42 protein-coding genes and 1 pseudogene (2 of these 43 running past the window's edge) are annotated in these 57671 nt (G+C 60.2%); 14 read left to right on the forward strand and 29 right to left on the reverse strand.

Annotation, left to right across the window (positions count from 1 at the left end):
• The 5 genes from DWY05_RS01255 to DWY05_RS01275 form a co-directional block, all read right to left on the reverse strand.
• A protein-coding gene (locus DWY05_RS01255) for an AarF/ABC1/UbiB kinase family protein (RefSeq protein ID WP_117639742.1) crosses the window boundary here: on the reverse strand, positions 1 to 962 show its 5' portion. 802 nt of this gene lie to the left of the window's left edge; the window shows 962 of its 1764 coding nt (coding positions 1-962); its start codon is at positions 960 to 962; its stop codon lies beyond the left edge, outside the window.
• 8 nt (positions 963 to 970) lie between these two features.
• On the reverse strand, positions 971 to 1387 hold the full coding sequence (locus DWY05_RS01260) for a hypothetical protein (protein WP_055250902.1): 417 nt from the start codon (positions 1385 to 1387) through the stop codon (positions 971 to 973).
• 99 nt (positions 1388 to 1486) lie between these two features.
• A complete protein-coding gene (locus tag DWY05_RS01265; RefSeq protein WP_117820465.1) occupies positions 1487 to 3010 on the reverse strand; it encodes a C69 family dipeptidase in 1524 nt (507 codons plus the stop codon).
• A 355-nt stretch (positions 3011 to 3365) separates the two neighbouring features.
• Positions 3366 to 4220, reverse strand: coding sequence for a bifunctional 5,10-methylenetetrahydrofolate dehydrogenase/5,10-methenyltetrahydrofolate cyclohydrolase (locus tag DWY05_RS01270; RefSeq protein WP_117820464.1), 855 nt, complete (start codon positions 4218 to 4220; stop codon positions 3366 to 3368).
• A 2-nt stretch (positions 4221 to 4222) separates the two neighbouring features.
• A complete protein-coding gene (locus tag DWY05_RS01275) occupies positions 4223 to 4855 on the reverse strand; it encodes a cyclodeaminase/cyclohydrolase family protein (protein WP_158558675.1) in 633 nt (210 codons plus the stop codon).
• Between the two features lie 449 nt (positions 4856 to 5304).
• Between DWY05_RS01275 and DWY05_RS01280 the strand changes: the two genes are divergently transcribed.
• Both DWY05_RS01280 and DWY05_RS01285 read left to right on the forward strand, forming a co-directional pair.
• On the forward strand, positions 5305 to 5898 hold the full coding sequence (locus DWY05_RS01280; RefSeq protein WP_117820462.1) for a hypothetical protein: 594 nt from the start codon (positions 5305 to 5307) through the stop codon (positions 5896 to 5898).
• A gap of 305 nt (positions 5899 to 6203) precedes the next feature.
• Positions 6204 to 8687, forward strand: a complete 2484-nt coding sequence (locus DWY05_RS01285; RefSeq protein WP_117820461.1) for a phosphatidylinositol-specific phospholipase C — start codon at positions 6204 to 6206, stop codon at positions 8685 to 8687.
• Between the two features lie 94 nt (positions 8688 to 8781).
• Here DWY05_RS01285 and DWY05_RS01290 read toward each other — a convergent pair whose 3' ends face one another.
• On the reverse strand, positions 8782 to 9066 hold the full coding sequence (locus tag DWY05_RS01290; RefSeq protein ID WP_117820460.1) for a hypothetical protein: 285 nt from the start codon (positions 9064 to 9066) through the stop codon (positions 8782 to 8784).
• Positions 9067 to 9297: 231 nt separating this feature from the next.
• On the opposite strand from DWY05_RS01290, the gene DWY05_RS10230 reads away from it, so the two are divergent.
• The 7 genes from DWY05_RS10230 to DWY05_RS01325 all read left to right on the forward strand — a co-directional run bounded on the left by DWY05_RS10230 (position 9298) and on the right by DWY05_RS01325 (position 17729).
• A complete protein-coding gene (locus tag DWY05_RS10230) occupies positions 9298 to 9468 on the forward strand; it encodes a type II toxin-antitoxin system HicA family toxin (protein WP_084591772.1) in 171 nt (56 codons plus the stop codon).
• Between the two features lie 45 nt (positions 9469 to 9513).
• Complete coding sequence (locus tag DWY05_RS01300) at positions 9514 to 9966, forward strand: helix-turn-helix domain-containing protein (RefSeq protein ID WP_117797826.1); 453 nt, start codon at positions 9514 to 9516, stop codon at positions 9964 to 9966.
• A 142-nt stretch (positions 9967 to 10108) separates the two neighbouring features.
• The gene (locus tag DWY05_RS01305) at positions 10109 to 10897 is read left to right on the forward strand and encodes an ADP-ribosylglycohydrolase family protein (RefSeq protein WP_117820459.1); all 789 of its coding nucleotides are present in this window, start codon (positions 10109 to 10111) and stop codon (positions 10895 to 10897) included.
• A 32-nt stretch (positions 10898 to 10929) separates the two neighbouring features.
• Positions 10930 to 11151, forward strand: a complete 222-nt coding sequence (locus tag DWY05_RS01310; RefSeq protein ID WP_117797824.1) for a hypothetical protein — start codon at positions 10930 to 10932, stop codon at positions 11149 to 11151.
• A gap of 740 nt (positions 11152 to 11891) precedes the next feature.
• On the forward strand, positions 11892 to 14981 hold the full coding sequence (locus tag DWY05_RS01315; RefSeq protein WP_117820458.1) for a type I restriction endonuclease subunit R: 3090 nt from the start codon (positions 11892 to 11894) through the stop codon (positions 14979 to 14981).
• Between the two features lie 14 nt (positions 14982 to 14995).
• Positions 14996 to 16519, forward strand: coding sequence for a class I SAM-dependent DNA methyltransferase (locus tag DWY05_RS01320; RefSeq protein ID WP_117820457.1), 1524 nt, complete (start codon positions 14996 to 14998; stop codon positions 16517 to 16519).
• On the forward strand, positions 16509 to 17729 hold the full coding sequence (locus tag DWY05_RS01325; protein ID WP_117820456.1) for a restriction endonuclease subunit S: 1221 nt from the start codon (positions 16509 to 16511) through the stop codon (positions 17727 to 17729). Before DWY05_RS01320 ends, DWY05_RS01325 begins: the two co-directional genes overlap by 11 nt.
• Here the strand turns inward: DWY05_RS01325 and DWY05_RS01330 are convergent.
• From DWY05_RS01330 to DWY05_RS01340, 4 genes and pseudogenes are all read right to left on the reverse strand, one after another.
• Complete coding sequence (locus DWY05_RS01330; RefSeq protein ID WP_117820455.1) at positions 17695 to 18162, reverse strand: restriction endonuclease subunit S; 468 nt, start codon at positions 18160 to 18162, stop codon at positions 17695 to 17697. The two genes, DWY05_RS01325 and DWY05_RS01330, sit on opposite strands and share 35 nt — an antisense overlap.
• Positions 18159 to 19082 (reverse strand): site-specific tyrosine recombinase/integron integrase, encoded by a 924-nt coding sequence (gene xerA / locus DWY05_RS10235; RefSeq protein ID WP_370448082.1) that lies wholly within the window; start codon positions 19080 to 19082, stop codon positions 18159 to 18161. Before xerA ends, DWY05_RS01330 begins: the two co-directional genes overlap by 4 nt.
• A 255-nt stretch (positions 19083 to 19337) precedes the next feature.
• Positions 19338 to 19880: pseudogene (locus DWY05_RS10240) on the reverse strand (restriction endonuclease subunit S); the annotation flags it as partial.
• 82 nt (positions 19881 to 19962) lie between these two features.
• A complete protein-coding gene (locus DWY05_RS01340; protein ID WP_117820453.1) occupies positions 19963 to 21300 on the reverse strand; it encodes a hypothetical protein in 1338 nt (445 codons plus the stop codon).
• Positions 21301 to 21518: 218 nt separating this feature from the next.
• Between DWY05_RS01340 and DWY05_RS01345 the strand changes: the two genes are divergently transcribed.
• Positions 21519 to 22700, forward strand: a complete 1182-nt coding sequence (locus DWY05_RS01345; RefSeq protein ID WP_117820452.1) for a cation diffusion facilitator family transporter — start codon at positions 21519 to 21521, stop codon at positions 22698 to 22700.
• 17 nt (positions 22701 to 22717) lie between these two features.
• Here the strand turns inward: DWY05_RS01345 and DWY05_RS01350 are convergent, their stop codons facing one another.
• From DWY05_RS01350 to DWY05_RS01405, 12 genes are all read right to left on the reverse strand, one after another.
• Complete coding sequence (locus DWY05_RS01350) at positions 22718 to 23704, reverse strand: hypothetical protein (protein WP_117820451.1); 987 nt, start codon at positions 23702 to 23704, stop codon at positions 22718 to 22720.
• Between the two features lie 180 nt (positions 23705 to 23884).
• Positions 23885 to 25552: a formate--tetrahydrofolate ligase gene (locus DWY05_RS01355; protein ID WP_117820450.1), complete on the reverse strand. Its 1668-nt coding sequence runs from the start codon at positions 25550 to 25552 to the stop codon at positions 23885 to 23887.
• A 131-nt stretch (positions 25553 to 25683) separates the two neighbouring features.
• The gene (gene ruvB, locus DWY05_RS01360; RefSeq protein ID WP_117735946.1) at positions 25684 to 26751 is read right to left on the reverse strand and encodes a Holliday junction branch migration DNA helicase RuvB; all 1068 of its coding nucleotides are present in this window, start codon (positions 26749 to 26751) and stop codon (positions 25684 to 25686) included.
• On the reverse strand, positions 26751 to 27371 hold the full coding sequence (gene ruvA / locus DWY05_RS01365) for a Holliday junction branch migration protein RuvA (RefSeq protein ID WP_117820449.1): 621 nt from the start codon (positions 27369 to 27371) through the stop codon (positions 26751 to 26753). Before ruvA ends, ruvB begins: the two co-directional genes overlap by 1 nt.
• A complete protein-coding gene (gene ruvC / locus DWY05_RS01370; protein ID WP_035137351.1) occupies positions 27371 to 27892 on the reverse strand; it encodes a crossover junction endodeoxyribonuclease RuvC in 522 nt (173 codons plus the stop codon). The genes ruvA and ruvC overlap by 1 nt, the downstream gene beginning before the upstream one ends.
• A 164-nt stretch (positions 27893 to 28056) precedes the next feature.
• On the reverse strand, positions 28057 to 30042 hold the full coding sequence (locus DWY05_RS01375) for a hypothetical protein (protein WP_117820448.1): 1986 nt from the start codon (positions 30040 to 30042) through the stop codon (positions 28057 to 28059).
• Positions 30043 to 30159: 117 nt separating this feature from the next.
• Positions 30160 to 30522 carry a desulfoferrodoxin family protein gene (locus DWY05_RS01380; RefSeq protein ID WP_099431957.1) on the reverse strand — a complete coding sequence of 121 codons (363 nt, stop codon included), beginning with the start codon at positions 30520 to 30522 and terminating at the stop codon, positions 30160 to 30162.
• Between the two features lie 150 nt (positions 30523 to 30672).
• Positions 30673 to 34137 carry an SNF2-related protein gene (locus DWY05_RS01385; protein WP_117820447.1) on the reverse strand — a complete coding sequence of 1155 codons (3465 nt, stop codon included), beginning with the start codon at positions 34135 to 34137 and terminating at the stop codon, positions 30673 to 30675.
• Between the two features lie 28 nt (positions 34138 to 34165).
• On the reverse strand, positions 34166 to 37969 hold the full coding sequence (gene dnaE / locus DWY05_RS01390; protein WP_117820446.1) for a DNA polymerase III subunit alpha: 3804 nt from the start codon (positions 37967 to 37969) through the stop codon (positions 34166 to 34168).
• A gap of 175 nt (positions 37970 to 38144) precedes the next feature.
• Positions 38145 to 41777: a UvrD-helicase domain-containing protein gene (locus DWY05_RS01395; protein WP_117820445.1), complete on the reverse strand. Its 3633-nt coding sequence runs from the start codon at positions 41775 to 41777 to the stop codon at positions 38145 to 38147.
• 3 nt (positions 41778 to 41780) lie between these two features.
• Positions 41781 to 44933 carry a PD-(D/E)XK nuclease family protein gene (locus DWY05_RS01400; protein WP_117820444.1) on the reverse strand — a complete coding sequence of 1051 codons (3153 nt, stop codon included), beginning with the start codon at positions 44931 to 44933 and terminating at the stop codon, positions 41781 to 41783.
• 183 nt (positions 44934 to 45116) lie between these two features.
• The gene (locus tag DWY05_RS01405; RefSeq protein ID WP_022094855.1) at positions 45117 to 45416 is read right to left on the reverse strand and encodes a YerC/YecD family TrpR-related protein; all 300 of its coding nucleotides are present in this window, start codon (positions 45414 to 45416) and stop codon (positions 45117 to 45119) included.
• Between the two features lie 325 nt (positions 45417 to 45741).
• Between DWY05_RS01405 and DWY05_RS01410 the strand changes: the two genes are divergently transcribed.
• On the forward strand, positions 45742 to 46107 hold the full coding sequence (locus DWY05_RS01410; protein ID WP_117820443.1) for a phage holin family protein: 366 nt from the start codon (positions 45742 to 45744) through the stop codon (positions 46105 to 46107).
• Between the two features lie 144 nt (positions 46108 to 46251).
• On the opposite strand, the gene DWY05_RS01415 is transcribed toward DWY05_RS01410, so the two are convergent.
• Positions 46252 to 46680 (reverse strand): Rrf2 family transcriptional regulator, encoded by a 429-nt coding sequence (locus tag DWY05_RS01415; protein WP_055250949.1) that lies wholly within the window; start codon positions 46678 to 46680, stop codon positions 46252 to 46254.
• 253 nt (positions 46681 to 46933) lie between these two features.
• On the opposite strand from DWY05_RS01415, the gene cysK reads away from it, so the two are divergent.
• Both cysK and mnmA read left to right on the forward strand, forming a co-directional pair.
• Positions 46934 to 47872 carry a cysteine synthase A gene (cysK, locus tag DWY05_RS01420; RefSeq protein WP_055250951.1) on the forward strand — a complete coding sequence of 313 codons (939 nt, stop codon included), beginning with the start codon at positions 46934 to 46936 and terminating at the stop codon, positions 47870 to 47872.
• 58 nt (positions 47873 to 47930) lie between these two features.
• On the forward strand, positions 47931 to 49154 hold the full coding sequence (gene mnmA, locus DWY05_RS01425) for a tRNA 2-thiouridine(34) synthase MnmA (protein ID WP_255413189.1): 1224 nt from the start codon (positions 47931 to 47933) through the stop codon (positions 49152 to 49154).
• 136 nt (positions 49155 to 49290) lie between these two features.
• Here mnmA and DWY05_RS01430 read toward each other — a convergent pair whose 3' ends face one another.
• The 3 genes from DWY05_RS01430 to DWY05_RS01440 form a co-directional block, all read right to left on the reverse strand.
• Positions 49291 to 50334 carry a M42 family metallopeptidase gene (locus DWY05_RS01430; protein ID WP_117820441.1) on the reverse strand — a complete coding sequence of 348 codons (1044 nt, stop codon included), beginning with the start codon at positions 50332 to 50334 and terminating at the stop codon, positions 49291 to 49293.
• 610 nt (positions 50335 to 50944) lie between these two features.
• Positions 50945 to 52111, reverse strand: a complete 1167-nt coding sequence (fucO, locus tag DWY05_RS01435) for a lactaldehyde reductase (protein ID WP_022094861.1) — start codon at positions 52109 to 52111, stop codon at positions 50945 to 50947.
• Between the two features lie 165 nt (positions 52112 to 52276).
• Positions 52277 to 52993 (reverse strand): YoaK family protein, encoded by a 717-nt coding sequence (locus DWY05_RS01440; RefSeq protein WP_117820440.1) that lies wholly within the window; start codon positions 52991 to 52993, stop codon positions 52277 to 52279.
• 253 nt (positions 52994 to 53246) lie between these two features.
• Here DWY05_RS01440 and DWY05_RS01445 point away from each other — a divergent pair, with 253 nt between their 5' ends.
• Positions 53247 to 55382, forward strand: a complete 2136-nt coding sequence (locus tag DWY05_RS01445; RefSeq protein WP_233503972.1) for a YgiQ family radical SAM protein — start codon at positions 53247 to 53249, stop codon at positions 55380 to 55382.
• On the opposite strand, the gene DWY05_RS01450 is transcribed toward DWY05_RS01445, so the two are convergent.
• The 3 genes from DWY05_RS01450 to DWY05_RS01460 all read right to left on the reverse strand — a co-directional run.
• Positions 55379 to 56290 (reverse strand): CPBP family intramembrane glutamic endopeptidase, encoded by a 912-nt coding sequence (locus DWY05_RS01450; protein WP_117843050.1) that lies wholly within the window; start codon positions 56288 to 56290, stop codon positions 55379 to 55381. The genes DWY05_RS01445 and DWY05_RS01450 overlap by 4 nt on opposite strands.
• 88 nt (positions 56291 to 56378) lie before the next feature.
• Positions 56379 to 56582 (reverse strand): hypothetical protein, encoded by a 204-nt coding sequence (locus DWY05_RS01455; RefSeq protein WP_117734431.1) that lies wholly within the window; start codon positions 56580 to 56582, stop codon positions 56379 to 56381.
• A gap of 214 nt (positions 56583 to 56796) precedes the next feature.
• Positions 56797 to 57671, reverse strand: the 3' portion of a protein-coding gene (locus DWY05_RS01460; RefSeq protein WP_158558673.1) for an ATP-binding cassette domain-containing protein. It continues 469 nt past the right edge of the window; the window shows 875 of its 1344 coding nt (coding positions 470-1344); the start codon falls outside the window, past its right edge — the gene reads right to left on this strand; it ends in the stop codon at positions 56797 to 56799.

The following is a 57671-nucleotide window of genomic DNA, read 5'->3' on the forward strand; positions in this document are numbered from 1 at the left end:
ATGTTTCCCGCATGCGGGTCGGCATGGAAAAAGCCGTCATCGAGCACCTGCGTCGAGTAGTCCTCGACGATTGCGGCACCGATCTTTTCCAAGTCATAGCCCTCGGCCACCAAGCGTTCAGGATCGGCGATCGAAATGCCGTCGACGTAGTCCATAACCACCACGTGCTCGGTGCACAGGTCCAGATAGGATTTAGGGCACGTCACGCCATGAACGCTCTTATGGAACTCGTAGAAGTCGTTGAGGTTTTTGGCCTCGGCCAAAAAGTTGGTCTCCTCGCGAAACGAGGTCCACAACTCCTCGACTACGCCGTGCAGGTCAACGAATTGATCGGTGTTGACGAACTTGGAAACGATACGCACCACCGAGCGGATGATATCGATGTCCTGTGCCATAACCTGCTGCGCACCGGGGCGCTGCACCTTGACGGCCACGTCCTCGCCCGTCACCAGACGAGCGCGGTGCACCTGCGCGAGCGATGCGCTACCAAGCGGATTGGGGTCGATCGCATCGAACATCTCCCCCAGGCGCAGGCCGTATTCTTCTTCCAGACAACTGAGTACGACCTCGTACGGCACCGGCTCCACGTCGGACCGCAGACGACGCAGCTCGTCGCAAAAGCGTTGCGGCAGAATCTCGGACCGGTTGGCCAGAATCTGCCCCATCTTGACGAACATGGGGCCGAGTTCCTCGAGCAGGCGGCGCAAACGAACCGGCGTGAGGTTGTCCCACACGCGGTACTTTTTGACCAGGCGAACAATCTGCCCGATGCGTTCGCGACGACCCGCCGGCGTGAGCTGGTATTCCTCGTCCGGCGCCATCGCGTCGGGCTCCTCTGGCACCATATCGACAGCGCGCGGCTTCTTGCGAGCGCCCGAGACGGCGGCATCGACCTCATCGACAACCGCCGCCTCGTCACCCAAGGGATCTAGATTGTTGTAATCGGTGGTGGAATCTGCCATCTGCGCTGCTACTCGGCCTCTTCGGTATCCTTCGCATCGTCGGGCTCAACGGACTCGACGGGCACCGAGGTCACGTTGTCCTCGACCGAATCGACGATGTCGCGCACATGGGCCAGGAAGGCCGTGCGCTCGGGAGCGGTCATGACGCGGACGCGAGCCAGGATGAGCTCGTCGAGCACGCGCTGGGCCGCGGTCTCGCCCTGCATACCCAGACGCTCGGTCAGGTCGGAGATGGTGCCACCCGCCTGCTCGAACATGTCGGACACACTGCGGGCGATATCGGGGGCGCCTGCGTCCTTGCGCACCTGCTCGCCCTTGGTATTAAGGTCGTCGAGAACCTTCTTGCTGCCCTCGACGGCAACGGCGGCGGCGCCGAAGCCCACGTTGATGGCGCCGTTAACAAGCTGATCGAGTTTCATAACCATGGTTGTCTCCAATCACAAACAACTGCATTGGCGTTCTTGTACCCAAGATTGAGTGAAAGCGACAAAGCGTTTTAGCGCTATTCGATCGACGGGAAATCCCTACCTCACGTTGTCGTTCATCGCGAAAGAGTTCTTCATGGCGCAGCTCGTGGTGTAGAGCACCTTGCCCAGTAGAGCATCGGTCTCCACGCGAACACGCTCGGCAAAGGCCTCATTGGCGCGTGCAAGCTCGGCAGGTACCTCGGCCTCGGGCAGAGCGGCTACGGCAGCATCGACGTCATGGATCTGCTTGTGGCCCATGCCGCCGACCTTCTCCTGGTAGTCCTCCACGGCGCGACCGCACTCATGGAAACGGACGTCGGCCAGGGCGCCGATCAGGCGGTTGGCCCAGTAGAAGTTTTCGGACGTTACGCGAGCCTGCGTGTCGGCATAGTACTCGGGCATGGTCTCGACGTTGGCGTACAGCGGAACCAGCGCGTTAAACGAGTTGGAGCCAAAGGCCATCCACTGCACGGCGCGGTAGGCCGGCTGCGCATAGGGACGCAGCTGCAGTACGGCGAGTTGGCTGTTGCGGTTGATCCCGATGGGACGATAGGCGCCGCGTGTGGCGGGCGTACCCTTGCTGCCGTAGCAGTCGTACTCCGTGCCCTGGTAGTGGCTCGAAAGCACGTACTTGATGTCCTCGATGGTCACCTTGCGCTCGGGCACGCGGCTCCAGGGGATATCGTCGCTCTCGGGCGTGTAGTCGGCCTCGGGACCATCCCACACGTCGCTGGGGTTGAGGCAGCGCTGCATGTACCAGGCGCGCGGCGTGTTGTAGACATGGTCGCTGTCGCTGTGCGAGCCAAAGGCGTCGCGCGGGTTAAAGACCACAGCCGGGCCGTCGCCCTCGACGCCCAGCGTCAGGTCCAGATGCCACTCAGCCATCCAGGCGCGCAGGTCGGCAGAGCACATGTGGTCGGTCTGGGCGCCCTCGGCGTCATCCAGGTCAAAGCTGTCGATACCCAGCTGGTTGGGCATGGTCACATAGGCGTCATCGGGCACGCGCTTGGCGATCCAGTGGTGGCCGCCGATGGTCTCGAGCCACCAGATCTCGTCCACGTCGCTAAAGGCGATGCCGTTGTTCTCATAGGTGCCGTAGCGCTCGAGCAGGTCGCCCAGGATACGCACGCCATCGCGGGCGGACTTGGCATACGGCAGCACCAGGGTCACCATGTCCTCCTCGCCCAGACCGCCGGGCTGCGCCGGAACATAGCCGTCCTCGCCCTCGTTGCCCTTGGCGGGCACGTAGTCGACGAGCGGGTCGGCGCCGCGGACGCGCTCGTTGGTGGTGAGCGTCTCGGTTGCGGACATGCCCACATTGAGCTCGTTGAAACCGGCCTCGGCCCAGATGCCGTGGCCCGGAACAACATCGGGGACGCTCGTGTAACGCATGGGGTTATCGGGCAGTTCAACGGTCAGGTGACTCAGGACGCTCGTGTAGACGCGCGGCTGCTCGCCGGGATGCACCACGCGCATACGCTTGGGCTCAAACACCCCGTTGGACGAATCCTCGTTGCGGGCAACCAACGTCGACCCGTCGTAGCTCGCGTTCTTACCAACCAAAATCGTTGTGCACGGCATGCGCATCCTCCTTGAGCGAAGAAATCAAACGATAACAGTGTATCGCTTCAGCGCAGAAAGGGCGAAACCGCGGCGCTGGCAACCCCCGTGGTCAAAAAATGCCAAATATGAGTACTGTCACCAATTTAGTAACAGCAATTTTGCTACGCATGGATGTCAAAAATCTACATTTGTTCAAAAATTAGATGATGTAATTCCTCATAGGTCCAATAAAATAGGCTCTCTATCGATAATAAATATCGTTAGAGAGCCTATTTGACCTAAAATATATGTGACTATCTTGGCAACAGTACTCATATTTGGCATTTTTTGTCCACGGGGTATAGAACTAACCCCCTCAAACAGCCCAAAACGCCTATTTCGATGCGCGCTCGGCCGCCTCGATCACGTGTTTGGCGAGGATCGCCGTCGTCACAGCGCCCACACCGCCCGGCACGGGCGTGATGGCGTTAACGACCGGCTCCGCAGCATCAGAATCGACGTCACCCACCAGCTTGCCAGCGGCCTCGTCCCAATTAATGCCAACATCGATGATCGTCTGGCCCTCGCGAACCGCATCCGCGCCAATCGTGCGCGCGCGTCCAACGGCCGCAACCACAATATCAGCCGCACGACACTCGGCAGCAAGGTCGCGCGTATGCGTATGACACGTCGTCACGGTCGCATTGCGCGCCGTAAGCATGGCGGCAACAGGACGCCCGATCACCAGCGACCGACCAACGACCGCGACCTTGGCCCCATCCAGATCAACGCCGTAATGGTCCAGCAACGCCAGCACGGCCTCGGCCGTACAGGGGGCAAAACCCTCGCCACGCCCCGAAAGCGTGGTGAGCAGCGAGGCCGGCGTCATGGAGTCAACGTCCTTGGCAGGATCGAGCGCCGCGGCGGCTGCGTTCTCGTCAAGGCCGGCGGGCAGCGGGCGGAACATCAGACAGCCATGGACAGCTGGGTCGGCGTTAATGTCCTCGATGGCCGCCAACAGCTCGTCCTGCGAAACATCGGCAGAAAGCAAAACGCGACGAGCCTCAATCCCCACTTTTTCGCAGCGCTTGAGCGCACCGCGCTCGTAGGATAGGTCGTCCTCGCGTTCACCTACACGCACGATAGCCAACGTCGGAACAACGCCCCGCTCGCGCAGGGCTGCGCAGCGAGCAGCAAGTTCCTCAGTCAACGCGCGGGCGACGGGAGCACCCTTCAGCAGCTCAGCCATGGCTATCCTCTCTTCCTTGCGGCGTCGGCGGCGCGGCGCGCCAGCGCATCGGCGCGCGGCAGCCACGTATCCAGCAGCTCATCGCACGCTGCCTCGAGCTCCTCGGCGCGTGCACGATCCTTCATAGACGTGGTGTTCGCAAAGAGCGTCAAGCTCGCGCCCTGCATAGCGGCACGGCAGAACACAGCGCCGCACGCCACATCGGACAGCAGCTGACGCGAACCCTTGTCGGCCATGTCCTCGAGCAGCGCCAGTGCACGCCCGCAGGCATCCATAATGCGATACGGCGGCATAGCGGCCACATGCAGCGCATCCTGAATCGCGGCCACACGCGTCGGGTCCTCGCGCGGAATACCGTATGCCGCAGACACCTGGCCGTACGCACGAACATCCTCGGCGACCAGACCCACAAGTTCCTGCGCCAACTCATCCGCCTGGGCAAATGCGCGTGTCAGATCGTCTGCACGATCAGCAAGCGCGGGATTGGTCGCACCGTAGCGGGCAACCATTCCGCACAGCGAGGCGCCCAGCGCGCCCACAAAGGCGCTCGCGCTGCCACCGCCGGGAACCGGCTCGCGCGCGGCAAGCGCCTCGGCAAACCCGCGGCAGGTCTTGTCCATCATCTCTTGGCTCATACGCATGCACCTTCAAGTCATATACATCGGTCGGGTGGAAACCGCCGACCGACCGCATCGGTCACATAATGGTGCTAAGTCTAGCCCATAAGTACATAAGCGTCAGCGCACCTGGCCATCGCGGATTTCTATGACGAACGATAGGCGTCGGCGCCGCAAACATGGGAAACATGGCTCGCCTTTCGGGACTTTCGGACGTCACAAACTGGGGCATATCTATAAGTAAGGAGCCCATTGGGGCAACGCCCGCGTACACGCGCCCCTTTAAAACAACGGGCACCTCACCCCGGCAGCATCGGCCCTCCCCTCTTTTGGACCCCGCATATTGCCACTTAACGGCGCAATTCCGGCCCTCAGAATGGGACACATGGCCCACCCTAGCGAGCCGTCCACACGTACAGTAAAGACAGGTAATCCATGGGCGGTTACAGATCGAGGAGGACACGACCATGAAAAAGAAGGCCTTTGCGATTCTCACCCTCTGTATGAGTCTCTTTGCCGCAGTTGCCCTGGTGGGCTGCGGTGGCAGCGGCGGCGCTACCGGAAGCGGCGGTGGCGGCGGAGCAGAAAAACCAGCCGTGGATATGAGGACCGACTTCATTTGGTTTAAGGTCGAGGTCCCCGAGGGCGTCGAGATCACCGACGTCGCAGGCGACACTGCCGACAGGGCCCAGTTTAAGTTCACCGAGAGCGAGCACGCCAGCGACCACTTCATCCCCGTCTTCGATCCTGACAAGAACGCCGATGAGCTGTTCGACTACGAGGCAAAGTGGAAGGCCAGCTCTGGATGGACCGAGAGCGATCCCGTTAAGTACAACGGCAAGACCTGGCGCAGCGCCTACTTTACGCACTCGGGCGGCGTGACGACCGAGTACTTCACCGACGTTGACGGCGGCAGCGTGTACGTGCGCATCGACAACGTCGAGGAACACAAGGACGCCGTCGAGACCATGATGAAGTCTCTGGAGTTTGCCGACGACATCGCCGAAGCCAAGACCGAAGCCATGGACGTCAAGCTCGACGATATCGAGATCAAGCGCTAAACGACTGGCGAGCGCAGCGGGAAACACGGGCACAGTGCAAACAAGCGACGATACCCCAGCGCTTCGCACCAAGGGAGGATCGGCTCGCCGGCCCTCCCTTTCTTATGCCGATAGCCGGCGAACGCGAGGGTGCCGGACGCCGGAACCGCCCCAAATGTGGCAACAGTACGAAAACGACAAACACCTCAACACGTCCGCCCACCGATTTATTGCGCCGCGCAGACAATTAAACCAGCATCTTTAAACATCTGGGCAGTATAGTGACCAAAACTATCGCATAACCGCACGCTGCGAATGGAGGAGTTATGACCGAACACCATGCCATCAGCCGCCGAGCATTTACGCTGGGCCTTGGACTTGCAGCATTGTCGCCGCTGACAAGCCTGCCCGAAACCGTCACGCTGGGCATTAGCCCGCGGACAGCCTTTGCGGACGGCACGGCCGAGCCAGCGGCCAACCTCAACAATTTCGTCATTCGCCTTCGCCCCGCGGGCTATTTTCGCACCGCGAGCGTCAACGAAGACGGAAACGTCATCGGCAACGTCTGCCACCTGTTTAATGACGGCACGTCCAGCAAGCTCATCCTTGAGCACGTAGGGACCGATGCGGACGGCACAAACTGGTATGCCATCCGCACCCTGCTCAATTTCGAAGAGCACAAGAAGACGGGCTACAGCATTTGGTCGGTCGATGGCGACTCGGACAAAGATGGAAAGGTCATCCACGTATGGAGTGGCGAGTACGACCATAAGGACAGCCGCGCCTATACGTTCGACCGCCAGTTCGACGGAACTTATATTATTCGAGACCGCATATACACGAAAAACGGTATTAACTACCTGGCCATAGAATCGAAAGGCAAAGACCAAGACAACAACAAGATTTGCCAAAAGAAATATTCCATTCCGTGGGAGCTCGAGCTTGTCGGCTACAGCATGGACAAGACCAATGCCACAGTTAGCAGCATCGACTGGACCACGTATAGCAGCTACGTCGACGGACCATGTTGGATGAGCCACGTCGAAGGCAACAAGTACCTCGACGAGCTGAGCATCCCGGGCACGCACGATTCGGGAACTTGCAGCGTGGACAACGACACCGAACCCCAATCCTCGCAAGCAAAGTGCCAGCAGGACTACATCCCCACGCAGTTGCTCGAAGGCATTCGCTATTTTGATATCCGACTCGGAAAAGGCAACGACCCCGGCATCGACCATGGAAGTTGCTACCTGCTCAAAAAAGACGGGTACTTCATGCATCTCTCCGATGTCGTTGGCTACTTCAAAAAGTTTTTGAACGAAAATCCGTCAGAAGCGCTCATCATGCTTGTATCCCGAGGCAACAACGAGGCTACTGACGAGAGCCTTACGACGGCTTTCGCCAAGGTTTTGGACGACAACCCCAAACTGTTCTATACGTCGAGCCGCGTTCCCACACTGAACGAGGTGTGCGGAAAGATCGTCCTGCTGCGCCGATTTGGACTTGCCGGCGACAGCGTAAGCGGCCACACGTGGGGCCTCGACCTAACCGAATGGGACAACAAAATCGCAGCACACCCCAGCAGCTCCTCTATGTGTCTCGTCCAAAACGCGCAAGGCTTTGAAGCCGCAGGGGAAACAGGCGACAAAAAAGCCTATTGCACCAAGGTATATGCCCAGGACCATTACGAATGCACCGGAACCGACAAGATCAGCTGGGTCGATATGGCCCTGCAGGAGACGGCTAAGCTCACCCGCAACGAGGTAGATGTCGAGGACGATAACGGGGCCAAGGAGCAAGTCCTGGAGCGCTGCTGGTCTATCAACTACACCAGCTGCACGAATCACAAGCAAGGAAGCAACCCATTTACCGCAGCACGAGTAGTCAACGAGCATCTGTACAAGAGCCCGTACATCAATCCCAGCGGCACCGAGGATACAAAGTCAGATTACCTCAAGCACATTGGCATCATCGCATCCGACTTTGTTGATGCGGCGTTGGCCCGGAGCATCTACCAGCGCAATTACAATTACGATACGAAGCACACGCAGTCGGCTTCGTGCTGCCTCCCGACCCGCATGCGCATGACGTACGGCGACTCGCTGAGCGATGCCTCGCTCCAGGATGGCAAGACCGTTGGCGAGGGCCATTTCCGTCTCGTCGACAGCAGCAACGTACTCAACGTGGCGGCTTCGGGCCATGCGTTTGCCATCGAATATGTGGATGTCGACGCCTTGGGCAACGAGACCGTTACGGAGCTGCGGGGTCATGTGCCCATCGATATCGATCCGCGCGCGTTGACGCCCCATTTTGAGGGGCTCGAAGGCCTTAAGGCCGGCGAAGACGTGCGCGCCAAGATTGCGGCATCACTCGAGGGCAAGCTCGAAACCGATGCCTGCACGGCCCAGCTCGAGTTTGTGCGCGACGCGAACGGCGCTCCGGGCACGGCAATGGCCGAGGGCGAATCATTTGCCGCAGGGACGTACTGGGTGCGCGCGAAAGGCCTTTTGGGCGACGCGGCGCAGAACTACACGCTTGCCACCGACGGAGCCGCAAGCTTTACCGTAGCGGCCTCGGGCAGTGCAGGCGGCACCGGCACCGGCACCGACGGTGGCACGGGTTCCAACGCAGGCAGCACTGATAAGAACGGTAAGGGCAACAAGGGCAAGAACTCGGGCGGAAAACTCGCCGACACGGGCGACGGCTCCGGCATTGCCGCCGGGCTCGCCGCTGCCGCCGTGGCGACGACGGTCGCAGGTGCAGCAATGCTTGCCAGTGACCGCGAAGACAGCGAAGACGCTAGCGAATAAGCAAGCCGGCCTTTTAGACACATCGACTCAATCGGGGGCGCAGAACACCGTTCTGTGCCCCCGATTTTTACCTTGGCCCGAACGCCGCTATCGGCTACATCACCATGTTCAGCGCGTTCACAAATTCCTGAGCCTTCGCACGGCTACTCAGGCTAAAGACGCAAGCGGTCAACAATCGATTGCGCAGAAAAACGTCGCAGCCCTTGATCCTGTTGATCCCCGTGATGTCCTTAAGATAGACAATCTCGGTGTGCTTGCCGCCGAAAGTGCCCTTCTTGAGCACCTCAATACGGTTGGGGTAGACCTTAACGTCTTTAAACCTACCCGAACCCTTGTCCTGAAACAGCAAGGTGTTGTTGTCTATGCGCGTCAAATCCATAGGGCTCGTTAAAACTATCTCTATGGCCACATTTTAGTCACCGCAAACCCTTTTCGCGGTCGTGCGCAGAGCACCAAAATCGTGTCCGCACGAGCAAATAGACTAATACAACAAGGAATATAAGCCGTTATCCAAGGATTGCGACGTAAAACAAAGGATTAGCAATGGCTAAGATTTAAGTCAGAAAAACCCTTAGGAAGTGCTAATATATAGTTATTGAAAGAGGCTGAGATGCAGAGACGCGAATTGATCCGTATCCTCGAAGAAGCCGGCTTCATCTCGAAAGGAGGCACTAATCACGAGAAGTTCGTCAAAGGAGATAAACTCGTGCTCGTGAAACGCCACCGAGAGATTGAGGATCAAATTGCCAAAAGAATCCTAAGGCAGGCAGGGCTTCGATAGCTCATCCTCATCACATTTCGCATCGCTTTTTAGAGGAGATCTTGCATGGTTTACGTATGGGAATTTGAGTTCTTTGATTCGGACGGTATGGTCGATGCCGTGCCATGTGGCTCGCTGGGCGGAGGAGGAACGTTTGGCTCCGATCTAAACGACGCTGTCGAAAGCGCCGCTGATTTTCTCGCATGTATGGTCGACGATCACCTTATGGGTGGCGTCGATCTTCCCGCGCCAGACTTCGGACATGAGCCGCGACACGGCGGCAAGATTATCGCCGTAGCCGTCAGCCGCGAACTCGCCGACATCCCCGCCGTCACCGCAGCGGATGCCGCGCGCATGCTCGGTGTTAGCTCAGCACGGGTATCGCAACTGATAAATGCTGGGCTGTTGGATTCTTGGAAGGACGGCACCAAGCGCATGGTGTCCAAAGCTTCCATCGAGGCACGACTCGCCGACGCACCAAAGGCAGGGCGCCCGAAAGAGGTCCCTATTGCCGTATAAAGCAATAGCGTTGCGGGTTTTTCATTTGTTAGATTAGCTGACAAGCTCTTCCAATTCGGGACTCACTGCGTCCCGAATTGGGATGGACATATTGCCGCAGGTAGCCGCGCATCCTCAATCCAAAGTACGAGAGGTGTTTCCCATGACAGACAGACCGAAAACAACGCTGCGCGACTGCATCTATGGACTTGCCGTCGGCGACGCGTTGGGCGTTCCCTACGAGTTCAGGCCTCGTGGCACGTTCGAATGCACCGACATGATCGGCTACGGCACGCACGGGCAGCCCGCCGGCACCTGGAGCGATGACACGTCCATGACGCTTGCTACCTGCGACTCGATTAGAGAGCTTGGGCACATCGACACCGCAGACATGCGAGACAAGTTCGTAAGCTGGATTGCCCGTGGCGAGTATACAATCGACGGCGTTTTCGATTACGGCGGCACGACCGCCCGCGCCTTGCACACCGGCAAAGGAGGCTCCGGCGAACGCGACAACGGTAACGGTTCGCTCATGCGCATCGCGCCCCTGGCGTTTGTCGACGCGACTGACGACGAGATCTGCGAGGTCTCCGCGATAACGCACGCTCACAGAACATCGACCGACGCATGCGTCATATTTGTCGAGCTGATGAGGGACGTGATGAACGGTGCACTTCCCTCATGGGTGCTCCAGCTGAAAGACGTGCCCGAGCGTGGAATCAGGTCAGGTGGCTTCGTGCGCGACACGCTTAAAGCCGCCACCTGGTGCTTTGTGAACACCAACAGTTACGAAGAGTGCGTCCTTGCCGCCGTCAACCTGGGCGACGACACCGACACCACCGCAGCCGTCGCCGGCGCCCTCGCCGGCACGGCATACGGTATCGACGCAATTCCACAGGAATGGATCGATACTCTACGAGGGAAGGATCTGATTGAGAGCTGCCTGTTTTAGGGCACCATACAAGAAATAAGGCTGGAGGCACCATGGAGAGGAAGATCGCGAATATAGATGAGTTCCAAATGGACGAAAACGAGACCCCGATACTCCCAACGGAACTGAGGGAGGAAGAAAACCTTTACGTCCTCCCCGACGGGCGTTACCTCCCCTGCGGGGTCTACAGGACCGCGGACGGCGGTTCGCTCATTTATGAGCCATCCGAGCTCAGCTTCTTCGGGCAGATGCTTGCTCAATTCAAAGAGTGCTAGAGGTTTGATTGCCCGTTAGATCGACGCTGCTCCAAACTATGGGATGGGTAGGACGTCTCCCACGGCATTGCCCAGACCTCTACTCGATCTGGCGAGAATATAAGCAGTAACGGATAGCGAAGGGAGCCATGAAAAGGGCCGGTTGCAGCCGGCCCTTTAGACGATAATACCTGCGTTGCCCGCGCTTCCGAAGTGTGACTAGCTGAGGAGCGGGTTCCGCGGCACATCCTGATTTTACCGAGCGAGACGGCTCTTTTGCAGCCGCTCCACCGTTTATTTACATCCACCACCACAAGCGGATACCGCGCGAACGAGAGCAAAGAAACAACGCCGGCGCGGCCAACAGAACAGACAATCCATGCGACCAAAGAAATAGAAAAGCGCCCGCGGCCTCGGTTCTTCACCCAGGTCTAGGCGCTTTTCTTGGCACCATCGCACCACATCCGCCATCGCCTCCGGCCCGACACTCATTAAAATGCAAGCGGGAAACGACCTCAAGATCACCAACAACAGCTTCAAGCAAGCGCTTGGGCAACTGTCGCAACACGAGCGCCCATAAAAAGGGGCCAGTTTAATAAGTAAGAGAGCCTTGCCACCAATTGTCATTCGGGCACGATCAGCCAATAGGTCAAATGGCAACTAACGGGTGTCAGATATACCAATATACGCAAGATTAACTGCTAGAATGCAATGGTGGACAGGCTCACCAGCGTCGAAGAAGCATAAGGTAAGGAGTGCGCATGATTGCTGTCGACTACAGCTCCTCAACGTCATTTAATGAGGATGCTTTCGAACAAGGCATCATTGACCACTTGCAAACGAGCCTGGGGTACGAGCACCTCTATGGACCCGATGTCGCTCGTTCCTCCGACGCGTTTGACGACGCCTTCCTACCTGACGTCATTGGACCCGCTCTTGAGAGCATTAACCCCACGCTCAATCGGCGGGCGATTGATGCCTCAATTACCAAACTAAAGGAAATCGAGGGCAGCGACCTCATCGCCAAGAACAGCATCTTTATGGACATGCTCCAGAACGGTGTGGAGACAAGCTGGTTTGACGGCAAAGAAGAGCATACGGACATCGTGCGCTTGGTCGATTACGACAATCCCGAAAAGAACTGCTTCCACGTTGTTAACCAGTGGACCTACATCGAGTGTGGCACCAACAAACGTCCAGATGTCATCGTATTCGTCAACGGGCTTCCGCTTGTACTCTTTGAATTGAAATCGCCCGCTCGAGCCGACGCCGACAGCGAAGATGCCTACCAACAGATTCAAAACTACAAACGACAAATTCCATCGCTTTTCGTGTACAACGCCTTCTGCGTCACCAGTGACATGCTTCACACCAAGGTTGGCATGATCACCGCCAACGAGTCGCGTTTCGTTGAGTGGAAGAGCGTCGATGGAAGCTACGAGGCAACCCAGTACGCCGATTGGAAGACGCCCCTGGACGGTATGTTCCCCAAGGAGCGGCTCATCGACATCCTGAAGAACTTCATCCTGTTCTCCGAGGACGCGAAAATTCTCGCGGGGTACCATCAGTACTTCGCGGTGAACAAAGCGCTCGAGAGCGTGCATGAGGCCATCGGCGGCGACGGCAAGGGCGGCGTCTTCTGGCACACGCAGGGCTCGGGCAAGTCGCTTTCGATGGTTTTCCTTGCCCATCTGCTCGAAGAGAAACTCGACAGCCCCACCATCGTGGTGATTACCGACCGCAACGACCTCGACTCGCAGCTGTTCGCGCAGTTCTCCAAATGCTCAGACTTCCTGCGCCAGATGCCCGTTCAGGCGCAGAGCCGCGCCGATCTTGCGCAGCAGATCTCGAGCCGCCGTGCCAACGGCATCATTTTCACCACAATGCAGAAGTTCGAGGAGGAGGACATCGCCCTCTCCAAGCGCAAGAACGTCGTTGTGATGGTGGATGAAGCGCACCGTGGGCAGTACGGGTTCGAAGAGAAATACGACCGTGACGGTAAGAAGCACACGGGCACCGCGCTGCTCATCCGCCGCGCCCTTCCGAATGCCACCTTCATCGGCTTTACCGGTACCCCTATTTCTGCCGAAGATCGATCGACTCGCGAGGTTTTCGGCGATTATATTGACGTCTACGACATGACTCAGGCAGTAGAGGACAACGCAACTCGACCCGTGTTCTACGAGAGCCGCGTCGTCGCACTCAAGCTGGATCAGGGCATCCTTGCAAAAGTTGACGATGAGTACGAAAAGCTCACCGAGCAGGCTAATGCCGAAACCATTGACGCAAGCAAGCGTAACTTTGCAAATCTAGACGCCGTTCTAGGTGCACCAGAAGTCATTGATGCCCTGTGTCAGGACATCGTAGAGCACTATGAGACCAACCGTGCGCACGAGCTCACCGGCAAGGCGATGATCGTCGCATATTCGCGCCCCGCCGCCATGGCTATATATCAACGTATATGCAAACTGCGACCCTCTTGGAAGGACGAAGGCAAGCTCGGCGTTGTCATGACCATGGGCAATCAGGACCCCGAGTGGTGGTTCGACGTCGTAGGCAATAAGGCCCATGTGAAGGAGATGGCAAAGCGCTTTAAGGATGATGCTGACCCGCTCAAAATCGTAATCGTCGTAGACATGTGGCTCACCGGTTTTGACGTGCCGAGCCTTGCCACCATGTATGTGTATAAACCCATGCGCGGGTATAACCTGATGCAGGCAATCGCACGCGTAAACCGAGTGTATAAAGACAAGGTTGGCGGACTGGTTGTTGACTACGTAGGCATAGCTAACGCCCTTAAACGCGCCATGAAGGACTACACCAAGCGCGACCAAAAGAAATACGGCGACATGGATATCGGGAAAACCGCCTATCCTAAGTTCTTGGAAAAACTGGCGGTCTGTCGCGACAAAATGTTTGGTTACGATTATTCGGAATTCATGAGCACCGAGTCCGCCGCACGTCGAAGCGAACTCATAACGGGTGGAGTAAATCATATCCTTGCACCCGGCGACGAAGATACCACCCGCGACTTTGTTGAGCAGGCAGGAATCATGCTCAAAGCCTATGGACTCGCCAAAAGTCGCGCAACAGACATGCAGCGCATCGAGGCTGGCTATTTCCAGGTTGTTCGAGAGCTCATCCTTCAGCTCACCGAGCAGGGCGGCACCCGCAGCAAAAACGGAGGCAAACTTACCCTTAAGCAGGTAAATGACCGCATCAATGCACTACTCGAACAGAACATCGTCCATACCGACGGCGTAATAGACCTGTTTAAGGTGGAAGATGAAACGGTTTCGATTTTTGATCCCAAGTTTCTGTCGAGCCTCTCGCGTATGAAAGAGAGGAACTTGGCTTACGAGTTGTTGAAAAAACTCATCGACGACCAGATCAAGGGCTACCGCAAGAAGAGCGTGACGCAGGCAAAGAAGTACTCAGAACTCATGCAAAGCATGGTAAATAGCTATCTGAATGGACAGCTCACAAACGCTGAGGTATTCGAAGAAATGCTCAAGATGGCGAAAGAGATGCTTTCCGAAAACCAAAAGGCAAAGGAGCTTGGGCTTAGCGAAGAGGAGTTTGCGTTTTACGAGGCGCTAACACAACCGCAAGCAGTCGCTGATTATTATCGCGAAAGAAATGACGAGCTAGTCGCCATCACGCAAGAGCTCGCTGCGAAGATGCGCGAAATGCGCACGGTCGATTGGCAGAAGAAACAAAGCGCACGCGCTGCTATGCGTGTTGCAATTAAGCGTCTGCTCAAACATCATAAGTATCCGCCAGAGGGCATGGAGTCGGCACTGGCCACCGTGATGGATCAGTGCGAACTCTGGGCCGACAATGCAGCATAGGGAGTTAAAACAGCATGGCTAAAAGCAAGGCTAAGGACACCAAGAAGAACACGGCCGACATTGGCTTTGAGGATCAACTGTGGAACGCTGCAGATGTGCTGCGTGGCAACTTGGACGCTGCCGAGTACAAAAACGTCGTGTTAGGCCTTATTTTCCTGAAGTACCTCTCGGACCGTTTCGACGAACGCTACCTAGAGCTCGTCGCAGAGGGTTACGGCGACGAGGAGGATCGCGACTGCTACATGGAGCAGAATGTCTTCTTCGTTCCCGAAGAAGCACGTTGGGTGAATATCTCGCAGGCGGCGCATACGCCCGAAGTTGGCCAGATCATTGACAATGCCATGCGCGCCATCGAGCGCGAGAACGACAAACTCAAAGACGTGCTGCCCAAGAACTTCGCTCGTCCCGAACTAGACAAGAGGCGCTTGGGCGACGTCGTTGACTTATTCACAAACGTACAAATGACCGATAACGAGAGCGAGAAAGACCTGTTAGGGCGCGCATACGAATATTGCCTGCAGAAATTCGCATCAATGGAGGGCAAAAACGCCGGCGAGTTCTATACGCCGTCGTGCATCGTGCGCACGCTGGTTGAAATCCTCCAGCCTTTCCACGGTCGCGTGTACGACCCCTGCTGCGGCAGCGGAGGCATGTTCGTGCAGTCCGCAGCCTTCGTCGAGCACCATGGCGGCAACGTGGTACAGGACATCACCATCTTTGGCCAGGAGAGCAACCCTACCACGTGGAAGCTCGCAAAGATGAACCTCGGCATCCGCGGCATCGAGGCTGACTTGGGCAACTATGCAGACACCTTCAGCGCCGACCAGCACAAGAATGAAAAGTTTGACTATGTGTTGGCAAACCCACCCTTCAACCTCAAGAACTGGGGCGGCGAAGCGCTGCAGGAAGACGTACGTTGGAAGTACGGCATGCCGCCCACGGGCAACGCTAACTTCGCTTGGATGCAGCATATGATTTGGCATCTTAACAGCACAGGTAAGATTGGCCTCGTATTGGCAAATGGGTCGCTCTCGAGCCAGACGAGCGGCGAGGGCGATATTCGACGCGCTATCGTAGAGGACGATTTGGTCGAGGGCATTGTAGCCATGCCGGGGCAGCTGTTCTACAGCACCCAAATTCCCGTGTGTTTGTGGATCCTGAACAAGAAGAAGGCTCAGTCCGGCAAGACGCTATTCATCGATGCCCGCGAAATGGGCACCATGGTCTCTCGCAAACTACGCGAGTTTACCGAAGAGGACATCAACAAAGTTGCATCCGCATTCGACTCCTTCCGCAAGGGCGAGTTCGAGCCCGTGAAGGGGTTCAGCGCCATAGCGGATTTGGATGAAATCGCCAAGCAAGATTTCATCCTGACACCCGGTCGCTACGTAGGCATTGCCGAGGTCGAAGACGACGGTGAGCCGTTTGATGACAAGATGGCACGCCTGACTAGCGAGATTTCGAAGTGCTTTGAAGAGTCCAACCGCTTGCAGGAGCAGATTAAGAAGAATCTGGAGGCGATTGGTTATGGGATGTAGAGTCGCACTTGGTGACGTTTGCAGCTTCTACCGCGGCGCCAGCGTCCCCCGTACCCGCATGTACGATAAGGGTGCTTATCTTTACATTCACTATGGAGATCTTTACAAAGGTTTCGACCTACACATCGACGTTGAAGACCCCGCAAAACCCATCCCATACATCCTCAACAACGAAAAGATAAAAGACAGTCAGCGTCTCAGAGACCAAGACATCGTATATGTGCTGACCTCAGAGACAGTCGATGACCTTGGTCATGCCTACCTGTTTAACAATCCAAAGGAAAAGCCTACCATTTCAGGCACCGAAACAACCATCGTGCGCGTCAATCGCCGAGACCTCGTCGTGCCGGCTTACCTCAACTATCTTATGAGCTCTCCGCGCTTTATCAGAGAGCTCCGGCAGTACACGAGAGGTATGAAGGTATTCCGTGTCCATCCCAAAGACGTGGCACGAATCGAAATCGATTTACCGCAAACTGAGGTTCAGCATCAAATTGTTTCAATACTTGACGCGATATACGCAAAGCAGCAAGCAAACTCTAAGCTAAATGGCTATTTACTTGAGTTGATGAATGTTCAGTACCAACATTCCTTCTGCTGTAACAAGTTGACCCTCGGGTCGATTTATGACATTGCTAATGTTGTTTATGGAGCAGCGTTCAAGTCTGCCTTGTTTAACGAGGAAAAGGTAGGGTATCCCCTGATTCGCATACGTGATTTGAGCACCTTCTCGCCGCAGTATTGGACAAATGAGGCTCATCCAAAAAGGGTATTCGTACATCCTGGTGACGTTTTAGCGGGAATGGATGCCGAATTCACGCCATGTCTCTGGCAGGGTGAAATGGCTGTACTGAATCAGCGAGTTTGCCTGTTCGAGCCCGCTGCCAATTCGGGAGTTTCAAGAAGTTATTTGCTTATGGCATTGAACCCATTGTTGACTTTCATCCAGAACTACGCCTCTGGTACTACCGTCGCGCATATGGGAAAAAGCGATTTGGAAGCGTTGAACGTGCCTATTCCTGCAAGAGGAGATCTCGAGAGGTTTAATACCATTGCAGAGCCATTGAGAGAACAGATTGTTCAGAATTCGACACAGAACCGAAAACTGGCTGCTCTTCGTGACGCTCTTCTCCCCAAACTTATGTCGGGCGAGATTGACGTCTCAAGCGTCAATTTTACGCAGCTAAATAGCCATTTAGCTGCGTGTTGAGTTCAATTTTATTGTCCAGTAAACCCAAGACGCCAGAAATAGCGGTCTGTGTTTCGTAATCCGGAACACAGACCGGGCATAGATGAACGTGATTGCGATTTATGCCTGGCACGGCGCTTGCAGTTAAGTAGTCTCGCCATGGAAGAGTTTTGAGTAGGTAATAAACAAATTTAGGATCATTGCCCTTAAACTCCGTTGAGTACAAAGACGTATTTAACGGCCAACAAGCCGCATCGGAGTAAAAAACTTGCCCAATAGTTCCATAACGCCCAGTTATGACACATGGCCCCTTAACGGCGGCTTCCGAATGCGTGCCCGTTTGTCCCGAAGATGAGAAAACAGGGTAGGGGCCATCAACTCTGCAGCTGGAGGGAAGGTCAAACCCCCTTTTTAGATTAACAATCTCCCCCAAGGTCTTTTGCGTCCAGCTCATTCCAAATACTTCCTATGCGAAGCCTTCACATTGCTCTGATTAACCATGGCGTAGTACATGGTTGTGTCTATTTTCGCATGGCCCAACAGCTTTTGCACCTGCTCTATGGGCATTCCCTTGTCAATGGCATGGGTGGCAAGCGTACGGCGAAACTTATGCGGATGAACGCGGTTGATACCGGCGCTTCTGCCTAGGTCACGTAAACGGAGTTCTATGCTCCCCACTGTAATACGTCGAGCAGAGGAATCGAGCGCGACAAATAATGCGGGACTCTTGTCAACACGGCTCGAAAGATATTCCGTAAGATGAAGCTTAGCGCGCGCATCGAAGTAAACGGGGCGCTGCTTATTTCCCTTTCCCATTACAAGGCATTCGCGCTCGTGCAGATTGACATCCTTCCTGTCGAGTCGCACAAGTTCGCCAATACGCATGCCCGTCGAAGCGAGTAGATCAACGATGGCAAGATCTCGCTTGGACTCACAGGCGTCTCGCAATACCTCCAGTTCCTCATCGCTAAGCACCTCTTTGGTTACTTGAGCTGTTTTGACGCGACGAATGCGCCTTACAGGACTTTTCACAATGTAATCCTCATCTTCAAGCCATGAAAAGAAGCTCGACATGATACGGCGTATATTATCGATTGTGACCTTACTAGAACCGCGATTCACCTCGTAATCATTGAGATAACGGCGCAAGTCGTCGCTCTCAACCTGGGTATAGGGCTTAGCAAGTGTTGTGTTCATATGCTGTAAGGTTGCCTCATAGTATGCAATGGTTTTAGGAGAGCATCCCTCGACCTCTTTAGCGGTGAGGAAGAGCGCGAGCAGATCTTGTCCCGGCTCCGCTTGTTTCGGTCCAAGTGCCCGTCTAAGCGTAATGGCAAGATGCTTGAGCTGATGTGGGTCGAGAAGGCTCTGCATTTCCGAAAGCACGGCATTGATGACAGTTTCCACGCTGCTCCTTTCGTCGAGTACGATAGCCACAGTGTGGACGGCGTGTTGCACATAGTGAAGTAAATGGCTATTTAGCTGCGTGAGGTTAACCTCTGAAACATCAATCTCGCCTGACATGAGTTTGGGGAGAAGACTATCGCGAAAAACAGCAAGTTTTCGAGCTTCAATCTTACTCATGACATACTGATCAATAATCGGCTGCATAAGCTGAGTTTGGCTTAGAAGAATATTTTCAGGTGGAATAACAACTTCGGACTCTGCCAACGCGCTGCGCTTGATATGCCCCATTGTCGTTGCACGGTCTTTGGCAAGCATAATAAATCGTGCTAAATGATGTTTGGTCCAGCCATAATAGAACCAGCTTGGATACGCAGAAGAAGTCACTTTAAATAGATGCTGATTTAGACCGACGTTCCCGCCCGCCCAAAAATCCAGCAATAGGGTCCCGGACCAAGAGAAAATGAGGTCACCGTCGTGAACCTTAGCGCTATCGACAATGCCACTCTTGCAACGCTCGGCATCGCTTCCGCAAAAGCCTTGTCCCAGTTCGCGGATTTTCAGCACGGGTAGACCTTCATCTCCAGTGTCTGGACGGAACTTTTGCATTGCAAGTCCGTTTTTATAGTCAGCAATGTCCAGCAAAGAAGCGGTATCCCAATCAGAATCCGCGTCGTCTATTAAACGTTGAAAGATTAAGTCGAACAGTTCTTCTAAATAGCCATTTAGCTGAGACCCTACGGCAATTCGGATGCTATATCCCCGCAATACAAAAACGGGGCGACTCGCACCCCCGCGAGCCGCCCCGTGCCCCTGGCTATCGCGTCATAAGACTAACCAGCACCGCTCCCTACTTACCAAAAATCGCAGCGAGCAATCCCTTGCGTTTGGGCTTCTCCTCTCGGTAAGAACCCTCCGTCGCCGCTGCCACCTGACGCGGTTGCTCGCCGCCCCCACGGCGCACGATCTGGTATAGGAACGGCGATTTAACGTATTTGACCTCGACGGGCGTGGCATGCACGGTGCTCTCGCCGGACAGATGCAGGCTCGGGCTGAGCGGTGCCACGATATGCGTTTCGCGCTTGTCGCTAAACACCACCGCGGCCGCGCGGCCCGTCTGGCCGTTTACGGCAATGCGCACCTGCTCGCCATCGCGGCCGTCTGTCGCCGGACGATCGACAAAGTAGACCGGCACCATCACCAGGCCGTCCTTATGCTTGCGGGCCTTGCACGCCCAGGTTCGGATGCTCTTTTTATTGAACCCCAGTGCAACCTCGGCGTCGTTGCCCACAACGTCGAGCGCCAACTTATCAATGACCACCTGGTCCTTGGTAGACGCATCGACGGAGACAACGCGGAAGTCGCCTTCCTGCATGGCGGGATCGAACGGGCCGACCTTGGCAAAGTCCCACGGCTCCAAAATGCCCATGAGGCGAACGTCCAGGTAGTTTGCCCGTGGATATGCCCAGTCGAGCACCTCGTAGTACACCAGGGTTTCCTTGCTCAGGCCCTTGCCTGGGAAGCTCGCCATCATGCGCAGGTCCGCCAGCGCCATGGGGAAATAGAAGAGCATCATGTCGTTTTGGATCGCGTCTTCCACGTCGTGCCCGGCAAAGGCCTCCGGGTACTGACGCACCAGCTGCAGCGCGTTGGCACGTGCCTGCTGCGACGATATCTCACAGGGGACACCCTGTTCGGGAACGTATTCGGCACCCACGCCCATGGTCAGGCGCTTGCTAAAGGTGCCAGGCTTGAGAAGGTCGGCCACGCCAATCTTGTTGCCGCACGACGGGCACTCAAACACACGTTGGGTCGATGACCCCTCAAAGGACGCGCCGCAGAAGGGGCAGGGAATGCTCACGTGCGTCGCCTCTTGGAACTCCTGCGCCGTTCCGCGATCTTCCCACAGCAGATGCTCCAGGACCGACTGATTGCGCCAGTACGAATTGAAGAAATACCAGTCCGGGTCCTCTGGGCGCTCGAACTGCGAGACGTGCGTGAGCTTGAGCAGCCCGTCAACCACCGTCAGCGGCGTATGACGGATACCCAGGGCGCTCTTGGGCTCCCCGGCATCCGCCTTCCACGGAATGACCGCACCGCAATAGGCGCACTCAAAGCTGCGCTTAGCCTGGTGCGAGTACATAGGGCCGCCGCAGTTTTGACATTTAATGGCAAACATCTCGTCCATGGAAACGTCCTCCTTTGCACAGGGGCTGTCGACATTAAGTATGTCGAGCAAGCAGGCACATGCCCATACCCATGTGGCCCAAAATGGACCACCCAGGCAGACGAGAAGGCCCGCTCATTAGCACCGGCAGACTATTGCTGCATTTTCTGAGCATCGGTGCACGGCGCCCCCGCGCGAGCTACACTATCCCCTTAAACATGATTGTGAGGACGACCGCTATGCTATTTGTAAATCGGCTGGTACATACGCTTGTTCCCGGCAGCGAGAGCGAGCCGGTCGATGCATCTTGCCGCACCAACGCGGGCTTTTCCGCAAGCCTCGTCTGCATTGGCCTCAACATCACCCTGTGCCTGGCCAAGGGCGTCGCGGGCCTGCTCGCCGGCTCCGTCTCGCTTATCGCCGATGCCTTCAACAACCTCTCTGATGCCTCGAGCAACATCGTGAGCCTGCTCGGGTTCCGCCTTGCCAGCCGCCCGGCAGACGAAGGCCACCCCTATGGCCACGGCCGCTACGAGTACCTAGCCGGCCTGTTCGTCGCCGTCCTGGTTTGCGCCGTCGGCATCAATCTGATCCTCGAGTCGGTCACAAAAATCATCAAGCCCTCGCCCACCGTGTATTCGGCGCTCTCCATGGCCGCCCTTGTTCTGTCCATGCTCGTCAAATTCTGGATGGCCGCGTTCAACCGCGCACTGGGCGACCGCATCGACTCGGAGACGCTCATCGCCACAGCGCAGGACTCCAAAAACGACGTCATTACCTCGGGCTCGGTCTTGGTGGCGGCGCTTATTTCGCAGACGACCGGCTTTGACCTCGACGGCTGGGCGGGCCTGGGCGTGGGCATCTTCATTTGCATCAGCGGCATGGGCCTGGTGCGCGACGCCATCAGCCCGTTGCTGGGGCAAGCGCCCGACCCCAAGCTCGTCCAGGCAATCCGCGACAAGATCATGTCCTATCCGCAGGTCTTGGGCACACACGACCTGATGGTGCACGACTACGGCCCCGGTCGTCAGTTTGCCAGCGCCCACGTGGAGATGCCCGGCGAGGGCGACGCGTTTGAGCACCACGAGATTCTGGACACCATCGAACATGATATCAAGCGGCAGATGGGCATTGGTATCACGCTGCACTGCGACCCCATCGCGACAACCGGCGATGACTTGCGCGGCTGGGTCAAGCGCGGCGTCATGCAGATCGATCCCGCGCTCTCCATCCACGACCTGCACGAGCACGACGGGTTCGTTTCGTTTGACCTTGTGCGTCCCGACGGCTTTGACATATCCGACGAGGAGCTGCTGGAGCTCGTCACGCGCATCGTGCACGAGCGCCGGCCCGACGTCTCATGCGTCGTCACGTTTGATTCGGGCTTTAGCTCGCCCGAGCGTCCGGCCGAGCAGTTGTAGCCCCGCTCCGCTCGCCGCTAGTTTCCCTGCGCTCCCGAGATGCCGTTTTGCAGGGCGTTCCAAGCATCCGTCGCCATGCCGCCCAAGTTCTGCGCGGTATCGCCCAGGTTCTGGGCCGTGTCGCCCAGCTCTTGCGCCTTGTCTCCCAACTCCTGTGCCTTGTTGCTCAGGTCCTCCAGTGTGTTGGAGCTCGAGCTGTCGGTACCGCTTTGGCCGTCGGACGAGTTGTCCGAGCTGTTCTTGTGCGTGAGTTGAATTTCGAGGTTGCCGTTGTCGTTATAGTAGGCAGAAGTAACGACCCAGTTGGCATCGACGACGGGCGTTGAGCCATCATCAGTCAGGACCACGGCATTCGAAAGATCGGCGCCGCGCGACTTGAGGAGCTTCTTGGCGTTGGACCAGTACTGCCCCGGAATATCGCTCAGATCGACGGTACTAGACGAGGCGGACGCGGTTTGCTCGGCAGTGGTATCGGCCGTTGAACTCCCCCGCTTGTTGAGCATGCCCGACACGATGGCAAACACAACCGAGAGAGCAAAGAAGATTGCCAGCACGATGAGGATCTTCTTGATCACGCTCGACGAACGCGACGGCTTCTTCTCCTCGTCCTCGCCATATTGCGGAATCGACTTGGGGTACTCGCGATACGGCTCGCGCGACTCACGAGGCTGAACCGTGCACGGCATATACGTCGTCTGCTGAGGCTGCGGAATGGGATTCTGCGGCAGGTCATCATAGGGATTCGGTGTCGAGGCGGCATAAGAATCCTGCGGCGCGTAATCAAACGGGTCCGGAGCTGCGTTGCCATAGGGGCCTTGCGAAGATGCAGCGTAAGAATCCTGCGCCGAGTCGCCATAGCCCATAACCCGGGTGGGCTCGGCAGAAGGCTGTGTCGCGGCGGGGTCGGTATAACCGGGGTTGGGAACAACGCGGGTCGCATCGGCGCTATCGCCAGCCTGCGTGGAACCGTAGCCGCCCATCACGGTTGTCTTGTCCTGATCCATGCAACGATTCCTTTCCGTCGCCCGTAAGCATCAAGTTATGCATGCATTCTACCCGCGCAAAAGCCTATGATGGGCAAAGCCCGTCGGTATCTACAAGACATGCGCGGGCCTAAGGATCAAAAAGCCCCGCCGGGCCTTGGTAGGCGCGACGGGGCGGGCAAGCGGCTATGAACAGCGAGCTTAGAACAGGCCGGTGATGTTGCCGTCGTTGTCGACGTCGATGTTTTCGGCCGCGGGCACCTTGGGCAGACCCGGCATGGTCAGAACACTGCCGGTCAGCGCGACCACAAAGTGGGCGCCGGCAGAAACCTTGAGCTCACGCACGGTGATGCGGAAGTTCTCGGGAGCGCCCAGCGCCTTGGCATTGTCGCTAAAGCTGTACTGCGTCTTGGCCACGCATACCGGCAGGTTGCCAAAGCCGTTCTCGCGCAGCTCGGCGAGCTGACGCTTGGCAGCCGGCGTAAAGTCGACGCCGTCGGCGCGGTAGACCTTGGTGGCAACAGCCTCCAGAGCGTCGGCCACATCGGCACCGTCCTCGTAGGCAAACTTGAGCTCGCTCGGCTGCTCAATCAGGCGCATGACCTCATCGGCCAGATCGAGCGCGCCCTCGCCGCCCTTAGCCCAGACCTCGGACAGCTTCACGTTGACGCCCAGCTTCTGGCACTCGGACTCGATGAGGGCGAGCTCAGCCTCGGTATCGGTCGGGAAGCGGTTAATGGCGACCACGCAGGGCAGACCGTAGACGTTCTGGATGTTGTCGACGTGACGCAGCAGGTTGGGCATACCGGCCTTGAGTGCATCGAGGTTCTCCTCGTTGAGGTCGGCCTTGGCGACACCGCCGTTGTACTTAAGCGCGCGGGCAGTGGCGACGACCACGACAGCGCTGGGGCGAACGCCCGTCATGCGGCACTTGATGTCGAGGAACTTCTCGGCACCCAGGTCGGCGCCGAAACCGGCCTCGGTAATGGCGACATCGCCAAAGCGCATGGCCATGCGGGTGGCCATGATGGAGTTGCAGCCGTGGGCGATGTTGGCGAAGGGACCGCCGTGGACAAACGCAGGCGTGCCCTCGAGTGTCTGAACCAGGTTGGGTTTGAGGGCGTCCTTGAGCAGTGCGGCCATAGCTCCCTGGGCCTTAAGGTCGCGTGCGCGGACGGGCTCGCCAGCATAGCTGTAGCCGACAACGATCTCGCCCAGGCGCTCCTTGAGGTCATTGATGCTCGTGGACAGGCACAGGATTGCCATGACCTCGGAGGCAACAGTGATGTCGAAGCCATCCTCGCGCGGCACTCCCTGGGCCTTGCCGCCAATGCCGTCGATAACATGACGCAGCTGACGGTCGTTCATATCGACAACGCGCTTCCAGGTGATGCGCTTAACATCGATACCGAGCTGGTTGCCCTGCTGAATATGGTTGTCGAGCATGGCGGCCAGCAGGTTGTTGGCGGCACCGATAGCGTGGAAGTCACCGGTAAAGTGCAGGTTGATGTCCTCCATGGGGATGACCTGAGCCCAACCGCCACCGGCGGCGCCACCCTTGACGCCAAAGACGGGGCCGAGCGAAGGCTCACGCAGGGCCACAGCGCTCTTGACGCCGCGACGGCGCAGGCCATCGGCCAGGCCGATGGTCGTGGTGGTCTTGCCCTCGCCGGCGGGCGTGGGGTTGATGGCGGTCACGAGGACGAGCTTGGCCTGATGATCAGTTGGCTCATTGAGCAGAGAGTAGTCGACCTTAGCCTTGTCGAAGCCGTACGGAATCAGGTGCTTTACGTCGACGCCGGCGTTCTTGGCAACCTCGGTAATGGGCAGCGGCGTGACGGAACGTGCGATTTCGATATCAGTGGGCATGGACGGTCCTTTCGTTACCGGATGAGAAAAAGACCAATCCAGCATAGCACGGGCGTGCAACAGTAAAACGCCCATAACCGATGAATGGCGATATGTTTATCCAATGCTCAGCGATAGCCTACAGACCCGTCCTAAACGGTCGGCTCAATTCCTAAGTGCTCAAAGGTGCGTAGCGTTGCCTGGCGGCCCTGGGGCGTACGAATCATCAAGCCGCACTGCAGCAGATAAGGCTCATAGACATCCTCGAGCGTTCCCGGGTCCTCGCCCACCGCGCTGGCAAGCGTCGTCAGGCCCACGGCACGGCCGGAGAACGTCTTGGCAAGCGTCTCCAAGATGCGAATATCCATCCAGTCCAAGCCGAGCTCGTCGATCTCGAAGAACTCGAGTGCCTGACGGCAGATATCGAGCTCGATAGGACCGTTGCCGCGCACCTGCGCATAGTCGCGCACGCGTTTGAGCAGACGGTTGGCGAGGCGCGGCGTACCGCGCGAGCGCGAGCCGATCTCGAGCGCGCTGGGATGGTCGATCGTCACGCCCAGGATGGTTGCCGAGCGCGTCACAATCTGGGCGAGCTCCTCAACGGTGTAGTAGTCCAGGCGATACGAGATGCCAAAGCGATCGCGCAGCGGACCCGTGAGCATGCCCGAACGGGTCGTGGCCGCCACCAGCGTGAACTTGGGAATATCCAGGCGAATCGAGCGCGCCGCCGGGCCCTTACCGATCACGATATCGAGCGCAAAGTCCTCCATCGCGGGATACAGAACTTCCTCGACCGAACGGTTCAGACGGTGAATCTCGTCGATAAACAGCACGTCACCCGGCTGCAAGTTAGTCAGGATGGCCGCCAGGTCGCCGGTACGCGCAATAGCGGGGCCGCTCGTCGTCTTGATCTGAGCGCCCAGCTCGTTGGCGATAACCGTGGCCAGCGTGGTCTTGCCCAGACCCGGAGGGCCCGAGAAGATCACGTGGTCGAGCGTCTCGCCACGGCTCTGCGCGGCCTCGATCAGCACGCGCAGGCTCTGTTTGATGTGCTCCTGGCCGCAGTAGTCATCCAGGCGCTGGGGACGCAGGGTACGGTCGACATCGAGGTCCTCGGGCGTCAGCTCCGAGCCCACCATGCGCTCGCCGTGCGCCATGGATGCCGCCGGCGAGTTGCCGGGCGTCGCCCACAGGTCCTGAGAGTCATCGGCTTCCCACATCACGCATCCATTCCGAGTCGCTTAAGCGCCGCGCCGAGCAGATCCTCGACACGCATATTCTGCCCATCATACCCGCTCAGGGCAACATCGGTCTCCTGCGGGCTAAAGCCCATGGAAAGGAGCGCCGCACGGGCGTCATCGATCGCCGAAGGAGCGGCGGCGGGAACCGGCATCGCAACCTGGCCGGGAATCACGTCGACCGGCACAAAGCCCTTATCCTTGGCAAAGGTGCTCTTGAGCTCCAGGATCAGACGCTGCGCGGTCTTTTTGCCCACACCGGGAACCTTGGCCATACCCTTGTCGTCCTCGGCCATCACCAGGGAATACAGCTGTCCCACGGTATAGGTGGAGAGCACGGCAAGCGCCAGGCGCGGGCCAACGCCCGACACGGACACGAGCCGATCGAACATCGTGCGCTCGTCCTTGGAGGCAAAACCAAAGAGCGTCATGGCATCCTCGCGCACCTGCATACGAGTATAGAGGCGCACCTCGCCGCCGGGTGCAGGCAGCGTGGCGGCAGTGCTGCCCGAGATGCCGAGCTCAAAGCCCACGCCCGATACATCGACAACGGCCGAGCTCATCGTGGCCTCGACAAGCGTTCCATGGAGCTGGGAGATCATCAGTATCCGGTTCCTCTCTGTTGATAGAACTCGCCGCCGGTAAGCGCCCGGGTGCGGCTGAGGTTAACGTGGCAGATGGCGCAGGCCAGGGCATCGGCGGCATGGTCGGGATGCGGGTCGTGATCGAGCTGCGTGAGCGTACGAACCATATACGCGACCTGCCGTTTGTCCGCGGCGCCGGTGCCCACAACCGCCTGCTTAATCTGCATAGGCGTGTACTCGCCAATCTCGAGCGCGCATTCCGAAAGCGCCACGAGTGCAGCACCGCGGGCATGCGCCGTAGGGATGGCCGAGCGAACGTTGGCGCCAAAGTAAATGCTCTCGATAGCAGCGGTATCGGGTCGATAACGCTCCACGACACCCTTGAGGTCGCGGGCGATATGCGACAGGCGCACCGCGAGCGGGCTGCCCGCGCTGGTCTCGATACAACCGTAGGCACGGCAGCGAACCTCGCCGCGCCGTTCCTCGATAATCCCCCAACCCGTATGGGCCAAACCAGGGTCGATACCCAAAATGACCAAGCCAACCTCCCCTCGCCACAAGCACGGCGCGAGACAAGGCCCCGCGCACTATTCACGAACGTCTGTTCTAGAATAACACAACGGGGCCAAGATACTTAAAGCAAGATAGATTCGGCAGAAGCAATGTGTGTGAGGGAATCCCTCGCACAATGTTTCCGTCTGCCCTAGTTCTGGCTAAAGAACGGGAACCGCCTCGGATCAACCGGCGGCTGCGGTATCGGCCCGCCTTGTGGGCCACCCTGCGGTCCGCCCTGGCCGCCCATCATCTTTTCGATGGCGTCCTGGACCTCGCCCTCAAACTTTTTCATACCCTCATGCAGGCGACGCTGGCCATCCTCGGAGCGCAGCTCCTCCATCTGCTCGGGCGAAATACCCAACAGGTCACCCAGTATGCCCATCATCTCGCCACGCATGCGCTCGCTTGTATCCTCGTCGGCAAAGCGGTTCACCTCGGCGCGCGCCAGCGCATCGACCGTCATGCGCTCCTTGCCGCTCAGCCCCAGGTCGGACCACGCGAGCATGTACGGCCAGGCGCGCTCGACAAACGAACGGGCCGAGACAATCGGCGCCGTCGGCAGCATGCGGCGGGCGGCCTCGCCCTGACGTACGAGCATCAGCAGCAGCGAGCAAGCCTCGGGCTTGCCGGCGGCCATTGGGATGTCGTCGAAGGGTCGGTTGCGGTCCACGTGCGCCTCGAGCGCGCCATCGACCTCGCCCGGCTCAAGCCCACCGAACAGGTGCGCCGCGCGATCGAGCATGTCGACCGGGCCGTCGAGCGTCGAGAGCGCCCGCGCCAGCACGCGTTCCATGCAATCTTCCACCGCGTTGAGCGTCACGAGCTCCTGCGGCACCACGGCAGACGTGCGGTTGCGCACGCGCGCCACAAACTCGAGGGTCGACAGGTACACATCGCCAAAGGGCGCGTAATCGCCCTGGTAGCCACCGCAAAGCGCCGGTGCCGCCAACGCGTACTCGGTCTTGGAAAGCGGACTCAGAGCCATCGCGCCCAGCTCGAGCGCCGTGTCCTCCAACATGAGGCCCAGCGCACGCGAACGCAGGCGCTCGGCATCGCCCGCCGACACATCGCGGTCGAGTACGCGCGCCGCATCCGGCGCATCGCGCTCAACCGTGCGAATATGCAGGCGCTCGGCAATCGCGCGAACGGCGGCACAACGGGCGGCCTCGGCCTCCTCCTGCGCCGGCGTAAAGATGCGGTTGCGGTCCAACACCAGACCGATCACGTTGCGCGAGCCCAATGCATCGACAGCCAGCGCTGCAAGCAAAGACGACGGCAGATCGCCCTCGAGCGCCACCACGGCGCGCGACGTACCATGGGCACGGGCGTTATCGCGCACAGCGAGCACCAGCGCCTGCCACAACCACTCCTCGGAACGAAACTCGGGCAGCTCGTGGTCCTCCAAAGCATCGAGCATTACGCCGCGCTGAATCTCCTGAACCAGCAGGCTCTCCTCAAAGCACGGCGCCTGGGCCACCACGCGCCCGCAGTCGTCGAGTACAAACGACCCGCCGGTATACACCGACTCGTCATAGGCACCGACCGGCGCCATGCAGGCAAACCATACGCTGCGCTTAGATGCGATCTTGCGGTAGGCTCCGCTGCGCACGGCGGCGATCGCGGCGGTCTCGCGGTCGGTCATATCAAACGCGTTGAACTGAAAATAGGCGATGAGGTCGACACCGGTCGGCAGCATCTCGAGCTCGCGGTCCAAGTCGAAGATCACGGCGATACGCACGCCGTCCACGTCAAACACCGGCGGTGCCCAACGCGTGTCGTTGTTCTCGCCACGCTGCAGGGCGATGCTTGTGCGCGCGGGCACCACATGACCGTCCTTGAGCATCATATAGTCGAGCAGCGGCTGGCCCTCAAACGAAACCGCAGCGGGCACGATGCAGATCATGTCGAGCTCTTGGATGCGCTCGGCAACGCCCGTCAGGCCCGTCAGCATATCGTGCTCAAAATCGGCAGTGCCCACCAGGCTGCCCGGCATGGCACCCATAAAGAGCGGGGCCGGAACGCACAGCACGCGCGCGCCGCGCTCATGAGCCAGGCGAGCCTGGTCCTCGATGCGGCCGCAAATGCCCTCGATGTCACCCAGGCGCATATCGATCTGTGCAAGCGCGAGCTTCATGGCTCAGCCCTTTCCGTCGTAAACCATCGAAATCGTAGTAAAAGCGCCGGCCGCATAATGCAGTCGGCGCTTGCATGTGCATATGCTAGCTATGATACCCCGAGCGGGGGCGCGCTCCTAGAATGTCGCGGACCACAGCCCGTGCAGGTTGCAGTAGGCATAGACGGTACCGGTCTTGGAACCGCCGGCAAAAAACGTCGCGGGCTTCATGCCGGGCTCAAGGTAATGGACCTCTAAGCGGCCCTCGGCCTCAAGGGCGATCCACTCAATATAGTGCTCGGGCAGGCTGGGGTGCTCGACCGAGCCCACGCGTGCGCGGATCACGTGACCGTCACGCTCGCTCTCGACGACCGGCACGTGCTTCTCGTGCGCCGCATCCTCGGTGTTCGCGGTCAGCTCCGTGCAGCCGGCAGGGGTTGCAACGTCGTTGCCAAGGGCGGCAATGAGCTTGCCATTGGGGTCCTTAAAGAATTTCGCCATGATGTTCTCCTTTGCTGATGTGCCAATGTTCTTGATGGTTCTTATGCCCAAAGGCAGACAAACCATCCACGGCATTGCAAATGAACACATAACGGGCGGGGACGATGGGGCAGCGTGTGCCATCCGCCCTGGCGGCCCCACCCGAGCGGGTTAGCGCCCGTCGCCGCCCAGCAGTGCCAGAACATCTTCGCGGGTAAACAGCGCCGACGAGATGCCGTCACCGCCGAGCACGCTGTTGACCAGGTCGCGCTTGGACTCCTGCATCTGCATAATGCGTTCCTCGATCGTATCCTTGGCGATGAGCTTGTACACGGTCACGGTATGTTGCTGGCCAATACGATGCGCGCGGTCGGTCGCTTGGTCCTGCGCCGCCACGTTCCACCACGGGTCATAGTGGATGACCACGTCGGCCGCCGTCAGGTTGAGGCCCACGCCGCCCGCCTTGAGCGAAATCAAAAAGACCGGAACCTCGCCCGCTTGGAACTGCGCGACCATCTTGGCGCGGCTCTCCTTAGACGAAGCGCCCGTGAGCTTAAGGAAGGCGATGTCCTCCTTGGCCAAGCGCTTACCGATGATATCGAGCATACCCGTAAACTGGCTGAACAACAGGATGCGATGCCCGCCGTCGAGTGCGCCGTGCACGAGCTCCATACACGTATCGAGCTTGGCGCTCCCCGCCTTGTAATCCTCGTAGTGTAGACGCGGGTCGCAGCAGATCTGGCGCAGCTTGGTGAGCTCGGCGAGCACCTTGAGCTTGTCTTTCTTAAACTCCCCAGCCTCGCGGTGCTGCACCTGCTGGGCGATGCGGTCCTGGTTGGCCAGGTAGAGCTTGCGCTGCTCGCCGGTGAGCTGTGCCATGACGGTGTCCTCGATCTTTTCGGGCAGATCGGCCACCACGTCTTCCTTAACACGGCGCAGCACAAACGGCGACACGAGCGCCTGCAGGCGAGCGGCGCTATCGCCCTCGGCATGCTCGACGGGGCTCTCAAAGCGCTTGGCAAACGACTCGCGCGTCCCCAAAAGGCCCGGCATCAAAAAGTCGAAGATGCTCCAAAGCTCGGACAAGCGGTTTTCGATGGGCGTGCCCGTCAGGGCAAAGCGCACGCCGGCAGGCAGACGTTTGGCAGCCCGCGCCACCTGCGTGAGCGGGTTTTTAATGTACTGGGCCTCGTCGAGCACCACGCGGGCAAAGTCCTGCTCGACGTACTCGTCGATATCGCGCCGCATAAGGTCATACGACGTCACGACCACGTTATGCTTGGCCACGCCGGCGATCTGCACACGACGCTGAGCCTTGGCGCCCACGATGGCGCACACATCGAGCGACGGGGCAAAGCGCTCCAGCTCGGCGGTCCAGTTGTACACAAGCGACGCAGGGCACACCACAAGCGTGGGCTTGGTGTCCCCCGCCTCCACGCGCGCCAGGATATGCGCGATCATCTGGAGCGTTTTGCCCAGGCCCATGTCATCGGCCAAGATGCCGCCAAGGCCCAGGTGTTCGAGCGAGCCGAGCCACTGGTATCCGTCGACCTGGTAGCCGCGCATCGTTGCCTTGAGCGATGCCGGCACCGTAAAGTCCATCTTGCCGAGCGTGTCCAGGCGCTCGACGGTGCGGCGGAAAGCGGCGTCGCGATCGGCCTCGAGCGCCGGCGTGCGCGTGAGCATGCTGTCGACAAAAAGGGTGCTCGACGCGGGAAGCGACACGCCGTCGAGCAGGTCGACGGCATCGACACCCAGATCTTCGGCAAGGCCAAACGCAGCGCGCGCTCCCTCATCCAGGCGCACGATGTCGCCGGACGTCAGGCGCGCAAACGTCTGGTGGCGCTTGTACGAGTCCAGATAGATGGCAAGATCTGCTGCCGAAAGCCCGCTCGCGCCCAGCTCGACATCGAGCAGATTGCTCTTGACGGTCGCACGAACCGAGAGCTTGGGCGCGGGACGCACCGAAATCTGGCGCAGACGGTCGCTGAGCATGACCTCACCCAGCTCGGACAGGGCGGACAGGCCCTCGGTCAGCAGGCAGAACAAGCTCTCATCATCGCGCTCCTCAAACGCCAGACCGCCCTCGTAGAAATCGAAGTACAGAGCCGCTGTATCCATAACGCGAAACTCCGCTATCTCGTCGCGGGGCGGCACGCCGGGGCGTTGCTCTTCGAAGGGACTGCCCGGAGCGCCCAGGCTAAAGAGATCCGCCGACCAATCGCCGTAGGTAACCGTAATCTTGCAGGTCACGAGCCCATCGTCGACGCCGATCGCCATAGCAAAGCTCGGCTCGGGTGCCACGGTATCGAGCGCGGCGGGCGCGGTGAGGTCGGTATAGTCGCGCAAAATGGGCAGCGCCATGCGGCAGAACTCACCCACCTGCTCGGCGGCAATATGGGCGGGCGTGCGGCACGGCAGCAAGCGTGACAAAAAAGATGCGGCATGCTGAGCAAATGCAGCGTCGGTACGGCGCGCGCGGCGCGTGTCAACCAAGTAGGCGGCATCGCCCGACGCAAAGCAGTACATATCGGCGGGCAGGCGCAGGTCATAGCTACCACCAGCCGCCGGCGCGATTTTGGCGGCAAGGAGCGGCGGGCGCTTAGCCAGCGCCTCGTCCTCCCCTTCCGGAGGCACCTCAACCGCCACGTCATAGGTGCGATGCGTCGTCGTCCCCCGCGACCAGGCGGGCTCAAAGGAGATGGTCTGGCCGCGCAGCAGGTCCAGCACATATACGATGCTATGCTCGGACAGCGGCAACTGACGCTCGGCAACAAAACCGCTGCGGGCAAAGTCGTACGACGCCGAACGCGAGCTTGTGATGTCATCGAGATAGGCAACTGTCGTCACAACAAGGTTGAGCAGCTTTGCCGATGTTTCGTCAAAGGCCTCAGGTGAATGGGCAAACGTAAGCTTCTTGCCGTACGAGAACATGCCGCCGCGCACGTAGGCATCGGCCATGCCGTCGATATCCTTGACCACGTAGGAGACCGATCCACAGCGGATGCGGAACTCGAGCGCCCAGCTAAAGCGGTCAGCGAACAGCGGATTGTAGTACGGCACCAACGAGGGCTCCAACGCCGCTTTGGGGGCGTCGGGATCAACAGTACCGGCAAGCTTGCGACGCATGCTCGCCAGCTCATCCATGCGCGCGTCCGAAAGATCGGAGAGCGCCGCCACAAGGCTCGGGCTCGTGGGGACGGGCGCCGGAAAGGGAAAGTTGGGGTTGACGGCCGGCGCTTTTGGCGCGGTGCGTGCGGGCTGTTTCGGCTGTGCCGTAAACGTGCGGACCGGCGTGCGCAAACCTTCGACGGGCTCGGCGCCGCTGGCATCCAAATACGCCAGAGCCGTGGCAATAGCGTGCTTGCACATACCGGGGTAACGATAGGCGGCGGGGCAATCGCAGTCGTAGTCGATCACCTCGTGCTCGTCCATGTCGAGCGCCACGTGCGTCTTGTACAGGTCGCCGCGCGAACCGCGCACCGAGCCCTCAACCGTCACGTTTTTGGAGAAGCGCGAGCCGCTGTCCTCGATCGACAGCACGGCGCCGTTGAGCATGAGCGAACGCCCCTTCATAAAGGTGCCGCTCAGCGCCGCCTCTTTCCGGAGCGCCTGCACAAACGTCCCCTGCGCCATCACTTCCTCCAATCTCACCCCGGGTAGCTTAGATAACCGTCACGCGGCCCTGGTTACCCACAATCGCCTTTGCCTCTGCCAGCAGCGGAATCGAGCGTGCGTTGACCTTGGCCGGTACCTCGGCACGTAGCACGCGCCCGTCGACTTGCTCAATAAAGATCTCCACGCGGTCGCCGCCCGGGTTGGTAGTGAGCACCGTGGCCAGGCGCGCCATATTGCCCTGGCTAAAGCGGCTGTTGGGCACCATGACCTCAAAGACCTTGGGCTTGTTTTTCTCCTCGCTAAGCTCCAGCGGCACAATCTCCTGCGCGATGATCTGGTCGCCACGGTCCGAGCGCTCGAGCTTGCCCTTAATGCGCACAAACGCGTCGGACAGCTGCGCGCCGGTCTCGGGATCGACCTCGCCGTACAGATACCCCTCGGCCTCCTTGTAGGTCTTGGGGAACACCACGACCGTGGCCTCGCCTTCCATGTCCTCGAGCTGCACGATGCCCATGGGGTCGCCGTTTTTGGTCACGCGCTTGGACACGCTCGAGACCATGCCGGCCCACCACAGTGCCTTGCCCTCGGGAATCTCCTGGTTGATGGTGCCGCCCGTGGGGTTCTGCACTTCGTAGCCGGTATCGATCTGCGAGAACGAGAAGTCGCGCGCCTTGGCTAGTGCATACTCAAACGGGCGCAGCGGGTGGTCCGAGACATAGATGCCCAGAACCTCTTTCTCCTGGCTCAGCTTAAGGTGGCGGTCCCATTCCTGGCCGTCCGGATCGGGCACGCTCACCTCAAAGCCCGAGCCCTCAACGTCGCCGAACATGTCGAAGAACGACGTTTGGCCGCTCGCGCGATCCTTTTGTCGCTTCACGGCGGCGTCGATGATGTTCTCGGGGTTGTTCTTGTCCACAAAGTGCATCATCTGGCGACGCGGATACCCCGTGGAGTCGAAGGCGCCTGCCTTGATCAGCGATTCGATCACACGGCGGTTTGCCTGGCTCGAGTCCACGCGCTCGACAAAGTCGTGCAGTGTCTTAAACGGGCCGCCTGCCTCGCGCTCTGCGATAATCGCCTGCGCCACGCCGGTGCCCACGCCGCGGATGCCGGCCAGACCAAAGCGCACGCCTTCCTTGGTAGCCGTGAACTCGGTGCCGGACTCGTTGACATCTGGCGAAAGCACGGGAATGCCGTCGTGACGGCACGCCGAGACGTAGTGCACGATCTTGTCGGTCTTGCCCGTATAGGACGTCAGAACGGCCGCCATGTACTCGTGCGGATAGTGCGCCTTGAGCCACGCCGTCTGCATAACCAGGATGGCGTAGCCGGCGGAGTGCGACTTGTTGAAGGCGTAGGATGCGAACTCGAGAACATCGTCCCAAATCTTCTGGGCGACCTCGCGCGTGTAGTTGTTCTTGATAGCGCCGTTCATCCAGTGGTCGTAGGTGGTCTCGTCCGAGCCATCCTCCCAGTGGAGCACCGTCGACGTGAGCAGCTTAATCTTTTTCTTAGCCACGGGCTTACGGATACGCGAGTCCGATTCGCCCTTGGAGAAGCCGCACATCTCGACGGAGATGAGCATAACCTGCTCCTGGTAGACCATGGTGCCGTAGGTTTCGCCCAGGATGTCGTCCAGACGGTCGTCGTAGGAGACGGCCGGCTCCTTGCCGTTCATGCGGTTGATGTAGGACGAGACCATGCCGGCGCCCAGCGGGCCCGGGCGGTACAGAGCGATCAATGCCACGACGTGCTTGTACTCGGTGGGCTTCATGTTCTTGATCGTGGCCGTCATGCCGGCGGACTCGACCTGGAAGACGCCGGCGGTGTGGCCGGAGCCCATGAGCTTAAAGATCTCGGGATCGTCAAAGGGGATCTCTTCCTCTTTGATGTCGATGCCGAAGTTCTTTTTGATGTTGGCCTTGGCCTTGGAGATAACCGTCAGCGTGCGCAGGCCCAGGAAGTCCATCTTGAGCAGGCCCATGTCGGCAACGGTATGGCCCTCGTACTGGGTAATCTCGACGCCGCCCTTGGTGTCGAGCTTGGTGGGCACATGTTCGTTGACGGGGTCGCGGCAGATCAGAACGGCGCACGCGTGCACGCCCTCGCCACGGGTGAGGCCCTCGATCGAGAGCGCCGTGTCGATGATGCGGCGGGCGTCGTCATCCTTTTTATAGGCCTCGGCAAAGTCGGGGTTAAACAAATCCTCTTTGCCGGGTTGCTTGTCGAGCACCTGCTTGAGTTTGACCTTGGGGTCGCTCGAGACCATCTTGGACAGGCGCTGGCCCATGTAGACCGGGTAGTCCAGGACGCGCGCGGCGTCGTTGATGGCCTGTTTGGCCTTGATGGTCGAGTAGGTGATGACGTGGGTGACCTTCTCGGGGCCGTAGAGCTGGCGAACGTGCTCCACGACCTCGAGGCGCCGCTCATCGTCGAAGTCCATATCGATATCGGGCATCTCGGTACGCTGCGGGGACAGGAACCTCTCGAACATCAGACCGTTCTCGAGCGGGTCGAACGCGGTGATGTTCATGGCGTAGGCGACGATAGCGCCGGCGGCCGAGCCACGGCCGGGGCCGACGCCGATGCCGTTGTCCTTGGCCCATTGCACGTACTCGGCGACGATGAGGAAGTAGGCGGCAAAGCCCTTGTCGCAAATGACCTTGTATTCGTACTCAAAGCGCTCTTTGATGTTGACGCCACCGATCTCGCGCGTGGCCCAGTCGTCACCGTAGTGCTGGCGCAGGCCCTTCTCGCACTCGCGGCGGAACTGGCTCTCGTGTGTCTCGCCGGGGTCGAGCAGCGGGAAGCGCGGCAGGATGATGGAGTCCCAGTCCAGCTCTACGTAGCACTTGTCGGCGATCTCGAGCGTGTTGTCGCAGGCCTCGGGGCAATACGGGAACATCGCCCGCATCTCCTCCTCGGTCTTCATATAAAACTCCGAGCCGGTCATGCGCATGCGGTTGGGGTCGTCGACCTTGGCGTTCATACCGATGCACATGATGACGTCCTGCACCGGCGCGTCCTCGCGGCGCAGGTAGTGGAAGTCGTTGGTGGCAATGACCTTGACGCCCACCTGCTTGGCGATATCGATGAGCGTGCGGTCCATCTGCTCGTCGGTCAGGCCGTTGTCGGTGGTAATGCCGTGTTCCTGGATCTCGATGTAGAAGTCGCCGGGGTCAAAGGTATCGCGGAAGGTCTCGGCCCACTTGATGGCGCCTTCCATGTCGCCGCGGTCGATGTACTTGGGGATGATGCCCGCGATGCAGGCGCTCGTGCAGATCATGCCCTTGGCGTGGCGGCGCAGGTTGTCGAGCGTCACGCGCGGCTTATAGTAAAAGCCCTGTACGGCGGCCTCGGAGACCGTCTGCATCAGGTTGACGTAGCCCTCCTGGTCCTTAGCCAGGAGGATCATGTGGTAAAGCTCGGGCTTATGGTCGCGGGCGAGCGTCTCGTCCGGCGTAAAGTAAACCTCGCAGCCAAAGATGGGCTTGATGACCAGGGGCGGCTTGAGCTCGTCGATGTTGCCCTTCTCGTCCCACATGGCCATGTCCTTCACATACTGGGCATGCTCGCGCGGGTTTGCCTCAGGATCGGGCTCCACCAGCTCGTCGCGGCGGTCCTTTTCCAAGAAGGCCTTGTCGTGGCTCCAGGTTTTGTACTCGGGCGTATTGTGGTTGACGGCGTCGCAGGCCAGCGCCAGGTCGGGCACGCCATACATGTAGCCGTGGTCGGTAATGGCGACGGCGGGCATGCCCAGCTCTACGGCGCGATTGACCATATCCTGGATACGGGTTGCGCCGTCGAGCATCGAGAAGACAGTGTGATTGTGCAGATGGACGAATGCCATGTGATGAGCTCCGATGCGGGTTCGTGTTCTGACTGAACGATTTTACCGCACGGCGCGGACGGCACCCGAACCTAGCCAAACCAACACGGCTCCTATTGAGTTGCGGTGAAATGCGGACTGTTTGGCGGCTTTTTTGGCCAAAACAGTCCGTATTCCACCGCAAGTTATCTGAGGGCTAGAGGTTGTAGGTGACTACTTGAGGTTCGGCGGGTTCGACGAAGATGGTTGGATCCAGCTGTTCCACGCGGACGAACTTAACGGTCACGGCCTCAAAGCCCGCCTTGTGCAGAACATCAGCGTAGACGCGCGCCTGCAGGGCGTGCTTCTCCTGCAGCTGTTCCGGCGTCTCGTCCGGTGTGCCGCCCGTCTTGTAGTCGATGACCAGCGCGCGTGACGAATCCGCCGGGTTCGTCGCCAAAGCGTCGATGGCGCCTTCGGCATATGCACCGTAGCGAGCGATGTCCTCGTCCTCGCAGCCCAGCGAAAAGAACGGCACCTCGGCGCGAACGCACGGCCAGGCAAGCAGCTCGGCACGGACCGCCGACTTGAGCCAGCGGTCCAGGGCAACGTCGAGGCGTTCGCGCTGCTCCGGCGTCAGGCACCACAGGCGCGCCAGCGCATCGGCACGCTCAGCGGGCAGCGCATCGGCACCCATCTCGATCAGCCACTGGCAGGCAGCATGGAACGCCGAGCCCAGCGCCATGGGGTTGCCGGCGGGCTCAACGGCGGCCACGTCTGCATCCGTCATCTCGGAACCATCCGACTCCGCATCATCGCCAGCCTCGTCCATGGGCACATGCGCCTCGGCGGCTCGGTCCTCGGACTCGGCATGCAGCGCCGCGGCGATTGACGAGTAGCTGTACGAATCGCGCGCCGGATACGGGCAGGTGCCCATGCGCACGCCCACCGCCTGGGGATACACGAGCTCAAACGCATCGGGCTCGGGGTCGGCAGGACCGGGAACGGCGGCGCGGGCATCCGCACCGGCACCCTCCGGCTCCGCATCGCCGCGGACAAGCCTGCCCTCGACATCCAGCGAAGCGTTGACCTCAAACGCCTGCTCGCCAAACGTAAAGTCCGCCAGCGAGATGAGCTCGTAGTCGCCCGGCTGGGAGTTGTCGAACACCAGGCGGTCGGCATCGAGCTGCGGCATGTCCAGGCTGTCGGTCGGCAGGATGCGGCGCAGCACGTCGTAGGTCAGATCCGTCTCGACATCGAAGGTCGGCGCCGTCACCTTGCCACGGCTCACGCCGGCATCCATCGCCAAGATCACCAGCTCGCGGGCACGCGTCATGGCAACGTAGAGCAAGCGGGCCCGCTCCTCGAGCGAAAGCTGCAGGTCGTCGTTGCGCAGGCGAACGAATGCCTCGGCGGGAGAACCCGTCGCGCAGACATCCTCCATGAGCTCCGGCGGTAACCATAGCGACGTGCCCTTGCCCTTAAACGCATGCTCAAACTGCTTTTTGACGTCGTCGCCCTTCACAAAGGTACCGTCGGCGAGTTTAACGCCGTCGAAGCGTGCCGGCAGAGCCACGACCTGCGCTCCGCCCTCGACGCGACCCATCTGTGCCGCACCCGAGGACTTACGCACGCCAAAGCACTCGGCAACCGCTACGACCGGATACTCCAGGCCCTTGGACGCATGCACGGTCATGATGCGCACCGCGCCGTCGCCCTCCTCGTTGAGGGCGCCTGGGGCCTCCTTGCCCGCCAAGAAGCGGTCGAAGGCAAGCGCAATGGAACGCGGCGAGTTACCGAACTCGGCCTCCGCCTCGGCCACGGCATCGAGCGCCTTAAGCACGTTGGCGGCAATGGCCTTGCCCTCGGGACCACGCTGTGCCAGACGCACAAACCAGCCGGAGGCGTTGACAGTATCGCGCGCGATGGCGGCGAACGAATCGCGCCCCACACGGCGAAGCGCGTAGCGCAGCACCTCGCGGGCGCGCGTCACGAGCGGCAGGTTTTGCAGGCCCGGCACATCGGAATCGCTCATGATGCCCGCATCGATGTTGCGGCGCGAGGTCTCCCCCGTCTGATCGTCAAGCTTGGTCGCCAGCGCCAAAAACTCCTGGGCGCCCAGCGCAAACATCGGCGATGCCAGCAGCGGCATGAGGCCCTGCGCTGTATCGGCCGGATTGGCAAGCGCGCACACCAGGGCACGCACCGTCTGCACCTCAGCTGCCTGGGCAAAGACCGAGCCGCCTGCGATCACGCAGTCGAGCCCTTGGTCGCGGAAGGCTTGCGCATAGATATCGGCATTGGTCATGCGCCCCAGCAGCAGCACCATACCGCCCTGGGGCTGGCCCGCTTTAACGAGTGCTTGGAATCGCTCCGCAATCGCGCGAGCTTTCGCCTGCGTTCGCTCCTGCGTACTGCCACCGGCAACGAAGATCGCCTGGCGGCGCGATGCCTTCGCCTTGAGCTTGTCCTCGCGTTTGTCGCTCGGTTCAAGATCCAAGAACCCCTGCATCAAACCACCGGTGTCGCCGTCAAAGACGCGCGCTACGTAGCGCAACACCTCGTCGTGGCTGCGGAAGTTGCGCACGAGTTTGACGAGCTCGCCGGCGGGGGCATCGGATGCGACAGCCGTCTCGGGCGCAGCAGAGGAGCCCACTTTGCGCTCCTGGCGGCGGAAGACCTCGACCTCGGCGCCACGGAAACGATAAATCGACTGCTGTGCATCGCCTACGGTGCACAGTGCGCGCTCCCCCGCGCCCGTCAGGTAACGGATCAAATCGACCTGCATCTGGTCGGTATCCTGGAACTCATCGATCATGACCATCTTAAAACGGCCCTCGTACGCAGCACGGATGGCAGAGTAATCGCGCAACGCCTCGTAGGCCATACGCAGCAGGTCGTTGTTATCAAGCGCGGACTGGTCAGCCTTGAGCGCGCGGTATTCCGCCTCCACAGCACGAGCAAGCCCCACCAGCGCATCGAGCGCGGGGGCACCGCAGGCAAGCACGATATTGATAAATGCATCGGCAGCCTCGGCCTTGAGCAGCTCGACCTGCTCCTTGGGGAACGCCTTGCTCGCCCGAGGCATGCTGCACGACATCATGAGTCGCGCCGCATCCTCCATGGTTTTGCCGCTCGCCTCAAACGCGTCGATGGCGTCGAGTGCCACCTGTGCCTTCTCGGTCGCGGCCTTGCTCGCACCCAACGCCGCGCGATAGGCGTCGGCAAGCGCAGAGGTGTCAGCCTGGCCGCGCGCCACGCACACATCGTCCATGCCGCCCGGCAGCTGGCTCGATAGCTCCAGCAGGTCGCGCACCAGCCCTTTGATGGTGGTACCGGCGCCAAACGGCCCGCCCTCGCCCGCCATGGGATACCAAGCGTAGAGGGCCTTAAGCGGGGCGGCGAGCTCAGGCGCGGCATCGGGCGCCGTCGCGCGCCCCAGCACATGCTCGACAGCCTGATCCATAAGCTCATCGGTATCGGTAAGCACCGTGAACTCGGGATCGATGCCCAGCTCCAGCGCATGCGCGCGCAGGATGCGCGAACACATGCCGTGAATGGTCGAGATCCAAGCGTCGTCGACGGTCAGGGCCTCCTCGTCCATACCCTCTTCGATAAGCGCACAACGCACGCGGTCACGGATCTCGGCCGCGGCATCTTTGGTAAAGGTAATGGCGAGCACCTGGTCCAGATGCTCAACGAACGGACCGGATTCGGGCGAGAGCGCGTAGACGATGCGGCGCGTGAGGGTAAAGGTCTTGCCCGAACCGGCGCCCGCCGAGACAAACAGCGGGCGGTCGAGCGTTTTGACGATCTGCAGCTGCTGCGGCATCAAAGTCGAAAGATCCATGGTCTACACGTCCCTCCTTACAAACGTTCCTTCGTGGTTATACGAGCAGCGCGCATGCGCGGCCTGAGCCGACGTCGGGTCGACGGCGGCAACGTTGCCTGCCTCGAGCTCGCGCAGGCGCTCGGCGATGCCGTCCTCCACGCGATCGAGCAGGGCGTCGAAGTCCATGCTGCCGCCCTCGCCGGGAAAACCTTTCTTAAGGCCCGGAATGCGGCCGTCGCCGCGCTCTTCCTCAAGCAACTCGGCGCTCGCCGCACCGCGCAGCGCGGGCTTGCCGCCCTTGGTCGAAAAATAGAGCGCGGCGCGGGTATCCAGATCCAGCGCCCGACGCATGGCCTGCGCGTAGATGAGTGTCTGGGTATGGGGCGGCAGCCAGCGCGGGTCGTCGATGGGGGCCTCGCCCGACTCCTCGTCGCGCACCGTGGGGTCGGCGAGCTTAAACTCCTCGACACCCGAACGATGCTTATAGTCGATTACCACGGCGCGATTCTCGGCATCCACATCAACGCGGTCGATGCGCCCGCCAAGCGGCCAGCCGGCATACTCGACCTTAAGCTCATTAAAGGCGAACTCAAGGTAGCGCGGGGCAAAGGGTGCAAGCGCCTCGGACTCGTAGGCAAGCACGCCCTCCAGCTGCGGCAAAATCTCGGCCACCTGGCGCTCCTCCACTGGAGAGAGCGGCACCAGCGGGCCCTCGGTACCGCGCTTGCCGGCGTGCTCGGCCAGGGTCTCGGCAAAGACCTCGTGCAGCAGCTCCTTCGCGCGCGGCAGGTTCTCGGGCGTCACGCGCTCCATGCCCTCCCGCGGAAGACGCGCATGCAGGTGTTCCAGCACGTCGTGGACGAAGTTACCCTTCTCCATGTTGCCGAAGCCCGCATCGATGGACTGAGGTTTGACGCGATACGAGACGAACCAGCATAACGGGCAGGTGGAATAGGCCTCGATCTGCGAGGCGGACGTCAGGCGCGGCACGAGTGGCGCGTCCTCGCCCTCGCCATCGCGACGACGCAGGACCAAATACGACACGGCCTCGGCACTCAGATGCTGAGGGGCTTCACAGGTCACGCGCCCGCACTTGAGACCTTCGCCTGCCGCGGGATCGAAGTCCCTTACGATATCACCCTCGCCCACGCACTTCGCCTTGTCGGCGCCAGCGGCCTTAGCGTCGTCAGCCGCTTTAGCAGCTTCAGCGGCCTCGGCAGCGCCAGCGGCCTTGGCGTGTGCACGCAACTCAGTCCACACGGCCGCCGGATAGCACTCGCGCGCCTGACGATCGTGGGTCACACGGGCGAGCGCAACCGGACCACGCGCCGCTTGCATCGCGCGGCCAAAGCGTGCGCTCAGCAAGGCCGCAGGCTCAAGCGTCACGCCGCTGCGATCTAACTCTGCCGTCAGCGTGGCCAGCGGGCCCTCCTCATGTGAGAGCGGATAACTGTCCAGGTCGACGTCGGCAAACAGCACGGCATCGTAGCTGCCGGGGCGTAGAGCCGCCGCATCGGCAAGCGAAGCAAAGCGCACTTGGGCGCGTGGCGCACGGTCAACCTCGTAGGTCTCGTAATCGTAGGCGGTGCTACGCTTGTCTACCTTGGTGCGAATGCCATCGAGCACGGGCACGGTCGCGGCCTGCGACACGTCGAGCGCGCGAGCATCGTTCATAAGGATGTCGATGGCATGGCGCAGCAGAGCCGTCTCTGCCTGGCGACGGGCCTGGCCGTCAAGGCCGCCTAGGGCGCGATCGGGCAACGCCTCGGCGACGGCGAGCATTGCCTTGAGCGCCGCCACGGGCTTGTCGCGCCACAGCGCCTGGAACACGTCCGAGACCACGCATGGCACGTTCTTAAACCAGTTTTCTTCGCTGGCAGCCTTGCGGGCGCCCCTCACCTGGCCCTGCACGCTCTGCAGCAGGCTCTTGACGCCCGCAGTGGTCTTGCTGCGCGACAGTCGCATATTCTTATCGAAGGCACGGGCATTGACGGCATCAGCGCCCGAAAGCGGACTGTAGATCCAGTCGGTAAGCTCCGGCGCGGGCCACCACTCGGTCTTTGACGCCGTGAACTCATCGGCGGCCTTCATGCGCTCGATCAGGCCGGCAAGCGCCGCAAACTGCCTGCCCGCAATGGATTGGGAAAACGCCGTGAACTCAGTCGTCTCGGCCGCAATGTGACGCGCCGCCAAACGGGCAGCGAGTTCGCCGAACAGCTGGGGTGCCCGGGCGGAAACAACGAGCGCGCGCGTGGGGTCGGAGTTTGTCGCGGCGCCGTCGCGCGACACGGACTCCTCACATGCCGCGACCAGGTTCTCAAGAGCATCCACATAAGCGCGGGCGCGGGCATGGGGGCCGGCCACCTCTATAAAAATAGGCTGAGCGGCAGGCGCAGAAGCGGTCTCAGACGCGCCGGCGTTCTCCCCCAACGGGGCGGCCTCAAACAGCACACCGCGGGCATCAAAGGCGGCAGCCAGGTCCTCGCGCATCGCCGCCTGCTCGCGGGCAAGCAGCACGACGACCTCTCCCCCATTGTTCGCCACGGCAGACAGTAACTCGAGCAGGCCGTGCGTAAACGACGTGATACCGCGCACGCATACGGCGCGGGTGCACGCCGGCAGGTTATCGGCCAGGGCACCGGCCATAATGTCAGCCGCCTCGCAGGGCTCGACCATGTCTCGACGGTCCAAGCCGCTCGCATAGGCGCACAAAAGTTCAAACACGCGAGCCTCGGCGTCGCTTCTGGGCTTGGGCTTGCAAACGTTGTCGCAGCAACGCTCGGCACCTGTCCCTGCCACACCCGGCAGCACATCGCGAGCCATACGCGCGAGCATACGCACCGTGCCCTGGCTGCGCGAAAGCGGCTGCAGGTCGGCGTCGTCGAGACGCGCTACCATGTCCGAAAACAGCATCTGGCGCTGCAGGTTGTCGACGAAACCGCGCCCGTCGCCCAAAAGCTCCCAAAGCGAGCGAAGCCACGATGTAGGCGTCTTGTAGTCAATACCCAGCGAAACGCCGGCTTCCGCCGCATCATGACGGCACAGGTCGAGCTCGGCAAACGTTGGCGCCAACAGCACGGCACGCCCGTGGCGGGCAATAAGGTCGGCAAGCAGCGCCGACTCGGCATCGCTCAAATCCGTGCCGGCATTGGTGGTATAGATTCGAACAGGCATGGTCCTCCGCTCAAACTGTTCGCAATAATCAATGCATCCATCCTACCCGCCCAAGCGGACACATTGCCACCGCAGCTCCATCTTTTGGTACAAAGCAACCTGACCCCAACGCACCAGCCGATTGCGGGCATATAAAAACCGCCCCCGGAGGAGCGGTTTTGTACAATTCGTTTTTGGCGCAGCTTATTCGCCATCCTCCAGCTTGATGAGGATCTTGCGGTAGCCACCGTACTCGCCGTTGAGCGCCTTTGAAACGCGGCTCACCGTAGTGGACGAAGCACCGGTGCGGGCCTGAACCTCAACATAAGGCTCGCCCTCGTCCAGGTAACGCGCGACCTGCAGACGCTGCGATAGATCGCAAATCTCGCGCGGCGTGCAGATATCGGTCAAAAACGCTTGGATATCCTTCTCGTCATCCAAAAGACTAAATGCGTGGACCAGCTGCTTGACATCAGGCTTGTCAAACATGTTCTCGATATTCATCGATCACCGCCAAACCCGCCAAAAGGCATCGAAGTTGATACTGACATCGGGCATCGTTCGCCCGTTCTATGCAATAGGGCAACGCCTGTGGCTTTTGCCCGTAGCAGTGTAGCACACCACCAAACTAAAGCGACAAGACTCTCTGCCAGCGGCGCGTTTTTCAGGACGAACGCCGTTTAGAAACCGTATGCGCACGCAAGCTCCACGAATATTTGAGACAATGGGCGCCCAAACACCGCGGCGCGCCCGTGCAACCATCCAGGTCGCCGCCGTAAGCCGCTTCACGCGTCACTAACTCACCTCGCGCAAGAAAGGACCCCCTACCATGCGCTTTATGCTTAACTGGCTCTTTACTTCGATCGCCATCGCAATCGCCACGTTCCTCGTCCCCGGCATCCAACCCTTCGGTTTTGCCGAGGCCTGGGTCTGTTTCGCCTTTGTGGGACTGTTCCTCAACATCGTCGATTCGCTCGTCAAGCCGTTCCTGACGGTCATCTCGCTGCCGCTCACGATCATTACGCTGGGCATTTTCCAGCTTGTCGTCAACAGCTTTATGCTCGAGCTCGCGAGTTATCTGTCGGTCAACCTACTGGGCGTCGGCATCTCCATCGCCAGCTTTGGATCGGCCTTTATGGGCAGCATCCTGGTATCCATCATGCGCAGCATCCTCGACAGCATCGCCGAGGGCTAAAACGGCCATTCCGGCCGCGCCCGTCTCAACAGCCCAAAACGAAGGCCGCCCATCGCAAAGAAATGGGCGGCCTTCTTATTTGCCAAGTCTCAAAGGGCGAGAGAATCTGCCATTTCCACCCTGTCCCCACATGGCAGGCGTGGGTTAGATGACGTAGTCGTAGCCCTCGTTGGGGGCGACGAGCGCATCGAGCGTCACGCCGTCGAGGTAGTCGTTGATGAGCTTGTCCAGATTCTTCCACACGTCGAGCGTGGGGCACTCATCCGAACGCGAGCAGCCCTTGCAGTCGCCGTCCAGGCATGCGACCGGCGCCAGGCTGCCTTCGGTCAGGCGCAAGATCTCGCCCACCGTATACTGCTCGGGCGGGCGCGTAAGCACGTAGCCGCCGCCCTTGCCGCGCATGCCCGAGAGCATATTGGCGCGCACGAGCGTCGCCAGAATATTCTCGAGGTACTTCTCCGAAATCCCCTGGCGCGCCGCGATCTCTTTGAGCGGGATGCGACCGGCCGCCTGATGCTCGGCCAGGTCGACCATAACGCGCAGGGCATATCTGCCCTTAGTAGAAACCAACATATATAGTGCTGCCTTTCGGTCTTTTAGTTCGTTGAAATTCTAGCCGAAAAATTGGCTTTGAAAATACCCGTTCCGGTCAAGATGGTTAATCAACTTGCAATAAACTCCTATTTCCTATTGCATTACTAGGCTTTAGTGTCTAGTATGCTTCCCAACAGCAAAACGAACAACCTATAAGGTTTGTGGGTTTCGCTGCTACACACACCGTAAAACCACACGGTATCCAGTCATTTGAACACTTTGGAGGTTCACCATGAGCAATGTTTACACGTCCATCGATCAGCTTATCGGCCACACCCCGCTTCTGGAGCTCACCCACTTTGAGGCCGACGAGGACCTCAAGGCCCGCGTGCTCGTCAAACTGGAATACTTCAACCCCGCCGGGTCCGTTAAAGACCGCGTCGCCAAGAACATGATTGACGAGGCCGAGAAGGCCGGCAAGCTCGTGCGTGGCGGCGACTACACCATCATCGAGCCCACGAGCGGCAACACCGGCGTCGGCATCGCCTCGGTGGCGGCGGCCCGCGGCTACAAGGTGATCATCACCATGCCCGAGACCATGTCCGTCGAGCGCCGCAAGCTGATGCAGGCATACGGTGCGCAGCTCGTGCTCACCGACGGCTCCAAGGGCATGAAGGGCGCTATCGCCAAGGCGGAGGAGCTGCAGAAGGAGACTCCCAACAGCATCATCGCCGGCCAGTTTGTGAACCCCGCGAACCCGGCCATTCACAAGGCCACGACCGGCCCCGAGATCTGGGACGACACCGACGGCAAGGTCGACATCTTCGTCGCCGGCGTCGGCACCGGCGGCACCGTGACCGGCGTGGGCGAGTTCCTCAAGGAGCAAAACCCCGAGATTCAGGTCGTCGCCGTCGAACCCGCCACCTCCCCGGTGCTCTCCAAGGGCCAGGCCGGCCCGCACAAGATCCAGGGTATCGGTGCCGGCTTTGTGCCCGACGTCCTCGACACCCAGGTCTACGACGAGATCATCCCCGTCGAGAACGACGACGCCTTTGCCACCGGCCGCGCCGTGGGCCACAAGGAGGGCGTGCTCGTGGGCATTTCGTCCGGCGCCGCCGTGTGGGCCGCACTGCAGCTGGCCAAGCGCCCCGAGAACGAGGGCAAGACCATCGTGGCGCTGCTCGCCGACACCGGCGAGCGCTACCTGTCCACGGCGCTCTTCCAGGACTAAAGCTTCTCGTTCTTAGAACGAGTCCAAGGCACGCCGGTCTCCCCTCTCTTCTGGCAGCCTGAGCTCATCCCAACAGGGTGTCCCACAGGACGCCCGAACTTGCTACAATGTCTGCGGCGCGGAACCAGCCTCCCGCGCCGCTTTTCTTTTTTGGCCACATGCCACCAAGGAGAACCTCCCCATGCACAACAAGCGCGTGCTCGTCGCCATGAGCGGCGGCGTCGATTCCAGCGTGACCGCGTATCTGCTCAAAAGTCAGGGTTACGAATGTGTCGGTGCCACCATGCGCCTCACCTGCCCCGCGCCCGATCCCGTCACGGGCATGAGCAAAGTCGATCGCGACATCGCTGACGCGAAGGCCGTCGCCGGGCGCCTGGGAATACCCCATCACGTGCTCGACTTGCAGCAAACCTTCGACCATAACGTAATCGAGCGCTTTGTGAACGCCTACCAGGAGGGGCTGACGCCCAATCCGTGCATTATCTGCAACCGCCACATTAAGTTTGGCGCGCTGCTCGATGCGGCGCTGGACATGGGCTGCGACTACATCGCCACGGGCCATTACGCCAAAACAAGCCAGGCGGCAGACGGCATCTGGCAGCTACATCGCGGCGAGGACCCCAAAAAGGACCAGAGCTACTTTTTGTATTCGCTTACGCAGGAGCGTCTGGCACGCACGATTTTTCCGCTGGCAGGCCTAGACAAAGAGCGCGACGTGCGCCGCATAGCCGCCGAGCAGGGCTTTACCAACGCCCAGAAGGCCGAAAGCGAGGATATCTGCTTTATTCCAGACGGTGACTACGCGGGCTATATCGAGCGCCGCTGCGGACATCCCGCTGCACTGGGCGATATCGTATGGCGCGACGGCAGCGTGGTCGGACGCCACAACGGCGCGCTGCGCTACACCATCGGCCAGCGTAAGGGCTTGGGCGTCGCGATGGCGCATCCCGTGTACGTAACGGGCGTCGACGCCGTCAACAACACTGTGCATCTGGGCGAGGCAGAGGACCTGACGGCCACGGCACTCACGGCCAACGACTGGATTTGGAGCGCCCCTGCCGACCACATGGAGGCCGAGCTGGATGCCGGCGGCATTCGCGTGGGCGCCAAGTACCGCTACCGACAGAAAGACCAGGCAGCGACCCTTACGCGCGGCGAAGACGGGCAAATGTTGCTGACCTTTGACGAGCCGCAGCGAGCCATCGCCCCCGGCCAGGCCGTCGTCGTCTACCGCGGCGACGTCGTCCTGGGCGGCGGCACCGTTACGGCAGCCATCAAATAGCCCCATCCCCTTTATAAGTTGCGGTGAAATAGGGACTGTTTAAGCGTTTAAAACCGCCAAACAGTCCCTATTTCACCGCAACTTTGAGAGGACGGCCTCGGTCGGCGCTATTGTGTCAGCCGAGGCCGCTGCATCGTTAGCGCTGGACGTAGGCGCGAACCAGCTCGTAGGTGTTGCGCACACCGTCGATGTGGCTGCGCTCGTAGTTGTGGCTCGCGTACACGCCGGGGCCGATCAGGCCGTGACGGATGTCGTAGCCGGCCGAGAGTGTGGCCTCGACGTCGGAGCCGTAGTGCGGGTACACATCGATGGCGTAATCGAGCTCCAGCTCGCGCGCGATGTTGGACAGCGTGGTTACCAGGTCGTAGTTGTACGGACCGCCCGAATCCTTGGCGCAAATCGAAACCATGCGCTCGGTGCAGCCCAGGTCGTCACCCACGCAGCCCATGTCCACGCTGATCATCTCACGCGTGTCGGCCGGCACAAAGGCACCGCCGTGGCCGACCTCCTCGTACACCGTAAAGAGCAGCGAAACCTTGCGCGAAAGGGTCACCTCGCCGTCGGCAACGGCGCGGGCCAAACCAAGCAGAATCGACGCGGACAGTTTGTCGTCCAAGAAGCGGCTCTTGATGTAGCCGCTCTCCGTCACCGTGGTGCGCGGATCCATGGCGATGATATCGCCCGTCTGAATACCCAGCTCAAGCACATCGTCCTTGCTGTCGACATTCTCATCGAGCAGGATTTCCATGTTCTTCTCGATGGTCTTGACCGGTTCATCGGCCACGTGCGCCGAAGGCTCGGTATTGAGGACCACGCCCGTATACACATTGCCGTCACGCGTGTAGACGGTGCAGTTCTCGCCATCGGCCGTAGACCACTGGTGCCCACCGAGCGTCGTGGGGCGCAGGCGACCATTGTCCTTAATGGAGCGCACCATGGCGCCCAGGGTATCGACATGGCTCGCCAGTACGAGCGGCTCACCCTCGCCACCAAGCTCAACCAACACGTTGCCCTTATTGGAACGCTCGGGCCCAAACCCCATCTCGCGCAACGTTTCCATCAGATAATCAGTCGCCGCACGGGTATAGCCCGTAGGCGAAGCAATCGAGGTAAGCGCCTTCAACTGGTCAGTAATATAGGAGAGCGTCTCCTCTAGAGAAGCATCAACATTAGAAGCCATATGCATCCTTCCAAGTAAAACTAAGACCGAGTCCCGATTTTAACCGTTCTGCACGTGCAATGCCCCAGGAGCCGAACCGCCTCCAGACGTCCCCGCACCGGTTTTCTGCACGCGCACGGTTTACAATCCCAATCTTGCATAAATCCTATCGGTATCTGCATAGAAATGAGGCATCTTTTTGCTTCGTCTCAGGGTACCCCACCTTAGACCGTGCAAAAAACGGAGTATTCAGCACCGTGGGCCCCAACGGCCCCATCACAACCGACATAACGACGTGGTTACAGCAGTGTTGCAGGCCGGCGCAAACCAAAAACGCGGCGACAGCCATCTCCGCCCATCGATAGCCCGCCCACAAGGACTGTCGATGGGCGCCGCGGGCCACTACGGCCCATTCACAACGTTATGCATTTTTCAGAGCTTGCTGAATACTCCCAAAAATGCACGCTGGGAAGTGCACCACCTATCCGCAGCGGGCAGCATGCCTTGGTTTTGCCCATATCGGAGCATCGGCGCGGAACAAAAGCCCCCGCCGCACGAAGTGCGCAGCGGGGGCTTCCGACATGTCCGAGGACGATTGTGGGGCTAACGGGCAGGGGCCCGCCGAACCAAGTTAGGCAGCCGGGCAGATCTTCTTGAAGAGTTCGATGACGTCGTCGAGCGTCGCCTCACGCGGGTTACCCGGGAAGCAAGCGTCAGCCATAGCGTCCTTGGCCAGGACCTCGATCTCGTCAGCCTTCATGGCCTCGCAGACGTGCGGGATGTTCACGTCGGCGGAAAGCTGCTTGACGGCGGCGATAGCGGCGTCGGCAGCCTCGTCGGTGCTCATACCCGTGGTGTCAACGCCCATGGCAACGGCAACCTTGGCCAGGCGCTCGGCGCAAACCGGCTTGTTGAACTCCATGGCGATCGGCAGCAGCATGGCGCAAGCGACGCCGTGCGGGGTGTCGTAGTGAGCGGACAGGGTGTGAGCCATGGCGTGGTCGATGCCCAGGCCAACGTTGGAGAAGCCCATGCCGGCGACATACTGGCCAAGAGCCATGCCCTCGCGGCCGGAGCCGGGCTGGCCGGACTTGGCCTCGGCGACGGAGTCGCGCAGGTTTTCGCTGATCAGCTTAATAGCCTCAAAGTGGAACATGTCGGAGAGCTCCCAAGCGCCCTTGGTGGTGTAGCCCTCGATGGCGTGGGTCAGAGCGTCCATGCCGGTGGAAGCGGTCAGGCCGGCGGGCATGGAAGCCATCATGTCGGGGTCGACGACGGCGACCTCGGGGGCGTCGTTGGTGTCGACGCACACGAACTTGCGGACCTTCTCGGGGTCGGTGATGACGTAGTTGATGGTCACCTCGGCAGCGGTACCGGCGGTCGTCGGCACAGCGATGGTAAACACGGCGTGGTTCTTAGTGGGAGCAACGCCCTCGAGGCTGCGGACATCGGCGAACTCGGGGTTGTTGATGATGATGCCGATGGCCTTGGCGGTATCCATGGAGGAACCGCCACCGATGGTCACGATAGCGTCAGCCTCGGCGGCCTTGAAGGCCTCGACGCCGTCCTTGACGTTCTGGATAGTGGGATTGGGCTTAATCTCGGAGTAGAGGCTCCAAGCGATGCCAGCGGCGTCGAGCTCGTCGGTCACCTTAGCGGTAACGCCAAACTTGACCAGGTCGGGGTCGGAGCAGACGAAGATCTTCTTGTAGCCGCGACGCTGGAGCTCGCCGGGGATCTCCTTGATGGCGCCGGAACCATGATAAGAGATGGTATTGAGAACGAAACGATTAGCCATTGATAGCCTCCCATCGTGTGCGGGGCACCCATTACGCCCCACGCTATGAGTCCCATCCTAACGCTTTTGAAACAAAAAACACGTGAGAACGTCAAAATTGTTAAAGCGTTTCAACAGGAGATGAAAAATACTGCGGCAAAGGGACAACCCCTCTGCCGCATTCCTCTACTTTCGACAGCCCTCTTTCCAAGCCTCGGCCGCAACCTTCCAGCGAAAACGCAAGTCGCGCTCGCGGTCGATGAACATGATGGCAAACGCGACAAACAGCAGCAAGCTCGCCACGACGATGGCGTGCAGGCCCATGCGCTCAATACACCAGTTGCCCAACACAGCGCCAAACACAAAGGTAAAGATCACGCCAAAGTACAGCAGGCCGTTTTCCAAAAAGCCGCGCCTGTGGGTGATGATGTAATCGTCCACGTTTTGCAGCGCGTTGCGCAAGTTGCCGATGCACATGGTCGTAGCGATGCCGTGACCGTGGATCTTGCGGAAGCTCTCGACCTGCATGCCGCAGGCAAACGAGGTGAGGCAGTTGGCAAGCAGGTTGAAATTGCCGCCCGGGATAAAGCTCACGCCCAGCAAGATGACGGCTTCAAAGAACACCGTCACCTGACGCCAGTGGATCACGCTGCCAAACCGCTCGTGTACCAGATCGGCAAGCATAATACCCACGGCAAACGACACCACAGGGAAGAAGTAGCGCCCCGCAAGTGCCCAGTTGCCCTCCGAGATGCTCACGCCCACAAGCAGGATGTTGCCCGTCTGTGCGTTGGCGAAAACATGGTCGCGCCCAATGTACGAATACACGTCCATAAAGCCACCGGCGAGCGCCAAGATGATGCCCAGCTCAATAGACTCCGATATCTGTTTGGCACGCTGCATCGTCGTGCATCCTCCTTGTTGACGACTCTCTCGTGCGTTGGCGGAAACATAGCCGCCGTTCATACTGTAACCCATTGACAACATGGCGTGCTCGCGAGACGACCCCTTCGACACGGGGATACACAGTCTGGAAACAAACGACTGGCTCAGCGACGCTCTCACTCGCCAGCTCATGTACTCCACCAGTCTTTTTAGCCCCGTCCCAAAAAGACTGGTTACAATTACGTGCAGCATACAAACACCGGGAGGGATCGTGGCAAAAAAGCCTCAGCACGCTCAGAACAACCAGCGCAGTCAGCAGGGCAAACAGGGCCAGCAGCAAAAGCGCGGCGGCAAGGCCCAGGGCTCGCGCCCCGCGCATGCCCCAGCAGCGCCCGCCCGCCCCTGGCGCCCGGGCCGCGATAAGTTCCTCCCCGTCAGCCGCGCCGACATGGATGCGCGCGGCTGGGACCAGTGCGACTTTGTCTACATCTGCGGCGACGCCTACGTGGACCATCCCAGCTTTGGCATGGCCATCATCAGCCGCGTCCTCGACGCGCACGGCTACAAGGTGGGCATCATCTGCCAGCCCGACTGGACCGACCCCGCCAGCATCACCGTGCTCGGCGAGCCACGTCTGGGCTTTCTCGTCAGCGCCGGCAACATGGACTCCATGGTCAACCACTATTCGGTGACCAAGCACCGCCGCCACACCGACGCTTACACGCCCGGCGGCGAGGAGGGGCGCCGTCCCAACCGAGCCGTCACGGTCTACGGCAACCTCATCCGCCAGACGTTCAAGGACGCCCCCATCATCATCGGCGGCATCGAGGCAAGCCTGCGCCGCCTGGCCCACTACGACTACTGGCAGGACAAGCTCAAGCGCTCGGTACTGCTCGACTCGGGCGCCGACATCCTCATCTACGGCATGGGCGAGCATGCGATCGTCGAGATCGCCGACGCGCTCGATGCCGGACTGCCTGTCGATCAGATCACCTACGTCAACGGTACCGTCTACCGCACGGGTTCGCTCGACGAGGTCTACGACTACGACTTGCTGCCCAGTTGGGACGACCTTGCCGCCGACAAGCTCAACTACGCGCGCAGCTTTAACGTGCAGCAGCAGAATATGGACCCCATCACCGGGCATCGCCTGGTAGAGCCCTACCCCAACAGCGTCTATGTGGTGCAAAACCCGCCGTCGGCGACGCTCACCACCGACGAGATGGACGAGGTGGCCGAGCTCCCCTATGCACGCGATTGGCATCCCGACTACGACGCGGCGGGCGGCGTGCCGGCCTTTGCCGAGATCAAGTTTTCCATTAGCTCCAACCGCGGCTGTTTTGGCGAGTGCTCGTTTTGCGCCCTCACCTTCCACCAGGGCCGCGTGCTGCAGATGCGCAGCCACGATTCGATCATGCGCGAGGCCGAGCTGCTCACGCACGATCCCGAGTTTAAGGGCTACATCAACGACGTGGGCGGACCGACGGCAAACTTTAGCCGTCCTGCCTGTGACAAGCAGCTCAAGCACGGCGTGTGCAAGAACAAGCGCTGCCTGTGGCCGAGCGTATGCAAGAACATGGTGGTCGACGAGAGCGGCTACACACAGCTGCTGCGCGACCTGCGTCAGCTGCCGGGCGTCAAGAAGGTCTTCGTGCGCAGCGGCATCCGCTTTGACTACACCATGGCCGACGCCTCGGACGAGTTTTTACGCGAGCTGTTGGAGTACCATGTCTCGGGCCAGCTGCGCGTAGCGCCCGAGCACGTGAGCGACGCGGTGCTGTCCGTGATGGGCAAGCCGAGTCGCGCCGTCTACGACGCATTCTGCCGTAAATTTGAACGCCTGAACCGCGAATACGGCCTCAAGCAGTACGTGGTGCCGTACCTGATCTCGAGCCACCCCGGTTCAACCATGAAGGAAGCCGTGGACCTTGCCGAGGCCGTGCGAGACATGGGCTACATGCCCGAGCAGGTGCAGGACTTCTACCCCACGCCGTCCACCATGTCGACGTGCATGTACTACACCGGCGTGGACCCGCGCACCATGGAGCCGATCTATGTAGCGCGCGACCCGCACGAGAAGGCCATGCAGCGCGCGCTCATTCAGTACCGCAAACCCGAGAACTACAAGCTCGTGCGCGAGGCGCTGGAAAAAGCCGGCCGCCGCGATCTGATCGGCTACACCAAGCATTGCCTGATTCGTCCCGTGCCGCCACGCCCGGGCGAGACGTCTGCTGGCGGCGGACACGGCACCGGCAAGAAGGGCGGCAAGCCGCACGGTGGCGCCGCCGGCAAGGGACCCAAGGGCAGCAAGGGGCACGGCGGCATGTCGCGCGCGCAAAACACCGCAGGCCGCAACCGCGCAGCTCAGGGGCGTCAGGGCGCCAACGGCGGCGGGCGCCGCAACTAGGGCAGCGGCGCGCTCGCTGCGCCCATCCCACACGCGTGGCGCAGCGAGCGCATAGCCTCAACGAGGATGACGCCGGCGATAGCGACCGTGATTACCACGTCGAGCGGTGTGTTCACAAACCACAACAGACCCATCAGGTACGACCCGGCGTTAAAGGCAAAGTGCAGCAGGATCGTGTAGCGGAGCTTTCCGGTGGTCACGAGCACCCAGCCAAAGATGAGGCCGGCGGCACCCGCATAGCAGCCCTGCACCCAGTTCATGTGCATAAAACCGAAGATTGCCGCCTGCAGCACAATCGCCGCGGCGATACCCCACGTGCTTGGTGCCGCCCAGGGCACCATGGCGCCGTCCTGCGCGCTCGCACGACGCCTGCGCTTCCAAAGCGGGCGGCACTGCGGATTAAACGCTCGTAGCGAAAACTCAAAAACAATGCCGCGCACCAGCAACTCCTCGCAAAACGGAGCGCCGAGCACCGTGGTCAGGACGGCAAGAAGGTTGGTATCGCCCAAGCCTGTTTCCTCGACGAGCTCGCTATAGTCCGCCGCAACCTCGGGCAGCAGCGACAGCACGCCGTCGCATAGGTAGCTAATGACCACCTGCATGGATAGGCCGATCACGACAACGCATGCGATGCGCTTCCATGCAGCATTTGCTCCCCCGCCGAGCGGGCGTTCACCTTGCCGGCGCGCCATGAAGGAGCGGGGCCACAGATAGCGCCACCACAGCAGCGCCATCAAAAACGACGCCGTCTGAGCGGCGGCCTGAAACCATTGAATATCGAGATTGTCGATCGGGAAACCCGTCAGTGCCGACACGATGTCCAGCGCGGAGAACAAAACAATGCTCAGGGCAATATCGGCAGCAACAACACCAAAACAGGCAAGCGCCCAAACCAGCGCATTGAGCATGCCAACCTCCTCAAAACCCGGCACTTAGGGACGTTCCTTAACTGCCGGCAGAAAAAGAACGTCCCCAAGTGCCGGCAGTTTGGGACAGTCATTGTTGATGAGAATCGGGCGCAGTGCCAAAAGCCCCGTTGGGCGAGATGTCGAACGGGAAGGTGCCGCAGCGATTGAACGCGGCGATGAACATGCGGATGGCGTTGGACGGCGTGGTGCCCACAAGTTGGGTTGCCGCCGCGAAGGCCGCCTTTTCCTCGGGCAAGACCTTCGCGACTACCGGGGTCATGTGTTCTGCCATGGCGCTTCCTTTTTGAAACGACGGTAGTGCGGATAGATGCGGGCCACGCGGCTGGGCGACGGGCTGTGAAGGCAACCCGATTGGCCCGCATCCGGAGTTTGTTTCTGCGGCGTTGGTATTACTTGGTATTCCTAAGTATTACCCCGCAGATAGAATACCACACCCGTCCCATGGGGACGGAGAAAAACGGATTATTTTGTTGCTGAGTAGGTATTTAGAGCGTGATGATGTCCGAGATATTGAGGGCCTGAGCGTCGGCGACATCGTGCGTGGCAAGCAACAGCATGCGGCCATTGAGAAGGTCGAGCATGACCTCGGCCGTCGCATCGCGCGCAAAGGTGTCCAGGCCGGTAAAGGGCTCATCCAAAATGACGGCACAGCCGCCACACAGCAGGGCGCGGGCGATCTCGACACGACGGCGCTGTCCACCCGAAAGCTCGGCCACGCGCGCATGCACGTCGATTCCCGGCACCAACCGGCGCAGCAAGGCCGCAGCGCTCGAAGCACTCACGCGCGCGTCGGCGCACACCAGCACGTTATCCAGGGCAGAAGCATCCTCGACCAGGCGCACATCCTGAAACACCATGGAGCACGGCGCGCACTCCCCCGCCGCAAGGGCAAGGAGCGTCGACTTGCCCACACCCGAGGCGCCCATCACACAGATACGCCCACCCGCGGGCACGTTGAGCACCAGCCCGTCGAGCGCCGGCGCCCAGGGCGCGCGATCGCCCACGGCAAGCGCAAGCTCCGCCGCAGCGCCATCGCTCGCAGCCCCCGCACGGCCGCGCAATCCATGCCCATGCGACCGCACCGCCGCACGCCACGCCGCAGGCCCCGAAGCCCGCAGCAGCCACACCAGCACGCGCTCGCATGCCCACGATGCCGCCACGACCAACACGGTCCACGCCAGCAGATCAGCCGTCTCAATCAAAAGCTTTGCCTGATAGATGCGCTCACCCACGGTGTCCGTCGCCATGCCGATCAGCTCCGCCGCCACGCCGGCCTTCCAGCTCATGCCGATCACGGCGCGGGCGCACGAAAGCACAAACGGCAGGACTTCGCGCCAGGTGTGGGCGAAGAGCAGTCGCC

Source organism: Collinsella sp. AF23-4AC (assembly GCF_003462685.1).
GTDB lineage: Bacteria > Actinomycetota > Coriobacteriia > Coriobacteriales > Coriobacteriaceae > Collinsella.

Bases quoted from the DNA above. Each gene is read 5' to 3' on its own strand.
- DWY05_RS01385 (WP_117820447.1), bottom strand. From the start codon at position 34,137: ATGGCGCAGGGGACGTTTGTGCAGGCGCTCCGGAAAGAGGCGGCGCTG.
- DWY05_RS01265 (WP_117820465.1), bottom strand. From the start codon at position 3,010: ATGCCGTGCACAACGATTTTGGTTGGTAAGAACGCGAGCTACGACGGG.
- dnaE (WP_117820446.1), bottom strand. From the start codon at position 37,969: ATGGCATTCGTCCATCTGCACAATCACACTGTCTTCTCGATGCTCGAC.
- DWY05_RS01270 (WP_117820464.1), bottom strand. From the start codon at position 4,220: ATGGCTGAGCTGCTGAAGGGTGCTCCCGTCGCCCGCGCGTTGACTGAG.
- DWY05_RS01280 (WP_117820462.1), top strand. From the start codon at position 5,305: ATGAAAAAGAAGGCCTTTGCGATTCTCACCCTCTGTATGAGTCTCTTT.
- DWY05_RS01355 (WP_117820450.1), bottom strand. From the start codon at position 25,552: ATGCCCACTGATATCGAAATCGCACGTTCCGTCACGCCGCTGCCCATT.
- DWY05_RS01400 (WP_117820444.1), bottom strand. From the start codon at position 44,933: ATGCCTGTTCGAATCTATACCACCAATGCCGGCACGGATTTGAGCGAT.
- DWY05_RS01330 (WP_117820455.1), bottom strand. From the start codon at position 18,162: ATGAGCTGGACGCAAAAGACCTTGGGGGAGATTGTTAATCTAAAAAGG.
- DWY05_RS10230 (WP_084591772.1), top strand. From the start codon at position 9,298: ATGCAGAGACGCGAATTGATCCGTATCCTCGAAGAAGCCGGCTTCATC.
- DWY05_RS01300 (WP_117797826.1), top strand. From the start codon at position 9,514: ATGGTTTACGTATGGGAATTTGAGTTCTTTGATTCGGACGGTATGGTC.
- DWY05_RS01375 (WP_117820448.1), bottom strand. From the start codon at position 30,042: ATGAAGCTCGCGCTTGCACAGATCGATATGCGCCTGGGTGACATCGAG.
- DWY05_RS01455 (WP_117734431.1), bottom strand. From the start codon at position 56,582: ATGGCAGAACACATGACCCCGGTAGTCGCGAAGGTCTTGCCCGAGGAA.
- ruvB (WP_117735946.1), bottom strand. From the start codon at position 26,751: ATGTGGGAAGCCGATGACTCTCAGGACCTGTGGGCGACGCCCGGCAAC.
- DWY05_RS01305 (WP_117820459.1), top strand. From the start codon at position 10,109: ATGACAGACAGACCGAAAACAACGCTGCGCGACTGCATCTATGGACTT.
- DWY05_RS01285 (WP_117820461.1), top strand. From the start codon at position 6,204: ATGACCGAACACCATGCCATCAGCCGCCGAGCATTTACGCTGGGCCTT.
- DWY05_RS01350 (WP_117820451.1), bottom strand. From the start codon at position 23,704: ATGGATCAGGACAAGACAACCGTGATGGGCGGCTACGGTTCCACGCAG.
- ruvA (WP_117820449.1), bottom strand. From the start codon at position 27,371: ATGATCTCCCAGCTCCATGGAACGCTTGTCGAGGCCACGATGAGCTCG.
- DWY05_RS01320 (WP_117820457.1), top strand. From the start codon at position 14,996: ATGGCTAAAAGCAAGGCTAAGGACACCAAGAAGAACACGGCCGACATT.
- fucO (WP_022094861.1), bottom strand. From the start codon at position 52,111: ATGGCTAATCGTTTCGTTCTCAATACCATCTCTTATCATGGTTCCGGC.
- DWY05_RS01415 (WP_055250949.1), bottom strand. From the start codon at position 46,680: ATGTTGGTTTCTACTAAGGGCAGATATGCCCTGCGCGTTATGGTCGAC.
- DWY05_RS01380 (WP_099431957.1), bottom strand. From the start codon at position 30,522: ATGGCGAAATTCTTTAAGGACCCCAATGGCAAGCTCATTGCCGCCCTT.
- DWY05_RS01340 (WP_117820453.1), bottom strand. From the start codon at position 21,300: ATGGACGAGATGTTTGCCATTAAATGTCAAAACTGCGGCGGCCCTATG.
- cysK (WP_055250951.1), top strand. From the start codon at position 46,934: ATGAGCAATGTTTACACGTCCATCGATCAGCTTATCGGCCACACCCCG.
- DWY05_RS01410 (WP_117820443.1), top strand. From the start codon at position 45,742: ATGCGCTTTATGCTTAACTGGCTCTTTACTTCGATCGCCATCGCAATC.
- DWY05_RS01315 (WP_117820458.1), top strand. From the start codon at position 11,892: ATGATTGCTGTCGACTACAGCTCCTCAACGTCATTTAATGAGGATGCT.
- DWY05_RS01275 (WP_158558675.1), bottom strand. From the start codon at position 4,855: ATGAGCCAAGAGATGATGGACAAGACCTGCCGCGGGTTTGCCGAGGCG.
- DWY05_RS01310 (WP_117797824.1), top strand. From the start codon at position 10,930: ATGGAGAGGAAGATCGCGAATATAGATGAGTTCCAAATGGACGAAAAC.
- DWY05_RS01430 (WP_117820441.1), bottom strand. From the start codon at position 50,334: ATGGCTTCTAATGTTGATGCTTCTCTAGAGGAGACGCTCTCCTATATT.
- DWY05_RS01440 (WP_117820440.1), bottom strand. From the start codon at position 52,993: ATGCAGCGTGCCAAACAGATATCGGAGTCTATTGAGCTGGGCATCATC.
- xerA (WP_370448082.1), bottom strand. From the start codon at position 19,082: ATGCAGAGCCTTCTCGACCCACATCAGCTCAAGCATCTTGCCATTACG.
- DWY05_RS01450 (WP_117843050.1), bottom strand. From the start codon at position 56,290: ATGCTCAATGCGCTGGTTTGGGCGCTTGCCTGTTTTGGTGTTGTTGCT.
- DWY05_RS01260 (WP_055250902.1), bottom strand. From the start codon at position 1,387: ATGGTTATGAAACTCGATCAGCTTGTTAACGGCGCCATCAACGTGGGC.
- DWY05_RS01290 (WP_117820460.1), bottom strand. From the start codon at position 9,066: ATGGATTTGACGCGCATAGACAACAACACCTTGCTGTTTCAGGACAAG.
- DWY05_RS01345 (WP_117820452.1), top strand. From the start codon at position 21,519: ATGCTATTTGTAAATCGGCTGGTACATACGCTTGTTCCCGGCAGCGAG.
- DWY05_RS01395 (WP_117820445.1), bottom strand. From the start codon at position 41,777: ATGGATCTTTCGACTTTGATGCCGCAGCAGCTGCAGATCGTCAAAACG.
- DWY05_RS01405 (WP_022094855.1), bottom strand. From the start codon at position 45,416: ATGAATATCGAGAACATGTTTGACAAGCCTGATGTCAAGCAGCTGGTC.
- DWY05_RS01325 (WP_117820456.1), top strand. From the start codon at position 16,509: ATGGGATGTAGAGTCGCACTTGGTGACGTTTGCAGCTTCTACCGCGGC.